The sequence below is a fragment of the Neomesorhizobium albiziae genome (assembly GCF_900114255.1).
Lineage (GTDB): Bacteria > Pseudomonadota > Alphaproteobacteria > Rhizobiales > Rhizobiaceae > Neomesorhizobium > Neomesorhizobium albiziae.
In genome coordinates this window covers 1-44,403 of the sequence record NZ_FOSL01000029.1, presented here as the reverse complement: position 1 = coordinate 44,403, position 44,403 = coordinate 1, and the positions used below count along the sequence as shown (strand labels likewise).

57 protein-coding genes and 4 pseudogenes are annotated in these 44,403 nt (G+C 58.4%); 35 read left to right on the top strand and 26 right to left on the bottom strand.

Annotation, left to right across the window (positions count from 1 at the left end; translation table 11 throughout):
- A partial coding sequence (locus F3H98_RS26825; RefSeq protein ID WP_149763513.1) for a transposase occupies positions 1-380 on the top strand: 380 nt, incomplete at its 5' end.
- Positions 381-649: 269 nt separating this feature from the next.
- On the opposite strand, the gene F3H98_RS26815 is transcribed toward F3H98_RS26825, so the two are convergent.
- A complete protein-coding gene (locus F3H98_RS26815) occupies positions 650-1,018 on the bottom strand; it encodes a hypothetical protein (RefSeq protein WP_149763509.1) in 369 nt (122 codons plus the stop codon).
- Positions 1,019-1,152: 134 nt separating this feature from the next.
- Between F3H98_RS26815 and F3H98_RS26810 the strand changes: the two genes are divergently transcribed.
- Positions 1,153-1,473 (top strand): hypothetical protein, encoded by a 321-nt coding sequence (locus F3H98_RS26810; RefSeq protein WP_149763507.1) that lies wholly within the window; start codon positions 1,153-1,155, stop codon positions 1,471-1,473.
- Between the two features lies 1 nt (position 1,474).
- Positions 1,475-1,723 carry a hypothetical protein gene (locus tag F3H98_RS26805; protein ID WP_149763505.1) on the top strand — a complete coding sequence of 83 codons (249 nt, stop codon included), beginning with the start codon at positions 1,475-1,477 and terminating at the stop codon, positions 1,721-1,723.
- Positions 1,724-1,886: 163 nt separating this feature from the next.
- Here F3H98_RS26805 and F3H98_RS26800 read toward each other — a convergent pair whose 3' ends face one another.
- Positions 1,887-2,528, bottom strand: a complete 642-nt coding sequence (locus F3H98_RS26800; protein ID WP_188130591.1) for a class I SAM-dependent methyltransferase — start codon at positions 2,526-2,528, stop codon at positions 1,887-1,889.
- A gap of 212 nt (positions 2,529-2,740) precedes the next feature.
- Here F3H98_RS26800 and F3H98_RS26795 point away from each other — a divergent pair, with 212 nt between their 5' ends.
- A complete protein-coding gene (locus tag F3H98_RS26795) occupies positions 2,741-3,760 on the top strand; it encodes an AraC family transcriptional regulator (protein WP_149763501.1) in 1,020 nt (339 codons plus the stop codon).
- An 85-nt stretch (positions 3,761-3,845) separates the two neighbouring features.
- Positions 3,846-4,016, top strand: coding sequence for a hypothetical protein (locus tag F3H98_RS31350; protein ID WP_188130590.1), 171 nt, complete (start codon positions 3,846-3,848; stop codon positions 4,014-4,016).
- A gap of 451 nt (positions 4,017-4,467) precedes the next feature.
- Here F3H98_RS31350 and F3H98_RS26790 read toward each other — a convergent pair whose 3' ends face one another.
- Both F3H98_RS26790 and F3H98_RS26785 read right to left on the bottom strand, forming a co-directional pair.
- Positions 4,468-6,705 carry an adenylate/guanylate cyclase domain-containing protein gene (locus F3H98_RS26790; RefSeq protein WP_149763499.1) on the bottom strand — a complete coding sequence of 746 codons (2,238 nt, stop codon included), beginning with the start codon at positions 6,703-6,705 and terminating at the stop codon, positions 4,468-4,470.
- A 484-nt stretch (positions 6,706-7,189) separates the two neighbouring features.
- Positions 7,190-7,540 (bottom strand): annotated as a pseudogene (locus F3H98_RS26785) (L,D-transpeptidase); the annotation flags it as partial.
- A gap of 292 nt (positions 7,541-7,832) precedes the next feature.
- Between F3H98_RS26785 and F3H98_RS26780 the strand changes: the two are divergent.
- Positions 7,833-8,084: a type II toxin-antitoxin system Phd/YefM family antitoxin gene (locus F3H98_RS26780; protein ID WP_149763497.1), complete on the top strand. Its 252-nt coding sequence runs from the start codon at positions 7,833-7,835 to the stop codon at positions 8,082-8,084.
- Positions 8,081-8,515: a type II toxin-antitoxin system VapC family toxin gene (locus F3H98_RS26775; RefSeq protein WP_149763495.1), complete on the top strand. Its 435-nt coding sequence runs from the start codon at positions 8,081-8,083 to the stop codon at positions 8,513-8,515. The genes F3H98_RS26780 and F3H98_RS26775 overlap by 4 nt, the downstream gene beginning before the upstream one ends.
- 18 nt (positions 8,516-8,533) lie before the next feature.
- On the opposite strand, the gene F3H98_RS26770 is transcribed toward F3H98_RS26775, so the two are convergent.
- Positions 8,534-8,725 (bottom strand): hypothetical protein, encoded by a 192-nt coding sequence (locus tag F3H98_RS26770; protein ID WP_149763493.1) that lies wholly within the window; start codon positions 8,723-8,725, stop codon positions 8,534-8,536.
- A gap of 832 nt (positions 8,726-9,557) precedes the next feature.
- Here F3H98_RS26770 and F3H98_RS31340 point away from each other — a divergent pair.
- Together F3H98_RS31340 and F3H98_RS26755 are read left to right on the top strand one after the other, a co-directional pair.
- A complete protein-coding gene (locus tag F3H98_RS31340) occupies positions 9,558-10,604 on the top strand; it encodes an ATP-binding protein (protein WP_188130589.1) in 1,047 nt (348 codons plus the stop codon).
- A gap of 741 nt (positions 10,605-11,345) precedes the next feature.
- Positions 11,346-12,026 carry a DUF1353 domain-containing protein gene (locus tag F3H98_RS26755; protein WP_188130588.1) on the top strand — a complete coding sequence of 227 codons (681 nt, stop codon included), beginning with the start codon at positions 11,346-11,348 and terminating at the stop codon, positions 12,024-12,026.
- 175 nt (positions 12,027-12,201) lie between these two features.
- On the opposite strand, the gene F3H98_RS26750 is transcribed toward F3H98_RS26755, so the two are convergent.
- Entirely contained in the window at positions 12,202-13,209 is a 1,008-nt protein-coding gene (locus tag F3H98_RS26750; protein WP_244621922.1) for a LysR family transcriptional regulator, read from the bottom strand.
- 206 nt (positions 13,210-13,415) lie between these two features.
- On the opposite strand from F3H98_RS26750, the gene F3H98_RS26745 reads away from it, so the two are divergent.
- From F3H98_RS26745 to F3H98_RS26720, 6 genes are all read left to right on the top strand, one after another.
- A complete protein-coding gene (locus F3H98_RS26745) occupies positions 13,416-14,258 on the top strand; it encodes a transporter substrate-binding domain-containing protein (protein ID WP_149763484.1) in 843 nt (280 codons plus the stop codon).
- A 126-nt stretch (positions 14,259-14,384) separates the two neighbouring features.
- A complete protein-coding gene (locus F3H98_RS26740) occupies positions 14,385-15,134 on the top strand; it encodes an amino acid ABC transporter permease (protein WP_149763482.1) in 750 nt (249 codons plus the stop codon).
- Between the two features lie 13 nt (positions 15,135-15,147).
- On the top strand, positions 15,148-15,834 hold the full coding sequence (locus F3H98_RS26735; RefSeq protein ID WP_149763480.1) for an amino acid ABC transporter permease: 687 nt from the start codon (positions 15,148-15,150) through the stop codon (positions 15,832-15,834).
- An 8-nt stretch (positions 15,835-15,842) separates the two neighbouring features.
- A complete protein-coding gene (locus F3H98_RS26730) occupies positions 15,843-16,592 on the top strand; it encodes an amino acid ABC transporter ATP-binding protein (protein ID WP_149763478.1) in 750 nt (249 codons plus the stop codon).
- A 32-nt stretch (positions 16,593-16,624) separates the two neighbouring features.
- A complete protein-coding gene (locus F3H98_RS26725) occupies positions 16,625-18,133 on the top strand; it encodes an aspartate ammonia-lyase (protein WP_149763476.1) in 1,509 nt (502 codons plus the stop codon).
- Between the two features lie 14 nt (positions 18,134-18,147).
- Positions 18,148-19,131, top strand: coding sequence for an asparaginase (locus F3H98_RS26720; protein WP_244621921.1), 984 nt, complete (start codon positions 18,148-18,150; stop codon positions 19,129-19,131).
- A 280-nt stretch (positions 19,132-19,411) separates the two neighbouring features.
- Here F3H98_RS26720 and F3H98_RS26715 read toward each other — a convergent pair whose 3' ends face one another.
- A complete protein-coding gene (locus F3H98_RS26715) occupies positions 19,412-19,648 on the bottom strand; it encodes a helix-turn-helix domain-containing protein (protein WP_149763471.1) in 237 nt (78 codons plus the stop codon).
- A gap of 268 nt (positions 19,649-19,916) precedes the next feature.
- Here F3H98_RS26715 and F3H98_RS31335 point away from each other — a divergent pair, with 268 nt between their 5' ends.
- On the top strand, positions 19,917-20,501 hold the full coding sequence (locus F3H98_RS31335) for a hypothetical protein (protein ID WP_188130587.1): 585 nt from the start codon (positions 19,917-19,919) through the stop codon (positions 20,499-20,501).
- Positions 20,502-21,232: 731 nt separating this feature from the next.
- Here F3H98_RS31335 and F3H98_RS26705 read toward each other — a convergent pair.
- On the bottom strand, positions 21,233-21,442 hold the full coding sequence (locus F3H98_RS26705; RefSeq protein WP_149763469.1) for a hypothetical protein: 210 nt from the start codon (positions 21,440-21,442) through the stop codon (positions 21,233-21,235).
- A 163-nt stretch (positions 21,443-21,605) separates the two neighbouring features.
- Between F3H98_RS26705 and F3H98_RS26700 the strand changes: the two genes are divergently transcribed.
- The 3 genes from F3H98_RS26700 (at position 21,606) to F3H98_RS26690 (ending at position 22,665) form a co-directional block, all read left to right on the top strand.
- Positions 21,606-21,821 carry a hypothetical protein gene (locus F3H98_RS26700; protein WP_149763467.1) on the top strand — a complete coding sequence of 72 codons (216 nt, stop codon included), beginning with the start codon at positions 21,606-21,608 and terminating at the stop codon, positions 21,819-21,821.
- A 14-nt stretch (positions 21,822-21,835) separates the two neighbouring features.
- Positions 21,836-22,165 (top strand): hypothetical protein, encoded by a 330-nt coding sequence (locus F3H98_RS26695; RefSeq protein WP_149763465.1) that lies wholly within the window; start codon positions 21,836-21,838, stop codon positions 22,163-22,165.
- A gap of 317 nt (positions 22,166-22,482) precedes the next feature.
- Positions 22,483-22,665: a hypothetical protein gene (locus F3H98_RS26690; protein WP_149763463.1), complete on the top strand. Its 183-nt coding sequence runs from the start codon at positions 22,483-22,485 to the stop codon at positions 22,663-22,665.
- 69 nt (positions 22,666-22,734) lie between these two features.
- On the opposite strand, the gene F3H98_RS31330 is transcribed toward F3H98_RS26690, so the two are convergent.
- Complete coding sequence (locus F3H98_RS31330; RefSeq protein WP_188130586.1) at positions 22,735-22,905, bottom strand: hypothetical protein; 171 nt, start codon at positions 22,903-22,905, stop codon at positions 22,735-22,737.
- Positions 22,906-23,091: 186 nt separating this feature from the next.
- Between F3H98_RS31330 and F3H98_RS26685 the strand changes: the two genes are divergently transcribed.
- Positions 23,092-23,310 carry a hypothetical protein gene (locus F3H98_RS26685; RefSeq protein ID WP_149763460.1) on the top strand — a complete coding sequence of 73 codons (219 nt, stop codon included), beginning with the start codon at positions 23,092-23,094 and terminating at the stop codon, positions 23,308-23,310.
- Between the two features lie 84 nt (positions 23,311-23,394).
- Positions 23,395-23,586, top strand: a pseudogene (locus tag F3H98_RS31965) (leucine zipper domain-containing protein); the annotation flags it as partial.
- Positions 23,587-23,627: 41 nt separating this feature from the next.
- On the opposite strand, the pseudogene F3H98_RS31960 reads toward F3H98_RS31965, so the two are convergent.
- Together F3H98_RS31960 and F3H98_RS26675 are read right to left on the bottom strand one after the other, a co-directional pair.
- Positions 23,628-24,134 (bottom strand): annotated as a pseudogene (locus F3H98_RS31960) (ATP dependent DNA ligase); the annotation flags it as partial.
- 340 nt (positions 24,135-24,474) lie between these two features.
- Positions 24,475-24,723 carry a hypothetical protein gene (locus tag F3H98_RS26675; RefSeq protein ID WP_149763456.1) on the bottom strand — a complete coding sequence of 83 codons (249 nt, stop codon included), beginning with the start codon at positions 24,721-24,723 and terminating at the stop codon, positions 24,475-24,477.
- Positions 24,724-24,864: 141 nt separating this feature from the next.
- Between F3H98_RS26675 and F3H98_RS26670 the strand changes: the two genes are divergently transcribed.
- Positions 24,865-25,374: a YciE/YciF ferroxidase family protein gene (locus tag F3H98_RS26670; protein WP_149763454.1), complete on the top strand. Its 510-nt coding sequence runs from the start codon at positions 24,865-24,867 to the stop codon at positions 25,372-25,374.
- Positions 25,375-25,676: 302 nt separating this feature from the next.
- On the opposite strand, the gene F3H98_RS26665 is transcribed toward F3H98_RS26670, so the two are convergent.
- Both F3H98_RS26665 and F3H98_RS32640 read right to left on the bottom strand, forming a co-directional pair.
- A complete protein-coding gene (locus F3H98_RS26665) occupies positions 25,677-25,898 on the bottom strand; it encodes a DNA ligase-like domain-containing protein (protein ID WP_149763452.1) in 222 nt (73 codons plus the stop codon).
- 151 nt (positions 25,899-26,049) lie between these two features.
- Positions 26,050-26,373 (bottom strand): ATP-dependent DNA ligase, encoded by a 324-nt coding sequence (locus F3H98_RS32640; protein ID WP_425294878.1) that lies wholly within the window; start codon positions 26,371-26,373, stop codon positions 26,050-26,052.
- A 140-nt stretch (positions 26,374-26,513) separates the two neighbouring features.
- On the opposite strand from F3H98_RS32640, the gene F3H98_RS26655 reads away from it, so the two are divergent.
- Together F3H98_RS26655 and F3H98_RS32440 are read left to right on the top strand one after the other, a co-directional pair.
- Positions 26,514-27,431, top strand: a complete 918-nt coding sequence (locus tag F3H98_RS26655; protein ID WP_149763450.1) for a PRC-barrel domain-containing protein — start codon at positions 26,514-26,516, stop codon at positions 27,429-27,431.
- A 992-nt stretch (positions 27,432-28,423) separates the two neighbouring features.
- Positions 28,424-28,633 carry a hypothetical protein gene (locus F3H98_RS32440; protein WP_188130585.1) on the top strand — a complete coding sequence of 70 codons (210 nt, stop codon included), beginning with the start codon at positions 28,424-28,426 and terminating at the stop codon, positions 28,631-28,633.
- Positions 28,634-28,763: 130 nt separating this feature from the next.
- On the opposite strand, the gene F3H98_RS26645 is transcribed toward F3H98_RS32440, so the two are convergent.
- The 4 genes from F3H98_RS26645 to F3H98_RS31320 form a co-directional block, all read right to left on the bottom strand.
- Positions 28,764-29,426: a LuxR C-terminal-related transcriptional regulator gene (locus F3H98_RS26645; RefSeq protein ID WP_149763524.1), complete on the bottom strand. Its 663-nt coding sequence runs from the start codon at positions 29,424-29,426 to the stop codon at positions 28,764-28,766.
- 17 nt (positions 29,427-29,443) lie between these two features.
- The gene (locus F3H98_RS26640; RefSeq protein WP_149763446.1) at positions 29,444-30,817 is read right to left on the bottom strand and encodes a sensor histidine kinase; all 1,374 of its coding nucleotides are present in this window, start codon (positions 30,815-30,817) and stop codon (positions 29,444-29,446) included.
- Between the two features lie 351 nt (positions 30,818-31,168).
- Positions 31,169-31,573 (bottom strand): low affinity iron permease family protein, encoded by a 405-nt coding sequence (locus F3H98_RS26635; protein ID WP_149763444.1) that lies wholly within the window; start codon positions 31,571-31,573, stop codon positions 31,169-31,171.
- A gap of 1,637 nt (positions 31,574-33,210) precedes the next feature.
- On the bottom strand, positions 33,211-33,423 hold the full coding sequence (locus F3H98_RS31320) for an adenylate/guanylate cyclase domain-containing protein (RefSeq protein WP_188130592.1): 213 nt from the start codon (positions 33,421-33,423) through the stop codon (positions 33,211-33,213).
- Here F3H98_RS31320 and F3H98_RS26630 point away from each other — a divergent pair.
- The 4 genes and pseudogenes from F3H98_RS26630 to F3H98_RS31945 all read left to right on the top strand — a co-directional run.
- Positions 33,389-33,658, top strand: a pseudogene (locus tag F3H98_RS26630) (L,D-transpeptidase); the annotation flags it as partial. The gene F3H98_RS31320 and the pseudogene F3H98_RS26630 overlap by 35 nt on opposite strands.
- A gap of 167 nt (positions 33,659-33,825) precedes the next feature.
- The gene (locus F3H98_RS31950; RefSeq protein ID WP_149763442.1) at positions 33,826-33,960 is read left to right on the top strand and encodes an ABC transporter; all 135 of its coding nucleotides are present in this window, start codon (positions 33,826-33,828) and stop codon (positions 33,958-33,960) included.
- 201 nt (positions 33,961-34,161) lie between these two features.
- Complete coding sequence (locus F3H98_RS32635; protein WP_188130584.1) at positions 34,162-34,392, top strand: type IV toxin-antitoxin system AbiEi family antitoxin domain-containing protein; 231 nt, start codon at positions 34,162-34,164, stop codon at positions 34,390-34,392.
- On the top strand, positions 34,314-34,673 hold the full coding sequence (locus F3H98_RS31945) for a type IV toxin-antitoxin system AbiEi family antitoxin domain-containing protein (protein ID WP_425294877.1): 360 nt from the start codon (positions 34,314-34,316) through the stop codon (positions 34,671-34,673). The genes F3H98_RS32635 and F3H98_RS31945 overlap by 79 nt, the downstream gene beginning before the upstream one ends.
- Positions 34,674-35,274: 601 nt before the next feature.
- Here the strand turns inward: F3H98_RS31945 and F3H98_RS26610 are convergent.
- Entirely contained in the window at positions 35,275-35,493 is a 219-nt protein-coding gene (locus tag F3H98_RS26610; RefSeq protein WP_149763437.1) for a hypothetical protein, read from the bottom strand.
- A gap of 131 nt (positions 35,494-35,624) precedes the next feature.
- Between F3H98_RS26610 and F3H98_RS26605 the strand changes: the two genes are divergently transcribed.
- Both F3H98_RS26605 and F3H98_RS26600 read left to right on the top strand, forming a co-directional pair.
- Entirely contained in the window at positions 35,625-36,212 is a 588-nt protein-coding gene (locus F3H98_RS26605; protein ID WP_149763435.1) for a hypothetical protein, read from the top strand.
- Positions 36,209-36,631 (top strand): hypothetical protein, encoded by a 423-nt coding sequence (locus F3H98_RS26600; RefSeq protein ID WP_149763433.1) that lies wholly within the window; start codon positions 36,209-36,211, stop codon positions 36,629-36,631. The genes F3H98_RS26605 and F3H98_RS26600 overlap by 4 nt, the downstream gene beginning before the upstream one ends.
- A 245-nt stretch (positions 36,632-36,876) precedes the next feature.
- On the opposite strand, the gene F3H98_RS31315 is transcribed toward F3H98_RS26600, so the two are convergent.
- A complete protein-coding gene (locus F3H98_RS31315) occupies positions 36,877-37,026 on the bottom strand; it encodes a hypothetical protein (protein WP_188130583.1) in 150 nt (49 codons plus the stop codon).
- A gap of 375 nt (positions 37,027-37,401) precedes the next feature.
- On the opposite strand from F3H98_RS31315, the gene F3H98_RS26595 reads away from it, so the two are divergent.
- Positions 37,402-38,271 (top strand): arginase family protein, encoded by an 870-nt coding sequence (locus F3H98_RS26595; RefSeq protein WP_149763431.1) that lies wholly within the window; start codon positions 37,402-37,404, stop codon positions 38,269-38,271.
- Positions 38,272-38,971: 700 nt separating this feature from the next.
- Positions 38,972-39,382: a PRC-barrel domain-containing protein gene (locus F3H98_RS26590; protein ID WP_244621920.1), complete on the top strand. Its 411-nt coding sequence runs from the start codon at positions 38,972-38,974 to the stop codon at positions 39,380-39,382.
- A gap of 125 nt (positions 39,383-39,507) precedes the next feature.
- Here F3H98_RS26590 and F3H98_RS32630 read toward each other — a convergent pair whose 3' ends face one another.
- On the bottom strand, positions 39,508-39,705 hold the full coding sequence (locus tag F3H98_RS32630; protein ID WP_425294876.1) for a DUF6894 family protein: 198 nt from the start codon (positions 39,703-39,705) through the stop codon (positions 39,508-39,510).
- A gap of 143 nt (positions 39,706-39,848) precedes the next feature.
- Here F3H98_RS32630 and F3H98_RS26585 point away from each other — a divergent pair, with 143 nt between their 5' ends.
- Positions 39,849-40,112 carry a hypothetical protein gene (locus F3H98_RS26585; RefSeq protein ID WP_149763429.1) on the top strand — a complete coding sequence of 88 codons (264 nt, stop codon included), beginning with the start codon at positions 39,849-39,851 and terminating at the stop codon, positions 40,110-40,112.
- On the opposite strand, the gene F3H98_RS32625 is transcribed toward F3H98_RS26585, so the two are convergent.
- Genes F3H98_RS32625 through F3H98_RS26560 form a run of 5 tightly spaced genes read right to left on the bottom strand, consistent with a single transcriptional unit; the run spans position 40,069 to position 41,671 of the window.
- The gene (locus F3H98_RS32625) at positions 40,069-40,425 is read right to left on the bottom strand and encodes an ATP dependent DNA ligase (RefSeq protein ID WP_188130582.1); all 357 of its coding nucleotides are present in this window, start codon (positions 40,423-40,425) and stop codon (positions 40,069-40,071) included. The genes F3H98_RS26585 and F3H98_RS32625 overlap by 44 nt on opposite strands.
- Complete coding sequence (locus tag F3H98_RS26575) at positions 40,325-41,026, bottom strand: ATP-dependent DNA ligase (RefSeq protein ID WP_149763427.1); 702 nt, start codon at positions 41,024-41,026, stop codon at positions 40,325-40,327. Before F3H98_RS26575 ends, F3H98_RS32625 begins: the two co-directional genes overlap by 101 nt.
- Positions 41,023-41,220, bottom strand: coding sequence for a hypothetical protein (locus F3H98_RS26570; protein WP_149763425.1), 198 nt, complete (start codon positions 41,218-41,220; stop codon positions 41,023-41,025). Before F3H98_RS26570 ends, F3H98_RS26575 begins: the two co-directional genes overlap by 4 nt.
- On the bottom strand, positions 41,220-41,447 hold the full coding sequence (locus tag F3H98_RS26565) for a hypothetical protein (RefSeq protein WP_149763423.1): 228 nt from the start codon (positions 41,445-41,447) through the stop codon (positions 41,220-41,222). The genes F3H98_RS26570 and F3H98_RS26565 overlap by 1 nt, the downstream gene beginning before the upstream one ends.
- Positions 41,448-41,449: 2 nt before the next feature.
- The gene (locus F3H98_RS26560; RefSeq protein ID WP_149763421.1) at positions 41,450-41,671 is read right to left on the bottom strand and encodes a hypothetical protein; all 222 of its coding nucleotides are present in this window, start codon (positions 41,669-41,671) and stop codon (positions 41,450-41,452) included.
- 162 nt (positions 41,672-41,833) lie between these two features.
- Between F3H98_RS26560 and F3H98_RS26555 the strand changes: the two genes are divergently transcribed.
- Both F3H98_RS26555 and F3H98_RS26545 read left to right on the top strand, forming a co-directional pair.
- Positions 41,834-42,571 (top strand): DUF2726 domain-containing protein, encoded by a 738-nt coding sequence (locus F3H98_RS26555; protein WP_149763515.1) that lies wholly within the window; start codon positions 41,834-41,836, stop codon positions 42,569-42,571.
- Positions 42,572-42,841: 270 nt separating this feature from the next.
- A complete protein-coding gene (locus F3H98_RS26545; protein ID WP_149763419.1) occupies positions 42,842-43,741 on the top strand; it encodes a YihY/virulence factor BrkB family protein in 900 nt (299 codons plus the stop codon).
- A gap of 92 nt (positions 43,742-43,833) precedes the next feature.
- On the opposite strand, the gene F3H98_RS26540 is transcribed toward F3H98_RS26545, so the two are convergent.
- Positions 43,834-44,025 carry a hypothetical protein gene (locus tag F3H98_RS26540; protein WP_149763417.1) on the bottom strand — a complete coding sequence of 64 codons (192 nt, stop codon included), beginning with the start codon at positions 44,023-44,025 and terminating at the stop codon, positions 43,834-43,836.
- Positions 44,026-44,403 lie beyond the last annotated feature (378 nt).

Sequence of the window (44,403 nt, the reverse complement as noted above, 5' to 3'; positions counted from 1 at the left end):
ACTTCACAAATGAGCGTCCGCCAGCGGTCGACGACATCGGCATGGTTCGTTACCGCGCTCGCAAGGCCGACTGCGATGCATGCGCCTTAAAGGCCAGATGCTGCCCGAAGGCGCCGGCCCGCAAAATCCTGCGCTCCATCCACGAAGGCGCCCGCGACATGGCCCGGAATATTGCAACGACCGACGCCTACGTCGTCTCCCGCCGACAACGTAAGAAGGTCGAGATGCTGTTTGCACACCTCAAGCGCATCTTGAGACTGGACCGCTTGCGCTTGCGCGGACCGAATGGCGCAAAAGACGAATTCCATCTCGCCGCCGCAGCCCAGAACCTCCGCAAACTCGCAAGGCTGATCCCGATGCCGGCGCCGAAACCGGCATAAGACCGTTGCGGCTCGTTGCGCGTAAAGATCGTCAGACCCAATCCGTCACTAGAAGCCGACTTCTTCAACGGTATCCATCCTTTGCAGTCGTTCAAAGAAAACGCTCGCCGTCCTCCCGATGCTCGAAACAGAACCAGACCGATTTTCCCTTGCCGCCACGGGCGAATCCGCGCTGGCCCCATCGGGTGCAGCCCGGATGCTCGCACCAATGCTCGACCACACCAGCCGGCGTCAGTCCGTCGGCAGAGGGCGGGTAGGCAGCGGGATGATCAGCTTGTTCTGACACGGCTCGCCCGACGCATTTTCCATTCTTTCTCGAGTTGGTCCGGCGTCAGGCCGCGCGCATAGGCCTCCATTTCGGCCTTCATCTTTGCTCGGCGAGCATCTGCCTCAGGATCATCGAGCTCGAGATCGGCTGTTCGAACCTGCTTTTCTTCCGGCCAGTCCCGACAGCATGCGACTGCCGCAGCCTCGTCAGCTTCGCCCCAGACATGGACCAAAGCAAAATCCTCGTCATCGGGATAGCGATCATCATCGGGGAAGCCAGCCTCATCCCAACCCTCAACTGCAAAGCTCGCTTCGGCTGCGCGCATCGGTGATATGCCGGCCTCGTCGAAAACTGCCCTGGCGGCGGCCAATCCGCGCTCGATTTCCTCGGGCGAGGCACCTGGAACACTGATCCTGATGTCCATGTCGGTCTCCTTCCCCCGCGGCGTCCAACAGTGAACAAAAAAAGAACAAAAGTGTCAAGATCGCCTTGACTGACGCAGGAATGAGTTCCTATTTTTATGGAATGACAAAGACAATCTGGACCTTTGGGGACGCCGTTCGGCGTTTCCCGCTGATGCGTGTCGATTGCCCGTGTGGCAACGCCGGTTTCTTCAACACGATGGAGGTCGCTGGCGAGACCAGTTACGAGCGCGATCCCCACAACGTTGCGTTCAGATGCCGCGAATGCAAAGGGCAGTCGGGAAGGCCTAAGATCCAGTTGTTGGAGGTGGACGTCGACCGGCTGCCCAAGGTTGGCGTGTGGCGACCGGTGAAAATGGGAAGAAACCAACCAACGGTCTGGTCGCTGCAGAGGCTGCGCTAGCATGCCGATGTTGTCGGACTATCCGGGCGACAAGATCCTCGTTGGCTGCATCAGGTGCGGCATGCGCAGGCAGTATGACAAAGCTGCAATGCTCAAGGCAGGTGACGATCGCACTCTAGCAATGCTGTTGGACGAGATCGTGCGGCGCTCGGGCTGCGTGAAGGTGGACAACGTCAATATCTACGATCGCTGTGGCGCGAAATATGAGGACCTGCTCGAACTGCTCAAGGCGGCGAGGCGCCATAGGTGATTGGGCTGAAATCAACGCAAAGTCGGAGAAGCGATGCAAGCCGATTGAGCGCTGCGGGTCGGTGCCGCGGTCCTGAGATTCCGTGACAGTAGCGTCAGCTCTCGACCCATTGCAGTCGGTCGTGTTCGAGTTGTCAAACCCGGATACGAGAATGTTCATGGATCTAGCGTTTGTTTGCCGTTACGACGTGCGCGTCCATCGGCATGATGATTTCGCCTGACGGTACGACAAACTCCGCAAGCGAACGTTCAGATTCCGTAGCGAGAGTTTCCATTAATTCGTCGCTGAGCATGTCAGCCAGGGGCGAGCCTTTGACTTCTATGCGAATGAATTCCTTTATCGACGGGAATCGGATCGAACCTTCATGGAGAATTACGCTGGCCCCTGAGATGCCGCTGTCGATAAATAACTTGGCGAGCTCGGCTTGATCGCCAAGGACGAAAGGCGCCGACAGCACAGCCGCCGCTTCACCTCCGCACTGTCGGGCCGCGATATCCACCAATATCTGATACCCGCGGGCGCGATTGATAGGTGCCCAGACAGCAACTGCAAGTCGCCCGGCTGGCGCGAGAGTTCGCCACATCTGGCTTAGGGAGGCCACGCGGTCGGGAAAATACATGAGCGCGAATTGGCTGATCACGACGTCAAAACTCGCGTCCTTGAATGGAAGAGATGCCGCATCGCCTTGTCGCCATTCTATTTTCGGCTCAGCTCTCGCTGCGACCGCCAGCATCCCCTCATTGAGATCAAGGCCAACGACCTGGCCTTCTTGCCCGACCCGTCTGAGAGCCTCTCGCGCGAGCACGCTGTCCCGCAGCCAACATCGAGAACTTTGTTACCCGTCATGATCCCAGCGGCGTCTGCAACCGGGCCAGCCCAAGCTTCAAAGATCGCAGGTACGAAGCAGGACTCGTAGATTTCGGCGGCGTCTGTTGAGACCTGCCAGCGTTCAGGTCCTGCCATCACAAATCCTCCAATTTCCCCTGACCGCTCCGTCGCTATAATATTCGCTTCACAATGATCGATAGCCATGATCAATCGTCCGGATCGTCTACCACAGCGTCTGAGGTCGACGTGCTATCGGATATGCTGCGTTCGGTCCGGCTAACCGGATCGATGCTGTTTCTCGTCGAGGCGTCCACGCCTTGGGTTTCGTGGGCACCGCCGACAGAATCGTTCCAGCGCCTGGTGCTTCCGGCCGCGCAGCACCTGATATCGTTCCATATCGTTACGAGTGGTAGCTGCTGGGCGGGGCTTGCTGGCGCACCGCCGGAGCGCTTTGAGGCTGGCGACGTGCTGGTTATTCCGCACGGCGATGCCTACTGCCTCGCCGACCCACCCACGGCGGAGCGCACCTACGATTTCGAGGAAGCGCTGACCTTCTTCCGCCGCATGGCGGCCGGCAAATTGCCATCGACGATCTTCGAAGGTGGCAACGGACCGGGAACGACGCAATTCATCTGCGGTTTTCTCGGTTGCGATTTGCGGCCATTCAATCCCGTGTTGTCGGGGCTGCCGCGCCTCCTTCGCGTGCGCCCTGCGGCGCAGACGGGACATGGTTTGCCTCATCTGATTGCGTTCGCGCTGCACGAGTTACACGAGCGACGTTCGGGAGGGCAGGTCGTGAAGTTGCGGATGGCGGAACTGCTGTTCGTGGACGTCATTCGCCGTCACCTCGAAACATTGCCTGATGAAAAAGTCGGCTGGCTCGCCGGGTTGCGCAATCCCCTGGTCGCGCGCGCGCTGGCATTGCTGCACGATGCCCCGGCGCAGAGCTGGACGCTCGATGCCCTCGCGGCGCAGGCAGGTACATCGCGCTCCGTGTTGGCCGAACGCTTTGTGCATTTCATCCGTCAACCGCCGATGCAGTACCTGAGGCAACTGCGCATGCAGTTGGCGAGTCGCTTGCTCGTCGAGGATGGTGCCAAGGTCGTCTCCGTCGCTACGGCCGTCGGCTTCGGATCAGAAGCTGCGTTTAGTCGTGCTTTCAAGAAGTGCGTTGGCCTTTCTCCCAATGAATGGCGCCGACGACAGTGAGAGTGTTCCCAGCCCGCCAGCAGACGGTGGAGGAAAGCCGGCGAGAATATATCTTTGACAAAGCCGCCGGCCGGTCGAGGGCCGCTTGCAGGTCGCCACCATCCCTAAGTTCTTCGGGAATGTCTCGTTTCAGCAGTTCGCCGAGCACCATCGCCGCTTCCTTAAGGAGAGCTTTGGATTCCGCGGATGTCAGATGCTCAAGGTGGTCGGCAGCTTTCAACAGCTCGACCACAAGATCAACACCGCGTGCGTGTAGCTGTGGCATCGCAGGCGCCTCCCAGAAACAAGCGCCCATTTGCTCAAAACCCGCGCCGGGTTTCAACAAACTTTGACATACACAACCTCGACTAAAGCTTGCGATTCAATAGCCGGGCTTCTCGCACGAGCGAATTACGTTTCAACCTGTCCACCAACAACCGGCGCCGCCAGGGTTCGAAATCGCAACCGGCGATGGCGGCCGCAATCGCGTTTCCAGCTGACGCCGATCAAAGCGAACAAGGGGGTTCAGTCACCAATCTACCCAGGTTTACGTCCGCTAGGCGCCGCATGTCGGTCGTAGAGGTGGCTTCGCAGCATCCTAAAAGTAGACCTTACCAGCGATTGTGCCGGAGGTCGTGGTTGCGCCAACTGTCGACGTTTGCAGTTCATGCCAACAACGTCGCACGTACCTCGGCAAGCAGACTTTCGGCCTTCGGCATTTTGGAAGCTCACTTGACGACCGAAAACTCGAACTGGTTCCAGCGGTAAACGGCCTTGTATTCGTCGTCGCGCCCCGGCGTCCTGAACACATTGCGATAAATTGCTCCACAGCTTGTCAGCTCTCCGGGAAAGGCATCGCACAGGAAATTGCCCTGCACCCACGAGGCTCCGGTGCGGGTCCTCTGGCCAACCGTTTCGCTGAGGGTTCCGTCTGCCGAGGTTGCGCGCTGCATTGGCAGGAACTTGTGAAGCGCCAATTTTCCGCGCGCTTCGTGGCCGAACATGAGAGACCTTATTTCCCCTCCTGTGAGCCGGTCCTTCGGATTCATGCCTACCCTTGCCAATGCCGGCAGATCGGGCACGCCTGCCTTGGTCAGGCCGGCCAAAAGGCGGTCGATATCGGCCGTATTCTTAAAGACCATGTAGTCCTGGGTGAGCAACTGGCTCGGCTCGTATTCCATTCGCCGCGCAACAACCTTCCTAAACGTTTCCAAGGCGGCCGCGGCCTGGTCGGTGCGCCCAAGATGTCCATAGGCCGAAACAACAACTTGCAGGGCGTAGAATTTCGCCTGTGGATCGGGCGAATCAAGGTCCATCTTTTCGATGGAGCGAACCGCGTCCTCGAATTTGCCTTGGCCAAACTCGGCTAGTCCGGCCTGGTAGTGCCGGTAGTCCATCCGCGAGATCGGGTCGACGCGGGCGGCCGCCTCGAGATAGCTCAGCGCTTCCTTCGGCCTGCCGTTGAAATTCAGGGCGTTGGCCAGCGAGAGATAATTCCAGGTATCGCTGGGATCGAGCGCCACTGACTTCAGAAGAACAGTGACTGCTTCGTCCGAGTTGTGTTCGCGGACCATCAACTCGGCGACGAGCTGATAGTAGCCGGGCGAGGGATGCCTGGCCGCCGCTTTCAGGGTTTCATGGATCTTGCCATAGGCCTCGTCCCACGAAAGTCCCATTACCACGGCCCGGGTGATATCCGCGTTCCAATAGGCCCAGGCGAGTTGGGCGTACGCCGCGCCGAAATCGGGGTCGAGTTGCACTGCCTGCTGGAAATGCTTCACAGCCTGCGCAAACTCTTCGGGGGTGTTGACACGGTTATAGATGTCCATCCCCTTGAGATAGGCCTCATAGGCGGCTGGATTGGTCGTGCCTCCTGCGCGATCGGCCTGCGCGCCGCTCATCAGGCGGAGTTGGAGCGCGCCCGCGATGCTGCTGACGACCTTATCCTGCAACGCGAACACCTCCGCCCACCGACCATCGAAGCGCTCCGCCCAGAGATGCCCAGATGTTGAGCTGTCGATCAGCTGCGCATTGATGCGCATGTCGTCGCCGACACGGCGGATCGAGCCTTCCAGCAGGTACCGGACGCCCAACGCTGCCGTAACCTCCTCCGGCTTCGGGTCCTTGTTCTTGTAGACGAACGCCGCGTTCCGAGAGACAACGAAAAGGCCCGGCACGCGCGCCAGTTCCGTCGTCAGGTCCTCGGTGAAGCCGTTGGCGAGATACTCCTGTTCCTTGTCGTCGCTGAGATTGTCGAAGGGCAACACGACTAGCGAGGGTCGGGTGTCGGCTGCCTCGCTGGCAGCAGGGGCGGCAAGTTGTGCAGGTCTCTCCCACGGCCGCCACCATGCTGCTGCAAGACCGAGAGCCAGGACGAGAACACCCGCCGCGACCGGGAAACGCCAGGCGTGCAGCTGACGGCGAGCATGGAGGGTCCTGCCTGCTGCGGCGGGATCAAGCAGCACGCGATACGCCTGAACTGGTTCAGCAATGTTCTTGACCCTCTGTTCGCCCATTGGCTCAAAGGCGAACGTCAGCTTTCGCTCGACCTCTTTGGCCACTTTTCCCGAGACGCAGATGCCGCCCGGTTCCGCCAACTGCTGAAGTCTGGCCGCGATGTTGACCCCATCGCCATACCGGTCGTCGCCGTCGACGATCACCTCGCCGAGGTTGATACCGATCCGCACCAGAATCTGTTCCGCTGTGGGAAGCGAGGCGTTGCGCTCGGACAGGCCGCGCTGCAGCGACACGGCACACTCGACGGCATCGACGACGCTGGCGAATTCGGCCAGCATCCCATCGCCCATCAGCTTGAAGATATGGCCGTGGTGGCGGGAAATTTCGGGTTCGAACAGTTCCTTGCGTCCGGCGCGAAGGCGCTCGAACGTACCGGCCTCGTCGCGCTCCATCAGGGCTGAATAGCCCACGACATCGGCAGCTAGAATCGCGGAAAGCTTGCGATCCATTGTTTTGGCCTCGCCCCCGCGGGATCATAGTATCAGTTGTTCTTAAAGGAAACCGACCTCACCAGCGCTTTGGCAATCCCATCTTTCCGCACGTTTCATTGACTGCTGACACGGCGACGTTAACCAATGTCGTATTCACCACATTCGAGACATTCGAGCTTGCCCGCAGGAATGGTTCGTTTGGGTCACCTAAGGTCATTACGCCTCGTGAGCTGAATGCCCGCTCTTGCGTTTGGACGCCAAAAGCTGTCGGTCCGCTGGCGGCCCAAGGCTGCCGGTCCGAAAAGCGCCCATGGGCAGTCATTCCTACGGTCCCGTCTATTCACCAAAACCGGACATCGCTATTGCAGAGGCCACAGGCGGCTTTGCGCGCGACTTCCGGACCTTCCAAATGACGCCGGCAAGGTCGCGTCTCTACATCACTTGGATTCCACCGACTGTTCTGGACGCCAAGTGCCTGATGAGACAGCCAAAACCGCTGGGACTAGCCGACCGACGACAATCCGCTCCTGACGACCATCGGCGCGCCGTCCGGAACGCGCTCATAGAGATCGATAATATCCTGGTTGATTAGCCTCACGCAGCCCGAGGACACGGACTTACCAATTGACGACCATTCCGGCGAGCCGTGTAGCCGATAGAGCGTGTCCTTGCCATCGTGGAACACATAGAGCGCGCGCGCCCCGAGCGGATTCATGATACCCGGCTCCATGCCGCCCTCCCAATTGTTCGTGCCCGGGATCTGCCGCGCACGGTATTTCTCAAGCTCGGGCTGGCGGTCGATCATTTCGTCTGGCGGGAACCAGCGCGGCCATTTCTGCTTCCACTGGATCATCCGCAAACAGTTGCACCAAGGCGACCGGAACGCGCAGCTTCTCGTTGCCGTCCGTGTCGTAGATGCCGATCATTCCCTGACGTTTTCCATGTTGCCCTCCGCGCGAACCTGCACTTCTTTCAGCTTGATTCTCGCCTGCCGGCTTGCAAGCAACCAGCGAAAAAAGCGGAAACGCAAACGTTTATGAAAACGGATGGGATGTTGTGGGCTTGTTTCTCCGGGAGTGTCCACTTGCAATCGACGACGGATTTGCTAAATGTAGTTGCGCGCAACCACAAGGGAGGCACCAGCAGTGAAACACATCAACATTCGCGAAGCCAAGGCCACCTTGACGGCGCTCGTCGACGCGGCCGAGGGTGGCGACCCAATCACCATCACACGGCACGGCAAGCCTGTGGCAGCTCTCGTTCCGATTTCCGACGCGGACAAATTGTATCCCGAAAAGCCCAGTCTTGCTGAATACCTGCTGTCGTTCCCCGGCTGGCCCGAGGGCTTCGAGCTCGAACGCGACCGCTCGCAGCAAAGCCGCGAGGTTGACCTTTGACGGCGTACCTTTTCGACACATCGGTGCTGTCGGCAACCGCTCCGGGAAAGCCTCCGCTGCCCCCAAAGGCGGCGGCTTGGCTGCTCCGGCAGTCGGGCAACTTGTTTGTGCCTGCCTTTGCCCTCCACGAGCTCCGCAGGGGCATTGCCAAGCTCGACTGTTCAGGAGCCACGGCGAAGGCTCAGACGCTTCTGGCATGGCTGCAAGGCATCATGACGGACTACAGCGCGGAAATCTTACCGATCGATGCGACGGTGGCATTGGAGGCAGGTCTCATGGAAGACGCCGCCACGGCAGGGGGGAGGCATCCAGGGTTGGCTGACATTCTCATCGCGGCGACCGCCAAAGCGAATTCCTTGACGATTCTGACTGTCAATTTGAAGCACTTCGAACCATTGGAAGTTCCCTGTCTCAATCCCCTGACTCTTTAGAGAAAGCCAACGTCACTACTATTCGACGTCGGTTTTGAGGGCCACGTAGACGAACTCCATGAGAACCGCCCCGGTGATCAACGTCGCGAACATCAATGCGATCATCCTGACACCCAATCCGAATGACTGCAGGAACCAGTCGGGAACCACAGAGACCGCCATAGCGCCGATGACGGATGCAAAGAACAGAATGCCACCGAGAAGGGGCACCTCTGCCGCCAGGCCACTGGCGCTGGTCGTGTTCCAGAACTGGCATAACAAGGCCCGACCCTCGGACGCGCGGTGGATGGAAAGACAGACGGCGTGCCCCTGTTCCTCGAGGAGATGACGAAGGCCGTAATTGAATCTGACGTGCTGACCGATGAAGGCGATCGTTACGCACTCTCGGGCCCGCTGCCACCGATGGCGATCCCTGCGACCCTGCAGGATTCTCTGCTGGCGCGGCTCGATCGGCTAATGACGCCAGCGCGGGAGGTCGCGCAGATTGGCGCTGCAATCGGCCGCGAATTTTCTTATGAGTTGCTGGCGGCGGTCGCGCAGCGCGAGGAGGGGGAACTGCAGGGCGCCCTCGACCAACTAATCAGCACCGAACTCGTGATGGCGCGCGGTCGGCCGCCGCACGCCACGTGCATCTTCAAGCATGCATTGGTGGGAGATGCCGCTTATGCCACCTTGCTACGCAGTCGCCGCCAGCAGTTGCACACCCGGATCGCCCACGCGCTCGAGCAGCATTTCGGCGAGGTCGTCGAACACGAGCCCGAGATCGTGGCTCAGCACTATACGTCTGCCGGCGCCTCTCTTCAGGCCATCAGCTATTGGCAGCGCGCGGGAGAGAGCGCCAACGACCGTTCGGCCAACGATGAGGTCCAGAGCCATCTGCAGAAAGCGCTGAACTTAATCGAAACGCTCTGCTGGCCCGGAGCGCCAGCGGCGCGAGCTCGCAGCGCTAACGGTGATGGGCCGCGTGCTCACCGCCAAGAATGGCTACGCAAATGCCGTGGTCGAGCGGGTATATTCTCGCGCGCGCCGCCTTTGCGAGGCAATGCCAGAAGATGCGACTGTCTTCCCCGTTCTGCTCGGCCTGGCCATCTACTCGGCCACGCGCGCCGAACTCATGTCGGCGCACGAGCTGAGCGGACGGCTTCTCGACCTTGCCCTGCAGAGTAACGATCCCGTGTGGGTGGTCGAAGCCCATTATGCTCGGGGAATCAGCTTTTCTTGGCGCGGCGACTTCAGGGAGGCACGGAAACATTTAGAGCTGGCCTCCGAAGCGTATCACCCACAGCAACACCGAGCTCATCTCGCGCTCTACGGCCAGGATCCCGGACCGATTTGCCTATGTCGCGGGTCAGCGGTGCTTTGGCACCTCGGCTACCCTGACCAGGCGCTGACCCGGATGGAGGAGGCACTTGTCTTGGCCGAGCGATTCGCGCACCCCTTCAGCCGCGCTTACGTGCTGATATGGGCAGCGTGGTTACGAATATTCCGACGCGAGGTGGCCGAAGCCGGGGAGCGGATCGACCGCGCGCTCACGTTCGCGACCGAGCAGGCGTATCCCTTCTGGGCTGCCATGGCCGCCCAGCAGAAGGGATGGCTATCGGCGAAGCAGGATCAGAAGGAGCGAGCGATCGCCCAAATTGAGGATGGCCTGGCCCGGATGCAGGCCGTCGGAACGCAAGTGACGCAGGCGTATACGATGGGATTTCTCGGGGAGGTGCTCGGGAGCGTCAAGCGCGCTTCGGACGGCGTGCGCCTGATCGATCGGGCTCTCGACCAGGTAAACCGGACCCGCGAGCGGTGGTGCGATGCCGAATTGCTGCGGCTGCGAGGTGCCATATTGGCTGCGGCGGAACCAACCGATTGCCACGCGGCTGAAATCTCGTTCCGCCAAGCGATCGAACGCTCTCGCGAGCAAGGTGCCAAATCCTGGGAGCTTCACGCTGCCACATCGCTTGCGCGCCTCTTGGCCGAACAGGGCAAGCGCGCCGAGGCGCACGACCTGCTCGCGACGACCTATGGCTGGTTCACCGAGGGCTTCGGCACGCCAGATCTAAACGAAGCCAAGGCGCTGCTCGACGAGCTCCGGTGATCTGTGCGATTTCGGCAAAGGTGGCACGGGCGCCTCTTGGAAGATGGCGCGATTTGCCGAACGGTTTCTGGCGCGATGAAACGCTGGAGGTCTGCGAATATAGCGGTCGAGCCGCGACCTTTGCGGAGGTGGCCGTGGAGGTGCAGAGGTGGAACAACCTGAGTTGACCCGTTGTTGGCCTCCCACAATGGCCATCCCAACCTGCACTTCAGTGACTGGAAGCTGCCGTTGAGTCGGGCGGCTGAATTGCAGCCAATTTAGCGTGCGCGCAAAGAAGCCGCTCAATCGGCTTACAACCTCACCCGTGTGAAAGGGAGACCCTCATCGCTGACGCTGCTTTTTCGCACGCTGGTCCCGAGCCGAAGGAGTATTCTATTTTCATTGCCCGAAACGGTTTACAGTCGCGCCGAATTTGCGCCGCATCTCCGTCGTTCAGACAAACGTTGCCTCCACCCAGAAGCAGAGGTAGGGGCTGAGGGCATACACCAGTCGTCCCGCATCTGAATCGGCCGGAATTCGATGATCTGTTATCCGGGCAATCGTCCGGCTCTGCGAAGTTTCTGCCGCAGCGCGGCAAGGGCAGCGTTCGCTGCAGCATCCATGTCATCGTAGCGCTGCTTGGCCCAAGTTGGCTCCGTGTCGCCGGCTAGTTCAAACGAGAGAAGAGCGGAAATCTCCCCGTGCGCAAGCTGCCGCTGATGTTATCGTGCCATGATTACCCAATCTCCTCGGAGGGCTGTTATGCAGCGAACCGCTTTAGTAGCCTTGTTGGTGGGTGGCATAGCCGCGTTCGCGGCCGCGATCTATCTTTGGCTCGATCCCCGCTTTCGCCATCCGGATGGCGTCGGCTCATTCAATGGCACGCCAGTCGTGCAGTTCGTTGAGCAGGGGGATGGCAAGGGCAGAGAGATGGAGTTGCTGCAGGACTTCTCCTACACCGATCCATCTGGACGTACCTGGACTGCCAAGGCTGGATACAAGACCGACGGGGCCTCGATCCCTGCGGTCTTTTGGTCGCTTGTCGGCGCTCCGTTCGAGGGCGACTATCGAATGGCTGCGGTCATTCACGATTGGTACTGCTTTACCGAAGAGAAGCCGTGGCAGGATGTCCATCGAGTCTTCTATTACGCGAGCCTCGCTGGAGGCGTGACTGAGGCGAAGGCCAAGTTGCTCTACACAGCGGTGATGTGGGGCGGGCCGAAATGGGGGAAAGCGAAGTCTACCTGCTTCAGCTCGTGTCATGCCCCAACCGGCGACGCGATGACTCGCAAGCCATCCGGCGCAGTGACCTTCCAGCCTCACGTCACACCTGAAGAGGCTAGCGAACTGGCCAAGTGGGTCGAAGAAACAAATCCAAGCCTGGAAGCGATTGATGAGCGGGCGCAGAAAGACCGGTTGCACGAGCTGGGCGGCCTGGAGTAGCCGCTGTGCGAAACAACTTGATAGCAGCGAGTGACATGAAGCTCGCGACCACAACCATTGACCCCATCGGAAGTCGTGTTTGCGCCAAAAAGCGAAAATTGGATCGTTCGGGAGAGTGTCGGTCAGGATGCGATACAAGGCCGTGACCATCCCCCGGCAATGCGAATGAACATTGTCAGGAACTACCTTCAGCACCGAACATCATCCAATCGAGCTTTGGTTCAACCCACGGTGCCAGCTTCGCGAACTGAGGCAAAGCGCGCACTCTGACGAGATTGCGGGCGAGGTCCGCAATGCGCGGACCGAGCGTCGCGAACTCCTCCCGACGTGTGACGAATGTCAGTTCGCGGGAAAATCCTGGGCCAGGCAGGGGTAATACCTCGACGCCGTCGGCATAAGCAGCTCCTTGAAGTAGGCAAAGCGGCGTTGTGATGGCGACGCCAACCCCGGTCGCCACCATTGCCAGGAGGGAATCCGAAGTGTCGAACTCAAGCATGCGTGGCGGCTCCAGGCCAAGCCTGCGCAAATGTCGGTCGACATGCGCGCCGCTGTGCGACCGCGCGCTGTGGCGTATGAGATGATGACGGGACAATATTTCGCGCAGATCTTGGTCTTTGCAATCTGGACCGACGTCTTTCGGGACGAGCAGCAGATAGGGCTCCCGAAACAGCGGGTAGCGGACAATGTCGTCGAGGCCTTCCATCGGGTCCGAGGTGACGGCGGCGTCGATAGCGCGGCGCATGAGCGCCTCGGTGTGGGAGAAGGCCAATCCTGACCAAGCGGTCAATCGCAGCGCGAATGCCCCGTCCACCAGTTCCTTGACGAGATAGGCGCCAATCGTGCCGGCGAAAGAGTCGACGAGGCCCAGGCGCAGATCCAGGCGCTCAGGCATTGCGGCGGCGGCCCGCACTGTCTCGACCGCCCGGATGATCCGCTGCATGACTTCCTCGGCCTGACCTGCCAGGACGCTGCCCGCATGGGTAGGAAGAAGGGGCCGCCGGTCGCGATGCAGAAGCGTCGCGCCGATCTCCTTCTCGGCTCGGCGCACGGCCTGGGACACGGCCGATTGAGTCAGGCCAAAGCGCGAGCCGGCCGAGCTCATGCTGCCGGTGTCGATCACGGCAGCCACGATTTCAAGCGTCCTGAGATCTATGCTGCCAGTCGTCTGTTTCTTTATCATCATAATCCCAGATCATACTTTGCATTAATCTTCCTTCTTATTCTAAAAATCAATTGCAGGGGAGCGCCTTAAGCTGCATCCCTATTGCGAAGGCCGCTGCCGGAATCGAGCGAAGCGCCTTTCAACAATAAACAGAGCAAGAAAGCGCCCTCGAAGCCGTGGCTTCGGGGAAGCGCGAGATATGGAACACTCGCAAACGGAGATGAAAAATGCACGTTTTGAAGACACTTGCTTTCGGACTTGCGATTGGCCTTGGGGTGGCTGGAGCTCGCGCCCAGACTCTCGACTGCGGTGACGATACCTTGTGTAAGGTGGAAGCGACCAAGGTGCTCAAAGTCGGGACCAAGGACGACTATAAACCTTGGTCGTATCGGGCTGCCGACGGCAGTTTCGCTGGCATGGAAGTCGACCTCGCCAACGCGCTCGGCGAACTCCTCGGCGCCCAGGTCGAAATCGTGAAGGTCAACTCCGCCAACCGCTTCGAATTCCTCGCCCAGGGACAGATAGACCTGATGATCGCCTCGGCGACCGACACCGCCGAACGCCGGCGGGTGGTCGGCTTCGTCCACCCGAACTATTACTCGTCCGGCTACAATGTCGTGCTGCCGAAAAAGGTGACCGCAACCAAGTGGGAAGACGTGGCCAGCCAGACCATCTGCGCAATCCAGGGAGCCTGGTACAACAAGCCCGCGCAGGAAAAGTTCAAGATCGAACTTTTGGCCTTCGCCGGCACCGCGGAGGTCGACAGCGCGTTCCAGCAGGGCCGCTGCATCGGCGTCCTGTCCGATGACAATATGATCAACGTGATGCTCGCCGACCCAAAATGGGCGGACTATCACATGCCGCTGCCGACCCAGGATGATGCGCCGTGGGGCATCGCCGTCCGGCTGAACGATCTCGATAAGCCTTGGGGAGTGCTTGTCGCCGGCGCCATCGCCAACTGGCACCGCTCGGGCAAGCTTCTCGAACTGGAGAAAGCCAATGGCATCGCCGAATCCGGATATCTGCGCAAGATGCACGAGGCACTGAAGGATCATCTGCCTGCGGAGTGAGCCGGCAATCCTTGCCGGTCGAGCATGAGCGTTCCGAAGACTTAATTCCACCTTTCGGCGTCGTGCTCTGATCCAACGTCCGGTTCCTCACGGTGGGAACCGGACACCTCTTCAGGGGAGCGGACAATGCTCGAAGCGTTTCGCCAATTCGCACTCGACTTGAAGGCGTCTGGCATCAACCTGACGATCCTCTACGACGCCTTCGATTTCGAGCGCTTCGTGTCGGGGCTCATGACGACTTGCGCTCTGATCGTCATCTGCACGTTTTTCAGCATCCTGATCGGCGGCGCCGGCGCAGCCGTGCTGGCGCTATCGCGCGGTCCAGCGGCCATGCTCGTCCGCGCCTATGTGGCGCTCATCCGCAACACGCCGCTGCTCGTGCAGATGTACTTCTTCTACTTCGCGGTCGGCAGCCTGATGCCGGTCGGCCAGAACGCCATCGGCCTGCCGGTGCCCATGATCGGCAATTTCACCTGGGCGGTGATCGCGCTCTCCCTTTATGCCGGTGCCTTCAACATCGAGACGTTCCGCTCCGGTCTCGGGGCAGTGCACAACTCGTATGAGGAAGCAGCGCTAGCGCTTGGATACTCGCGCTTCAAGGCGTTTCGCTACGTTGTCGTGCCGCTGGGGTTGCGCTTCTCTTTTGCATCGCTTGCCAACAATCTGGTCGACCTCACCAAGTCGACGACCGTAGCCTACGCGATCGGCGTGGCGGAACTGCTCTACGTGTCCAACCAGATCTGGTCGGACTCCCTCAACACATTCGAGATGATGAACATCATGCTGGCCATCTATCTGCTGCTCACTGGCATCGTGGTGTGGATCATCGGCCGCGTGCAGGCGGCGATGCGCCTGCCCGGCTTCGGCGCGAACTGAGCGGATTATCCCGATGTCAGAAACCACGATCTTCGCCGATATCTTTCGCTGGCTGCCCTTCGTGCTATGGGGCTTCGCCCTCAACATCCTGATGAGCATTCTGGCAATCATGCTCGGCACTGCGGCGGGCGTATTCCTGGGGTTCGGGCAGATATCGCATGTCCGGCTGATCGGCAGGATCTCTCGCCTTGCCACCCAGCTGTTTCGCAACGCGCCCTGGCTGGTGCTCCTGTTCTACTGCATCTTCCTGATGCCCTATTCGTTTACCGTGTCCGGCGTCACTTACAACGTGCCAAGCTGGCTGCGCGCGACGCTCGGCTTTAGCGTGCCAGTTGCGGCGAATTTTTCCGAGATCGTGCGCGGCGCGATCGGCTCGATCCCAAAGGGGCAGTGGGAGGCGGCCGAAGCGCTCGGCTATACCAGGACCGTCACCCTGTTTCGCATCATCCTGCCGCAGTGCGTTACGCGCATGCTGCCGCCGTGGATGAACCTTTACGCGCTGCTCATCACGGCAACGCCGCTGGCCTCGATCGTCGGCGTCGACGAAGCTCTTGCCCGCACCCAGGCCGCGGTGCAGTCCGAGGTGCAGCCCGGGTTTCTGATCCCGATGTATCTCACTTTGCTAACAATGTTCTTTCTCTACGCCTATCCGATTTCCCGCGTCAGCTCGGCGCTCGAGCGCCGCTTCCGAACTGTGTGAGGTTTGTTATGCGACAGGCAACGCAAGATGGTGCACTGGTCTCCTTGCGAGGCGTGCGCAAGGCATTCGGCAACATCGAGGTGCTGCGTGGAGTCGACCTCAATGTCGCCAAGGGCGAGGTGGTGGCGATCATTGGGCCGTCGGGCTCCGGCAAATCGACGATCCTGCGGACGGTGAACGGCCTGACGCCCGTGGACCACGGCGTGATCACGGTCGGCGACATCACGGTCACCGACCCCAAGGTGGACAAGGTGGCGCTAAGACATCGCGTCGGCATGGTGTTCCAGCAGTACAATCTGTTCCCGCACAAGACCGTGTTGGAGAACGTTGCGATGGCGCCGATCCAGGTACTCGGCGAGCCGCGCAGGCACGTCGAGGAACGGGCAAAGCATCTTCTGGCAGGGATGCGTCTGCCGGAAAAGGCGCTCTCCTATCCAGGAGAACTTTCCGGCGGCCAACAGCAGCGTGTGGCGATCGCCCGCGCCCTGTGCATGCAGCCCGAAGTGATCCTGTTCGACGAGGTGACGGCGGCGCTCGATCCCGAAATGGTCAAGGAAGTGCTGAGTGCCGTCAGAAAGGTCGCCGAGGACGGCATGACCTGTATCCTGGTCACCCATGAGATGCGATTTGCCCGCGAGGCCGCCAACTGCGTCTATTTCACTGACAAGGGGGTAATCGTCGAACAGGGCGAGCCGAAGGCATTCTTTACCAATCCCCAGGATCCAAGGACCAAAGAGTTTCTGGACAAGGTTCTCTAAAGCAGCCGCGATCCACGCCAAGGAAATTCGACATGAACCAGACTACGCCCGGGTCGGAAAGCAACACCGGTGAGCGCATCGAGACCGACGCATTGGGCAGTCGACCCATCGATGACGCTCATTACTACGGTATCCAAACGGTTCGCGCGCTAGAGAACTTTTCCGTTTCCGGCAAGACGATTGCCGATATTCCGGGCTTCGTCGAGGGCATCATCCACATCAAGCAGGCCGCCGCGCTCGCCAATCTGGCGGCCGGCGGGCTACCCGGGGAGATAGCAGAGGCTATAGTCGCGGCCGGCGAACATTGTCTGGAAAACTTCGAGCCGTCGCAGTTCTCGGTGGACATCTATCATGGCGGCGGCGGCACGGCGGCGAACATGAATGTGAATGAGGTGATTGCAAACCGCGCCAACGAAGTGCTGAGCGGCCGCAAGGGTTATGATCATGTCCATCCGAACACGGACGTGAACATGGCCCAATCGACGAATGACGTCATTCCGTCGGCGATGAAAATCGCTGTTTACCGGCTACTATCGCAGCTCGAACACACAGTGTCGGGCCTGGTCGATGCGCTTGCCGCGAAGGAGGTCGAGTTCGCGAGCGTGATAAAGCTTTCCAGGACCTGCTTCCAAGATGCGCTCCCGATCACGCTCGGTCAGCAGATCTCAGGATACCGACACAGCTTCCAGCGAGCATTGCGGGACCTGGAAATCGCCAAGGCCAAATGTCTTCACTTGCCGTTGGGGGCCACTGCGGTCGGCACAGAGTTCGGCGCGCTCCCGGGCTACAAGGCGGCCGTCCACGTCGAGCTAAGCCGCATCACCCAATTGGCGTTGGAACCGGAGGAGAACTTCTTCGACGCACTGCAGAATGCAGATCAATGGATGTCGATTTCCGGCACACTGAAATCCCTGGCGCTGTCGATGGCGAAGATGTGCAACGATCTGCGTCTCATGTCGTCCGGCCCGCGCGCCGGCTTTGCTGAGATCACCCTGCCTGCGGTACAGCCGGGCTCGTCGATCATGCCAGGCAAGATCAACCCGGCCGTCCCGGAAATGGCCATCCAGGTCTATTTCCGCGTCCTCGGCAACGACGCCACCGTCACACGCGCCTGTGAGGGTGAACTCGACCTCAATGTCTGGGAGTCGATCATCCTCAATGCCGTGACCGAGTCGATCGTCCTGCTTAACCGGGCGATACCGTTGCTCATTTCGAAATGCATTGCCGGCATAGCCGCTAATGAGGCGACGTGCCGCGCGGCGGCGGAAGGTTCGCTTGCCCTTTCCACCGCGATCGCTGCTGTCTTCGATTATCCGAAAGCCGGATCGGTCGCCCGCTTCGCCGCCGAGCGGGGACTGTCGATCAAGGATGCTGCGGTTCAGATGGCGCTTTTGTCACAGGAAGAGGCCGAAGAGCTTTTTGAGGTCTCGCTTTTCGCAGATACTTTGCGCTATCAAAAGGTGATCCAGAAGTATCGCCTCCTGGCGCAGCAAGGTGAGCTCGGCGGCTCTTCCGACGGAATAACCGGCAGCACATGGTAACAACAATACCCGAGGTGGCATTCATCGGAACCGGCGGCACGATCGCCTCAATCGGCAAGGATGCATTCGACATCCTGGATTACGGGAACAACGACAACAGGCTTCACGCGGACGACATCATCGCGGCGCTGCCACCGCTGCGCGGTTTGGCTCGCGTAACGCCGGTTCGCTTCAAGAACATCGAGAGCACGGCCGTCACCTCCGGCGACTGGCGGGATCTGGCGCTGCTCTGCGCCAGGCTCGCCGAAGACAACCCGGAACTCGCGGGCATCGTCATCGGCCACGGCACCGCGACGTTAGAGGAATCCGCCTATTGCCTCTCGCTGACGCTTAAACTGAAAATCCCTGTGGTGGTCGTCGGATCGCAGCGGCCGCTGAATGGCATTTCTTCGGATGCGCCGGCGAACCTGGTCAGCGCAATCAGGGTTGCAGCGTCGCCGGATTCAAGCGGCCGCGGCGTACTGATCGTACTGAACGACGAAATTCATGCAGCACGTGACGTCAGCAAACGGTCGACTTTCCGCTTGCACGCCTTTCAGTCTGCGGACTTCGGCATGCTTGGCCAGGTTGACGGCGAGACGGTCCGCTACTATCGCCGAACGGAACGACTGCACACTCTGGAAAGTGAGTTTTCGGTTGCAGACATCGCGGCAATGCCGCGGGTCGATGTGGCTTACAGCTACGCGGGCTCGGACGGAACGGCAATACGCGCTTTCGCAGCTGCCGGCGCCAAAGGCATCGTGCTTGCCGGCTTCGCCCCGGGTATGGGCACACCAAGTGAAGTTGAGGCACTTGAAGAGGTGATATCGAGAGGCGTCGTGGCCCTGCAATCATCTCGCGCCGGAAGCGGAGGCGCACTGGACAGCGCCAGACATCGGGCGATTGGAATCATCGCGGCGGACAATCTGACACCGCCGAAGGCACGGATTCTGCTAGGCTTGGCACTGGCACGAACTACGGACCGCAATGAAATTCAGCGAATATTCGCGATGTACTGAACGGTCTCAAATCGGATCCAGAACCAGCCGTTTGAGGCACCACAGTGAACGTCCCAGATGGGTTAGTTTACGTCGATGCATGGGGCGGCTGAATGTCCGCTTCTCAGATTCCACGCCTCGAAGCCGCAAGTCTGCTTCCGGCCTCGTTCCGGCCATTCAACGTGTCGGCGCGACCCGACCGATTAGCAGCGACACTCAGCTTCCGGATGATCGGCGAACAACACGAAACGCCCCTCGCTTGCTACGGCGCACTTGATGGCGCACTCGCGAGCGGCTTCTGTTAGTCGACTTGGTTCGTCGACGTCTCTTGCGATCGCTTAAGCAACTCTGCCGCCTCGGTGCCGAGGGCCATTGCCAGGCGCTCCACCACATCAATGCTCGCGTTGTAAACACTGCGTTCCAGCGAACTGATATAGGTACGATCGATATCCGCACGATGGGCGAGCTCTTCTTGCGACATGCCTTTGGCTTGCCGCGCTGCTCGCAGATTTTGCGCGAATACCTCCCGAATCTCCATTGATCAGAGATCCACGATTTGACGAGTATTTCACCACGGAGTATTCTCTACAATAATGCTGCGTGGTAGCGGTCGACCTGAGCGAGCGAACTAGACACTCGGGCAAGTGGTGAAATGAAGATCAATGATCCTGGAGCTTGAAACTATGATCGATAGAGCGAAGTCTGTGCCTCTCAGAACCCAGCCGAGACTCCAGAACTGCGGATCGGTAGCTGAGCTCCGGGAGAGAGGTGGGTCGCGGTGTGCAAAGGTCGATCCTGCCATCGTCTTGTTCCAGAACTGGCAACGAACCCAACGCGTTGCACTCGTGCTGTGCCGGTTACAGCAGCGTCTGGAAAGGCGCGTCATCAACGCAGTCGGTCTCGGTAGACAGGATCGCGATGATCCGCGCAGCCAAGCTCAGATGGTACTGCAGACCGCTCGCTGGGATGTGATTGACGAAGAAGTTGGATACTCCGTCGCCCGCGAGGCGGAGGTTGCAGCCGTGACCGCTGCCTTGAAGCTTCAAGACCAACTTCTGGACACACCTGCACAATCTCTTGTCGGTATTGTAGCTAAGCTGGAGATCATCGCACGGACGGACAGGGAGATCGGCGATCCGACCGACTTTCCTTGGCCTCACATCGAATCGGTTCTTCGAGACCTGAAGAAGTTTGTGGGCAACCCGCCAAACGACCGGCCCGATCGATCCGCCGTTCGTGCCGATGCCGCCCGGTACTGGGCAATTGCCGCCGATCTCGTGCGTCTGGAAAAGGCGGTGACGGAGCTGCCCGTCATTGTTGATTTCCGCGAGGAATTGACCCTGGGTTGGAGTGAACCCTTCCGGCTGGACCGCAGGGAACAAGAAAACTGATACGCTCGATGGGCCTTGAACCGAGAAGGCTCATGAAGTCACGAGGTCCAGGTCGTCAGGCTTCCAAATTGCACGGATCATGGATCAGGGCACGATGTCCCCCACCTACACTGCGGTTTCTCTGTTCTTGAAATCCAGCCTCCTCCTTCATGAGTCGGGAATGACACGAAAATGGTGCAGGGATCCGACAAAATTTGCCGGCTGGCTGTGGTTGGATGGTGCGTCGACTGACATGTCACAAATGCTCAATGCACACCGGCTACAAGTGATAAAACACTCGTGCGAAAGGCAGGCCTGCTATGTCGTGGCTCCTATCGATGGTTGCAGTGTTCATCATCGGTGTTGGGATTAGCGGAGTGTACGCAATGATCCTTCGCCGAAGACATCGGGTACGCCACCTTTGTCAACCGTACAGACGTTCATCGCGCTTGGGCAAGCGGCGATCTATTGCCTCACCTAGGATTGCGGGCGCAATCGGCTACGTCCGTTGGCGCAACTCCGAGATTGGTTTGGGCCGGATGCGCACCGATGCGGCCCGATCTCACCCACAGGCTGGGATGTATGCGGAGGCGTGCGGGTCGAACTGACCTAAGCCCACAAATCCATACCTAAACGCCAAAGGCAGCTAGGCCGTCTAGGGACGGTCCACGGCCTGACCGGATCCTCACTCAACTTGGCCGCGCGAAAAACAGCGGAGAACTTCACCACCGCAACTGTCCGTGTCTGGATTATTATAGGCGCCGCTCAACTTCGCCGACGATACAAGCGCTGTCTTGCAGCGCGATCCTGGCATACGTGTAGCATTGCGCCGCGGCCAAAAAGGCGACACAAGCGACGTCAAAATGATCGGCCATTGCGGCGATACAACACACCTCGCCATTCGCCTCGTGGACGCGGAGCTCTAATTGGTTTCGAAGATAGTTCTGCTGTTGACGCCCCATCGCGGCCTCCTGGATGAGTAAGCCGCACCGCATGGGCATTGATTCCTCGGCTGATCGAGGTGTCAACGCGCTCGGCCTTCGCCCCCATTAAATGCATCATTGCTGTCAGGTGGAACTACGGTCAGCCGGGACCGTTACTGGCGAAACAGATCTCGAGGCCGGAATGTCTGAAAACTTCTTTGCTCCTCGCGTAGTTGCCTCTGTCCGCGAATGCGTAGGCGCCAAGATCAAGGCCAATGCTCCTGTGTCCATTCGAGACTGCATCAACCACGTTCGTGATTCAGTCCCCGAAAGCCAAATGACGGACGACGACTTGGTCGACCTGATCGCCTCATTGGTGGTTCTTGAAAAATGGCCAATCGATCTGAATAGCGGTTAGTCGGGACAATAAACATGAGCATCGTGACGCTTCCATGCAACTTCTCCCAGTATCGTGCTGTTTCGTTCGACATATGGCGGGTTTATAGCGACCGCATTTTCCTTGCTAATCTGAGCGCCAAGTGGAACGGCTATGCACCTGTGACCGAGGCGGGACAGGACGTCTGCAAGCACTGCCACGCCCGTTACGGCAACAAACGCGTCGTCAGAGGCGAGACCATGGTGTGGCAGTGGCACGAGCTGGTCCACGAAGACGGCATATTCAACGGGATCAAGCCTTATACGGAAGAGGTTCCCTTTGGGGTATGGGCAGAATGGAACTTACAAAATGCGGGAGGGGCATGAGGGTTTTCACCACAAGCGCCCCCAAGCGTTTGTCGAGTTCCACCGAACGAAAAAAGCATAAAAGCGACAGGATCGTTTGACTGATGCAGGAATTAATTCCTATTTCAGAGCATGCCGGAACCCTTTGGCCCAAGAGAAAAGACTGCTTTCGAACCTCTACGAGGGAGAGGCGCCTCCGCTGGCGGAGCTTTCGGAAGGCGCCTCAGGTCGTCGGCTGAGGGAATTCGACCGACATCAGTTCAACGCTCCTCATTACCGGCAGTTCCGAGCTCAGTCAGGGGAATTGCGGGGCTCTTGCGGTTTCTGGGATTGAACTCATGATTGCGCTCATGGTTATGTCGGGCACCGCGGCTCGGGGCGGCGTTTTCGAACCTGAGCATCTGGAAATCATGAAGCGGGTCTTCAACGACGCGTGTCTGGATCGTGGCATTTCCCATGAGGGACAAGAGGCCCAGAATCTCGCTGAGGCAATTGTGCTGCTTTTCCAGCCGGCATCGTGACTGAAACAGATCTCCACGTTGCGTTGGAGAAATCAAAATGAACTGAAAGGGCCACAGGGGCGGAGGTTCCTAGGTCTTACGACTTAGCATTCGGGCTTCACGCAGGAGCGACGGCCAGTTGGTAGCCCCAAGCAGCAGCACCAGTTCGCGAGCGTCCTCGTCGGTGATGCAAGTCTCTGCCACGAGATGTGCGATCGCGGAGCTTTCATGCAAATCAGGCTTCCGCGGTTCGTCGGGCATCGAGAGCCTTCCTCGACACGAACCGCCATGCCGCGGACGGGTTCCGCCTTTCTGAAGCCCTACGTCTTTGTGAATAGCACGAACGCGCAATAGGTATATTATCAGGAATGTCGTCCGGTCTTTCACGGCACACGGACGCTTGGGAGCCAACTCAGGTGCTTTCGCCCTAATGGGGAGAAAAGCACCATGCGCTTCAATGGCATTGCAAGCCCAGAGCAGTTGGCAATTCTCCATCAGATATTCGACGACCGCTGCCGTGCAGCAGGTATCCAACCTGGCGATCCGGATCACGAAACCTTGGCGCTTCGGATCATCAGCCTGTTTCAAAGTGGCGTTCAAACTGCGGAAGAAATTATCGCGGCGCTGGATCGGAATGATTTCCAAGGCGAATCTAGGGCGGCCTAGCTGTGAGCTTTCCATAGGTTGTCCATCTGATCCGAGCCGAGAAGACTGAGGTTGTCGAAGCTTCAGTGATTCCCGGAGGATCGGGTGAACGTTCATAAGAATGCCCGGCTTACGCGGCACGGTCGAGAGCGAATTGTAAGGCAGATCGAGAGCGGGCAAACGCCGCAGGCCGTCGCGCAAGCCGCAGGCGTTTGCCCGCGGACAGTCCGTAAATGGGTCGATCGATACCGGCGTAAAGGCCTGGCTGGGCTTGGCGACCGGTCTTCCCGCACCCGCTTAAACGAGGGATGCCGGAGCTGGTCGTCTTCAGTCCAACCCCGGAACTTCACCTCCACAATAATTGCTGGCCGCGTCCAGACGGCGTTCTTATTCTTGAGGCCCGGAATTGGCGAGGAGCCGGTTTGGATCGCATCCAGTTTGGCTTTCAGGGGAAGGGCGCTTTCGGAGTTGAAGCCGGTGCCGACGCCGCCGATATAGGCCAGCTTCCCGTCTTCCGCCGTCGCCAGTAGCAGACTGCCCAGCCCGCCATAGCTGCCGCCAGGCTCATACCCAATGACGACGAACTCGTCGCTCTTGATGCATTTGGCCTTCACCCGGCCAGAGCGATAAGGGCTGTCGAGGAGCTTCGAAACCACCCCTTCCAGACCAAACGCGCAGGCCTGCTCCAAAAGGTCGCCGGGATTTCCCTCGATCGCCTCGCTGAAGACGATGCCCTCCGGATGCGGAGTGCTCAGGAGGTCGAAGAGCCTTTCGCGGCGCTCGGCCAGCGGCCGATCGCGGAGATCCTCGCCGTTCAGCATGGTCAGATCGAATACGACAAACATGATCCGGCTCCGGTCGCCGCCGCAGCCGAGCGCAGCGTTTGTGTCTTTCACGGCACACGGACGCTTGGGAGCCAACTCAGGTGCTTTCGCCCTAATGGGGAGAAAAGCACCATGTGCTTCAATGGCATTGCAAGCCCAGAGCAACTGGCCGTCCTTCATCAGATATTCGACGACCGCTGCCGTGCAGCAGGTATCCAACCTGGCGATCCGGATCACGAAATTTTGGCGCTTCGGATCATCAGCCTGTTCGAGAGCGGCGTTCAAACTGCGGAAGAAATTATCGCGGCGCTGGACGAGCGATCTTAGCTATACAAACTCTTCCGCCGACCGAACGTCGCGGTCAATTTTGCCGTATGCGCCGACCTTTCGACTTTCCTTTGAGGATTTTTGCGTCCTTAGAGTGCTCCGCGATGGCCGGCCCGGCACCGATGACCTTCTCGGTGGCGGGACTTGATGTCGGGCCTTCGCTCAGTTTTTGGGTTTTGGATGGCTTCGCACTTTTCCCTGGCTTGGGAGATGCCGGGGAGTCATTGGAAAAGCCGTCTTGGGTATCTGCGTCGGCTCTTGCCGGCATAGCGCTCTTGATCATCGTGATCTCCTTATCCCTACTGCAGAACACCGGAGACGAAAGTAAGTTCCTTTCTGCCGCATGGAACTTGTCGACGGCCCGAGGATTGTCGTCACAGGGCGTCACATTCAGTGAGGCTGCAAAAATCCCTGGGAGGGAATTATGGCATCAACTCAGACAAAGGGTCTCGAAGACCTGTTTCTCGATGGTCTCAAAGACATCTACTACGCCGAAAAGAAGATCGTGAAGGCGCTGCCGAAAATGGCGAAGGGAGCGGAAAGCCAAGAACTCACAGCCGCCTTCGAGAAGCATCTCGCCGAGACCGAGGCACAGATCGAGCGGCTGGAAGCAGTGTTCCAACTGCTTGGCAAACCCGCTCGCGGAAAAACCTGCCCGGCAATCGACGGCATTCTCGAAGAGGGTTCGGAAATCCTGGCTGATTACAAAGGTGCGCCGGCTCTTGATGCCGGTCTAGTGGCAGCGGCACAGTCCGTCGAGCATTACGAAATTGCTCGATACGGTACGCTGATCACATGGGCCGGGTTGCTGGGAATGACGGAAGCGGCTTCGATCCTGGCCGAGACGCTGGCTGAAGAAGAAGCCACCGATGAGGCATTGTCTGCCTTAGGAGAAGGCGGTGTCAACGAACGTGCAATGCAGGAAGCTGCCTGATCTCTGCTCGTGGGTCTTCGGCTCGCCGTCCTTACGTCCCAGGGCGGCGGGCTTAAGGTTGCCCCATATTTCCGCGGTGAATTGAGTGACCAAGGTGTACGAGTTTTTGGCCATCTCAAATTAGCTCGTCGGCTGATCTATCGCCCCGCACCCGCTTAAACGAGGGATGCCGGAGCTGGTCGTCTTCAGTCCAGCCCCGGAACTCCACTCCACAATAATTGCTGGCCGCGTCCAGACGGCGTTCTTGTTCTTGAGGCCCGGAATTGGCGAGGAGCCGGTTTGGATCGCATCCAGTTTGGCTTTCAGGGGAGGGCGCTTTCGGAGTTGAAGCCGGTGCCGACGCCGCCGATATAGGCCAGCTTCCCGTCTTCCGCCGCCGCCAGTAGAAGACTTCCCAGACCGCCATAGCTGCCGCCAGGCTCATACCCGATGACGATGAACTCGTCGCTCTTGATGCATTTGGCCTTCACCCATTCCTCGCGCCGGCCGGAACGGTAGGGGCTGTCGAGGAGCTTCGAAACCACCCCTTCCAAACCAAACGCACAGGCCTGTTTCAGGAGGTCGCCGGGATTGCCCTCAAAGCTTCGCTGAAAACGATGCCCTCAGGATGCGGACTGCCCAGGAGGTCGAAAAAGCCTTTCACGGCGCTCGGTCAGCGGCCGATCGCGGAGATCCTCACCATCCAGCATGGTCAGATCGAATACGGCGCACATGATCCGGCTTCGGTCGCCGCCGCGGCCGAGCGCGCTGCAACAGGCTGAAATGCGACATGCCGCCCACGTCGGCAACAAAGGCCTCGCCGTCGATCATCGCATTGGTGGCCTTTAGCTGCGACACCCCTTGGACGATGGTCGGGAACTCCTTCGTCCAGTCATGCAGGTTGCGAGCGAGAACCCGAACCTTGCCGTCCTGAAGATACGCTCCGACCCGGTAACCATCCCATTTGATCTCGTGCAGCCAGTTCGGACCTTCAGGCTCCTTGTCGCCCTTTGATTGCAGAGCCAGTGCTCATTCCGACGATCTCATGAAGACTACCACGTAGTCCGCTTCCAAATAACCGCACCTAGGGCCGGAACCAGAATCTTCTTGCTTAGTTGTGAATCTCGAAGGGCAAGAAACTTGCACAAAGGAGACGATCAATGTTCGGCAAACTTTTGGCCACCACCGCGGCTGCAGGCCTCATTGCGACCGGCGCGCTTGCGCAGACGCAACCTGCGCCGCCGGATCCAAACGCACCAGCAAATGCGCCCGCAACTACTGCATCCCCGGTTGCTCCAGCGGAGGGGTTCCTTGCAACGAACCTTATCGGTGAAACGGTCTATAATGGCACTGGTGACGACGCGCAGAACATCGGCGAAGTCAATGATGTAGTGTTTGGCAGGGAGGGCGATGTAGAATCCATAGTTATTGGCGTTGGCGGGTTCTTAGGCATTGGGGAGAAGAACGTCGCCATGGCGTACGACAAAATCGAATGGGCAGAAAAGGATGGCGACCGGTGGATAGTGGTAGCGGCGACCAAGGACGAGCTGAATGCACTGGCGACCTTCGATCCGTTGCCATACCAAGTCACTCCGGGGACGACCACTGACACCACCGCTCCGGCTGCACCCTCGACTGCCGAGGCACCGGCCACGACCGATGAGCCTGCCGCAGAAGCTCCTGCCAATCCCAACCCCGCGGCTACTGACACGACAAAGACCGCTGCGATCGACAAATCGACGTTAAAAGAAGTCGCCGCGACCGAACTCCGTTCGGAGGAACTCGTTGGCACGACTGTTTACGGCGCGAATGACGAGAACCTCGGTGAGATCGGTGATGTTATCCTTGGCGCGGACAAGAAGGTTGAGTCGATCATTATCGATGTCGGCGGCTTCCTTGGCGTAGGTGAGAAAGAAGTTGCAGTTGGTATGGATAATCTCGCTTTCATGGCCGACGAGAACGGGAAAAGGTACCTCTACACCAACTTCACCAGGGAGCAGCTTGATGCGCAGCCAGCGTACGACGAGTCAAACTACGCTGAGAAGCGCGACGAACAGCGCTTGATCATGAAGCGATAAAACTACAGTTTCGCGGCTCCGGCATGCAGTGCCGGAGCCGTGATCGAGTACCCGGCTACTTCACTTGGCCTGCTTTCTCCCCAGGGTCGTGCTCGTGCACGGTAATCGTTCAGTCCGGAACGCCACAAATGCCGTCTATGATTGGCAAGATATGCGGGGAGCTATCCATTTCACATTTTAACGGCGTCAGCGCTGCGCGTGACGCTATTTTACCATGTGCAGGTCGAGCACTTTTCCATCGGCAGTGAAGCTGCCGTCACCGATGGTGCTTGGCTCTCCGTTCCTCCGGCTCGCGTTGATCCAGATCCGCTCGACTTCGAGGATGAGATTATGGATTTGTATCGGAGACCTCTGCATTCGATATTCGCGAGGCACTCCTTGATCTGCGGGGTCAAACAACAGCGTTCAAACTTGTCGACGGTGTTGCCTAAGCAGTTTCCGATATCGAAGACCGGCGAGCCCCTAGGACCAAAGCCTTAAAGCCACATGGCATTGGTCTTGTATGCCACTAATTCGGGAACCGAAATCCAGCGTTGTGATTGTGCTTGCAAGAAATGACAATCAGTCGGAGGCGATTATGGACAAGAGCGTTTACGAGGCTCGCTGGTTGTTGGGGCCACTGCTGGTACTTTGCATAAGCATCGCGACTATGGGATTTACATTAAGTTGACCCATGCCACGCAGCAATGGACGCCGGCAATAACGCCGGCTTCCCTGGAGTGCCATACGCAGTTAACGTCCCTTCCTGCGTATGGTATCGCCCGCCGGCCTGGCCGGCGGGCGCTTCATTCGCCCGATAAATCGAGCAGGCACAATACAACCGCATGCACAAACGCCTCTGCGATGCATTCGTTGCCGACGACGCGGAGAAGAAACAATGCCGACGCGTAGAGCAAGCCTCCTTCTGGTATCTCGGATGGCTTTGATGCCCGTTGCCTTGACTTTAGGCGGCCTTCCTGCAGCTGCGAAAGACAAGGGTGGCGGCAATGGGAATGGCAATGGTGGCAGCGGCGGCAATGGTGGCAGCGGCGGCAATGGGAATGGCAATGGCGGCGGCAATGGGAATGGCAATGGCGGCGGGAATGGAAATGGCAACGGCGGTGGCAACGGGAAGGGCGGTGGAGGCGCAGGAGGCAGAGCAAGCGGCGCCAGTTCCAACCCCACAGGCAGCGCCGGACAGACATCTGCTTCAGCAGTGGTGAGACATGGGAACGGTCTGGAGGAAACAATCGTCCGCGGCCGCTATATTATGAAGGACAGTAGGGGCCGCACCATCGTCAATCGCCCAGCTTCTCCCGCCGACGGCCAGAGACTGCAAACCTTGCAGCGGCGCTAGTGGGCAGGACGGTCGGAGCTGCCGTCGGTATCGCGCAACACCATTGCAGCTTCGGTCCTGTTGCTGACCTTCAGCTTAAAGAAGACGCGGCTCAGGTGGTGTTTCACCGTCTTTTCGTGAAGGTCGAGCGTTCGGCCGATGGCCTTGTTGCTCAGGCCGTCGGCAACCAAATTCAGTACCTGGCGCTCGCGACCGGTGAGTTGTCCCATCGGATCTTTCGGAGGCCGATCGACGCGTGTGGAAAGATCTACCAGTACGCGTGCCGACAGCAGCGGCGAAACATATCTTTCACCGGCAGCGACGCCAACGAGGACATCCAGCAAATCCTTCGAGCCGACTCCCTTGAGAATGTAGCCGTCGACACCCTCCCGGAGTGCCATTAGGACATCGTCAGCGGCCTCCGAAACGGTCAGGACAACGATTTTCTGGTCGGGGATGAGGCGCCGCACGGCCGCGATCGCCTGCAGTCCGCCGCCTGGCATAGAAAGGTCCAGTAGCAATATGTCCGGCCGCGTATCCTTTGCGATGCGTAGTGCCTCTTCACTACTGCCGCCCTGTCCGAGAACCGAAAAAATTCCTGACTCGGACAAACTGCAGGCGACACCGTCCCTAAACAATGGATGGTCATCGATGATGGCAACGCTGATGTTCTGCATCAGAACCTCTTCCAATCGCGCTACAAGAACAGGGTCATAGTAAGAATGGTTCCTTCGCTGGAAGAACCGACCTTGAACCGACCGCCAAGGCTCTCGATGCGCCCACGCAATCCGATGAGGCCCAGACTTTGCGGCCGCGGCGCCTTGATGTCGAAGCCGCTGCCACGATCCATGACGCAGATCGTCAGTTGCCCGTGGTCGCAGGTCTCGCGCACCTCTTGTCCGACGCCGCCAGCATGTTGAAAGCCATTGGTCAGACCTTCTTGTACGAACCTGTACACACAGATCTTTGCGGCAGGCGCCAGTGCGAGGGTCGCGCCAGACGTGGTCAGTGCGACGGCCATCCCAGTGCGCTGTTCATGCGCACGCACGGCGCGAACCAGGATCTCCGGAAGGTCGGCCGCTTCAATGTCCGGCAGTACGAGACCCGTGCAAACAGCGCGGACCTCGCGCAAGGCTTCGTCCAGCCGCGACTTAATCGCGGCGAGATTCCGCCGGCGCTCTGGTTTTGTTCCATCGACGAGAGCGGGGGTGTCCAGCCGCAGTGCTGCCAGAGCTATTAGCTGGGCAGGTCCGTCGTGAAGCTCGGAGCCAAGACGCCTGAGATACTTTTCGTTGAGTGCAGTCGCACGCTCGGAGGCCAGTTGCAGCCGGGTATTAAGCTCGCTGTTTTGAGTGAGCAGATCTGAAAGTTCGGCCACACGCTGACGAAGCTCGATGCTTTGCGTATCGATCGTGCGGCTGCCTCTCATAACGATCGCCGACAGAACAAGAAAGAAGGCGAATGTAATGAGCGCGACTGCCGCCCAGCTTCTCCATAGGGCCTGCTCAAGGCTGCGCTTTAAGGCGGTTGCCGCTTCGTGCAATTCAGCCACGGCGACAACTTCACCCGTCCACGGCTGCAAGAGGGGATAGAAGACTACCAACTGAGGTGCGCCGAACATGGACTGATCTTCATAACGTGTTGCTATTTCGCCCCGCATCGCGGCAAGGAGCGCCTCGTCCTCCGACTGCCGAGCCGTTGCCTCCTCGCCGTGCGCGTAGAGTATCGCTTTGTCGGCGCTCCAAAGGCGGAAAAAGTCGATGCTGCCTCCAAGCGTGCTCTGCCGCATCGTCTCGTCGAGCGCGCGCGCCACCGAATCGTCGAGCTGGTCGGTAGTCCGCATGTCCGGCAGTATGGGAGCAATAACGCTGTCCACGTAGAGAGCGGTGGTCGCACCGGCGTTTTTTGTGATGGCGGACTGGATCAGATGCGACACAACCAGACCTACCAAAAACATGGCGAGGACCGATACGAGTGTGCCCGCTGCCAAGAATTGCGTTGCGAGCGACCATGTTGGCCAAGTTCGGGGAATTGCAGCTTTTGTTGGATGATCGGTAGATAAACTGGTCATCACCACTCCGCCGCCACGGTTGCTCAACGGGCGGTGTTCGACATTTCGATCACGAATAACGGCTGGTAAAGCGTTGGGTTGCGAAGTTAAACGCCCCTCCTTGCAACCAGACGTGACAGCAATGTGTATGATCTATCTTAGAGCGGGGACTGTCAGCAGGTAAGCCGACCGAAGGGGGACCGGGCGACGTAGTCCCACCCGCTCAAGCATGTATGTCAGGTCCGGTTCCGAGATCACGATGCTGATGAAGGGTGATTTACTCCTCAACTTAGGGCTCAAAGGCGTGGAATGACGACGTTTCTCTCCTATGCATTATTGAATGGAAATCGTGTCCGATCATTCAACAACATCTTATTGCTGCTTGATCTTTTTGACAGCTTGATGGCCCCAATCAGCGGCGGACCTAACCCCCTCGCTTGGACCTTTCTCCCCTGCAATGGCCTCGTCTTCGAGGCGTTTAACTGTCTTCGTTATTTTGTTGGGATCCGCGTGTTCGAGACCGACGACATCATTGCGGGTTTCCTGAAGCGCGACGATGATCTCATCCAGTTTGGCATGGATAGCGGCGGTGTCGCGAAAGCCTTGAATGAGCACGACCCCGGTTATGATGATTGCAGCCACAGAGAGGACGTATGTCACGACGTCTGTCCAGCCGAGCGGCACAAGTGCTGTGCAAACTACCATCAATGTCAACACGAGGTAGAAGCCAGGTGGTTTTGACAGGAACTCCGCGATGCGGAACAGCAGGTCATTCATTGTATGAAGCTTCCGTTGCTAACGACCACACTGAAAATGTTGCCTCGGAGCAATCAAGAAAGCTGGATACCCACTTCTATTGGCCGTAATCAAATGCAGCACTCCGTCCGCTCCGATTTCACTTTTGCCTAGTCTGCCCTGTCCGTGATGTCATCGAAAACCAAGGCGGTCCGATTAAGCTTGCGTAGAGCATCTAGAACCTGGCGATCATCCATGGTGTCGCCCCAACTGCTTACAATTATCAGGAGGTCAATATTGTCGTGACCAAATCTCTGGCGGGCTCCTGCCATCTCGCACTTGATTTGTGCTCGGATTGGGCTGTTGAAGGGTATGATGTTGTCGCTGCTCATCGCTCAACCTACTCAACGATGAGCGAACCTGGCATGTTCGCTGGCCACGTCGCCGCTAAGCGCTCTTGGGAACTTCGATGGATGGTTGTGGGGCGATTGGGTCGGGCGAAAGGTTGGACAGTCGGTCTCGATTTGAGCTGAGCCATCTCGCCCTTGGAGAAAACCATCACGTCACCGCGAGGCGGGACCCCAGCGCGCGCGAGGGGTGTCGAATCGAATAGGCCGGCATTTGCGAGGAAGAAGGCTCCCAAGGTTAAGACTACGGTCAAGGCGAAGGCGGCGACAAACACTCCACCCAGTCCGATATCATCATCGTATGTATTGCGCCGGCTCATTGGTTGTCGTCTCTGAAAGAATTGTTTTGGCCGTGATCATCTTTGACCCCGGACAGTCGAATTTAAGGTCGCTCGCCGACGGAGGCCGTCGAGCAGCTGCCATCCGCAGGAAGGGACGTTACTGCGTACGGTATCGCCTCCCGCTACTATGATTTTCATGCGAAGGAAATTCGGTGGAGGAGATGCCGGTTCCTGATTTTCGCTGCTTTCCGACCAATGCCTTTGGGAATGGGACTTTGGTCCAACGGTAGAAAAGGCTTTCGGCCACATTGCGCCTTCCTGGGTGACTTGACTGGCTTGATGGTGCCGATGCGGAGCTGACTCCTAGGGGAAGGCAGCCTCTTGCCCAGGGCAGTCAAAGATGTCGGCTGGGAATTTGTTCCATCTGTCTACCCTTCGTGCAGCGGGGGCGCGGTCGAAACCAATAGGACAGACGGGGCTTTCCGCGGGCGTGGCGACTTGTCTTGCGAAGAGGAGTAGACCCATTTGGCCATTATCGTCAAAGTCGGTCTTTCGGTCATCGTCCAGGCAAGCTCGCAGGAATGGGAACAGTTCGGGTTTCGCAAGTTCGGATTCGGGTTCGATGTGCCGCCTGGCTTCATTTCGAAAGAGACAACGAAAAATGGAGGAGGCGCCAGGTTCAAGGCCGAAGATCGAGGTTCCTGGAAGTCTGGGGTGCCAATGTTTCGGAGCACCTCTTCAAAGCTGTCGTTGAAGCCCACCGTAATGCCGACGAGAAGGAAGGTTGGGACATTACATTCCGTCGTATCATGCCGACGTGGGCGAGCTACTTCGGATTTAAAGGCGGCAGAATTCGCTACTTCCGAGCGATCGCAATTTGCAACCACCGAGCCGGCATTTTCAATTGGGCTATGACGTCGGGGATAGGCTTCCATACGACCCCATCGGTGTCAGAATGGTAGGGTCGTTGAAGGAGGACAGCTGTTAAGCGTCAGTCGCCAGTGGTGAACCGGCTGCGCCCGTATGGACGCGCGCCATCGCCCATAAACTTCACTGCCCGCCCATTGAATTCATGAATGAGCGGTTCGATAATTTCCTCGCGACAACGCTTGAGAGCGGCAAGCGTCGCGGTTTCGTCAGCTTCGATGAGCCGACCATATCCGACCACATCGTGGATGCCCACCGCCAGCATGATCAGCCGCAAGCCGCACCTGGTCCAGTATGCTGGCGGGGTTCCCGGCGGGCCAAACAATCCGCTTGGGGCGCGGGCCCTCTATCTCTATCGCGGCAACCGTGACACGCTTTTCCGGATACACGGTACAAACGAGCCGTGGCTGATAGGCACGGCAGTGTCGAACGGGTGCATCCGCCTGACAAATGAAGACATCATTGACCTCTACGACCGCACGCCTTTGGACACACCGGTACTGGTCATCTGAATTCGGGGAGCTTTTGCTCCCCTATTCCGGAGTGATGAGCTTTGTCATTTGAGCCGTATCGATTGCCCGATACCAACTGTGTCTTTCGTGCACTAGTCATGGCGCAGTTCCCCAGTAGCTTGGGTGTGTCGTACCTTCAACCGATTCTGCCTGGAGGGAAGTGCCTGATGAACAAATTTCTAGCTGCAGTGGTGGCCGCGTTGGCCGTCGCCAGTCTCAGTGGCTGCGGCACAATCGGCAAAGGCAAGGGGAAGGCCCCACCGCCAGTCGAAGAACCGGTAGCCGCGCCCGTTTACAAATAGCGGTCGAAGTCCGATCATGAGGGGAAGGGCCAAACGGCTCTTCCCCTCGCACTTTCGATGCGGCTGTCGTGATAGTTGCAGGCAGGGACCCACTAAGGGCACTGCAGATCGGGTCGTGAACAGAATGGTGCTGATAGCAGCCGGACTGCGTACGGCCAAGCGACCAAAGTCTCCTGCCGGTTCAAAATCGCACAGTCGTCGGTGACCCTGTTCGGCCCTACGGACGCGAGACTGCCAAAATGGTTCCGCGAAGCTGATTGGGGAGTGAAGGTCAACTACTACAGGACCTCGTTCCTTCCGACCGACCTCGGGTTGGTCGAGGTCGAAGCCGGTGGAGTTCCGCTGAAGATTTCATCCGCTCCCCCGGGCGGCCATGGAATGCCTGTACCTGGCATTCGGGCAGCGACGATCTCTTTGAGGCCAGAGAATTGATGGACCGCCTGAACAATCTCAGTCCCGCGACCTTCCAGTCCCTTCTCGAAGCCTGCACCTCGATCAAGGTGAAGCGCCTCTTCCTCTACGTTGCCGGGCACGAGTGGGTCAAACACGTCGACCGCTCGGGCATCGACTTGGGGTCCGGATCGCGCAACCTCGTGAGCCACGGAACCGATTTGCTGCCTTCGGAAGGTGTTTGCCACCGGGAGCGGTTTCGTCCACGTCCCAGGGAATGCCGACAGTTTCACCCTCTATCAGAGCCGCACCTACTTTCCTGATAGTAAGGTAGCGCGCGGTAAAGTTTTCAGAATAGTGATCTACCCCTCTGACCGGGTGGGAGCTGTCGGGCCCGGTGTCACAAATGCTGAATGACCACCGGCTAGAAATGACGCTCAATGCGAAACGGAGGTCCGTGTTCATCGTCGCCGCCGGGATTAGCGGTGGGTATGCAATAATACTTCGCCGAAGACATCGGATGCGCCAGCTACAATCTTTCAGACGCTCATCGCCATAAGCCAAGTGGCCCCGAACCGCCGCCGAAGGACCTGACCCCACTACGGCCGGCGCCCCCGGTCTCTTTTTTGCCGGAACAAGCCCGTGGCGCTAGCGTTGGGTAATGGTCGGTGATCCCGTACCCCATCCACTCGCCGACAGTTCTGACCAAGAACGATACTGGGCCGGCTGTAGTTAGTCGGCCCGTTTTTGCCGGAACAAGCGGGCGACGCAAACGTTGCTGCAACAGTCGGCGGTTTTCGGCCCCCTCACTGGACGCCGACAGTGCGATGAACGGGAAGAGCCGGCTGTGATGGGCCGGCTCTTCCTTTTTTGGGTTGGAAGTATTGTTGGGGGCGGCAGTCGAATTGAACCTAGAGGACAGGATTATCGGACCGGTGTGATGTATTCGAAAATCGAGTTCGCTTTGTTGAGCCTGCGTAGGGCCGCCAGCACTTCATTATCGTCCATTGTGTCGCCCCAACTGCCGGTGATGCCCATTATCTCTATGTCGCCTGGACCGAACTTGGCGACGGCCTTGGCCAGTTCTGTGGCAAGCTCTGCGCGGATATCGCTCTGGAAGGGGATAATGTTGTCGCTGCTCATGGCCTACAACATTAGCGCATCGTAATTGTTCCGCCACTAGCCTGAAAGGAGGAGGGCTACAGCATCTCCATCCGCTCGATCATGTGCGGCAGGTCATAGGGCTGCTTGTCCTTGGCCGAGGTATTGACCTCGTGGCCGACCCGTCAGAATTCGAGATCCCCGTCGAGATTTCTTTTGTTCCCGCAATCCCCAAATCCAGTGATTGCAGAGTCGGTAGCGCATTGATCTGTTTCCAGCACGATCTTTTCGACAATTCTGGCCGAGGATGGCCCGGTAGTCAGTGGCGCGTCGTTCTCAACATGCGCAACGGCGAACTGTATGTCGAGCACTCCGACGATACACAAGAGCGGCACACGCTTGAGGAATTTCTGTTCGCGCCCCTCGCTCGAAACGAGCTCCAGGAGCATGCAGCCAAGTCGCTCGTGGCGCTGCTAGCCAACGTGATCGGCCGCAGCCAAGCCTCACAGGAGCGCATCGACCGATCGGTCATCCCGGCGCGCTGGAATGACGGATGGCGGACCTGGCCATCTTCGCGAGGTGATCCCTGCGAAGGTCAGGGCAACTTCAGGATGTCAGCACCCGCCCGCTCGTCGAACACAACGGACCAGCTCCAGCCGACGGCGGCCTTGGATATCAGGAACGGTCGCCCAGAATGCGAACTCGTGGAACTTTTAGTTAGCGCGCATGTTGTTTTTCTCCAGCTATGGAGAGAGCCATGAACAAGGATGAAGTGAAAGGGTCCGCGAAGCGCGCCAAAGACAAGCAAAAGATCGGCAAAGCGCCGACTGGTGAAAAGCACGCCGGCGCGACCGGAACTGCCGGCGAGCTTGATGAAAGCACCAAAAAGGGCCTTGGCAAGACCGAGGATAAGATCCGGGATCGTCTCAAGGGTGCAGCTACCGTCGAGCTTGATGAACGCACTAAAAAGGGCCTTGGCAAGACCGAGGATAAGATCCGGGATCGTCTCAAGGGTGCAGCTACCGTCGAGCTTGATGAACGCACTAAAAAGGGCCTTGGCAAGACCGAGGATAAGATCCGGGATCGTCTTAAGGGTGCAGCTACCGTCGAGCTTGATGAACGCACTAAAAAGGGCCTTGGCAAGACCGAGGACAAGATCCGGGATCGTCTCAAGGGTTGATGGGGCGCGACGCCGCGAGTTCCCCTTTCGCGGTAGGGCCGGTGGATTTCAGACAAGGAGATAACGGGTGTAGCGTCCGCACATGGCTTTCAATCCGCGGGCTGTAGTTCCAGCTCAATGCCTGTTGATCGCCTCAAGGTATTTCCATAGCGGTGATCATCATTCGCGCGCCGGCTGGCCTCATCACATATTCGGCCCAGCCGTCGTCGGCGTCGGTCAGCGTCATCAGCGCGACCGGATCGTTCTCACCCGATCATTGGCACCATGTCGACGCCGATGGACTTGATCACCAGTGGCACGCCGCCTTCGCTCATTCTCTTCTTCATGGAGGACCATCCCGATTTTTCAAGAGTGAAACGAAATGAGAACAAATTTGTCAAGATCAGCTTGCCCAATGCAGGACTACGTTCCTATTTCAAAGCATGCCGGAACCAAGACACGAGACTTCCCGCTATCGAGCCTCAATGAGGGAGGAATGCGATTCGTGCGCGTGCTGTGTCGGTATTGCAAGCGTAGTCACACTTATCGCCGGAGGATCTCATTCCGATATTTGGAGACGTGGATGTGGACTCGCTATCGCTTCGAATGAAGTGCGAAAACGGTGATCATGGGTTGCTTCACGTTGAAGCTCTTTCTCCGTCCGGTCGAGAAGCGGTAGGGCTTCGCATCCGGCGCCTGGTCGCAATTAAAATCCATCGTGTTCCGATCTGGCGAGAGGACTAGAATGCTCCGCAAATGTCCATTCGTTCCAAGGTTGATAGGAGGAACAGTTGAGCGGGAAAACGCTGCGTCTGCACATACCGCAGTGGCAGGGAGGAAACCTTGAGGCTTATCACTTCGGAGCCCAATTGCTCGCGTGGCTGGCACCGGCAGCGACAGGCCCGGTAGCGACAGTCGAGGTAGCGGAGCCTGACGGCTCCGGGCTTTCGTGGGAGGACGGAATTGTCGCTCGAAGCGTCTTGCTGAAACAGCTCGACCGCGCAGCGCAAGTTCTAAGAAACGAGACGCCGGACAAGGTTGTCGTTCTAGGAGGCGATTGCCTTGTAGACCTTGCCCCTTTCGCCTATCTCAATGAGCGCTACGAAGACGAACTGGCCATTCTGTGGGTCGATGCCCACCCCGACGTGATGACGCCGCAACAGACCGCGCATGCGCATGCAATGGTCTTGGGCAACCTGATGGGTCAGGGAGACGCAAATTTCACGGAGAGGGTTGCCAGGCCAGTCAAGCCAGAAAGGGTGATGTATGCGGGTCTTTTTGATATGTCGCCAGCGGAATGGACGACCATTGAACGGTTGGGGCTCAGGAGAGCAACACCGTCCCAATTGATCGATTCCAGCCAACCCGTGATCGAATGGCTTCGATCGATTGGAGCCAAGCATGTTGCCATCCATCTTGACCTCGATGTCATCGATCCCGCTCAGCTTCGTTCTGTTTACTTCACGAGACCTGATGCGGCTCCCGATGCTTTTGACGGAATTCCGCAAGGGAGGATGACCGTTCCGCAAGTCGTGCGCCTTTTGAATGACGTGGCCGAACAGGTGGAAGTGGTGGGACTTGGCATTACGGAACATCTGCCGTGGGACGCGATCACCATCCGGGACATGCTTCAAGCGCTCCCATTGATCGGCAAAGGTTGAGTAACTTGGAAGTAACGGGAGTTCACCGTATTGCGACAGGCTTCATAGTGGGGCAGCGCCAACGGCACAGGGATGAAAACCAGGCGCAAACTGTGATACAAATTGTGTGCACATTCTGTGACACAGTCACCAGTGCCAGTGCCAAAAAAGATAAGCGATTTCAAATGTTGCGCAAAAGTTGGACGCGTCTCGACTACCTATCTATGTGATGCGAACTCGAAAAATCGAGGCGACGTTGACCCAAATTTTGAGCCAGCCCGCAGACCTCATTGCCGCAACATGCGGCATAGTGAACCATTGTCGCTGAGAATATATGCAAGAATGAGGTGCCGCCGCGCGGTGTGGCGCAGAGCACGAAGCGGACTAAGGCGCGATAGCAAATCCCCGCTCTGCGGCGGGGTAAGAAGCCCCAGGGCAGCCTGGGGCTTTTTCGTGCTTTCAGAATAGAAGGGAGCAGCCAAGGCTCTGGACCGGGCTGCTCCCCCTTCCGCCGCATGCCCGCTAGGACAAATGGCGCGGTCGCCTGTGCCTGATATCTCGGCTGGGCGCCTCAAATTTCTGGCCGCGACCTGCTCACGGCATCCGGTCGCCAAAGATGCGGCAGTCAAGCGCATCGGTTCCGGCACCCCGGCCGCTCTGTGCTGAATGGAACCACCTCGTTCGCCAGCCATTGTATTCATCTCGATTAACGGAGGTCGAAATGGTTGGATCAACAATGAGCATGGGCAGCGAAGGCGTTGCCACTGATGAGACAGGCGGCCTTATATCAGCCAGCAAAGTGAATGGAACTAATGTGTACAACACCCAAGGCGACAGCTTGGGTTCTATTTACGACGTGATGATCGACAAGCGTTCCGGCCAAGTCGCGTACGCGGTCATGTCGTTCGGGGGCTTTTTGGGCATTGGCGAAGAGTACAGTCCGCTGCCCTGGTCGGCCCTTAGTTATGACACCAGACAGGGCGGTTATGTTGTCAAAATCGACAAGGAAGCCCTAGAAGGTGGGCCACGGTACTCTGAGAGCGATTACGACCGGTGGGAAGACCCTGAATTTACGCGCGGGATTGACGACTATTATTCGCGTTACGCTTCTTTAGGAGGCAGGGCTCTTTAAGCCGCTTCGCCGTGAATCTCACGGTTGTCAGAAATGTCGGGGCGAGTGCCCCGGCATTTCGAACCGCCATGAGACGCCCAGCCCGCGTAGTCCCACGTTGGGATCATCCAGATCTCTTCCCGGTTCTACCGGCTTTTTGTGTGGTTGACTTCGTCGACCTCTGTGACGTTCTGAAAGTCCACCCTAGCTACCAAATAGCCCGCCTCGTCGTATATCCGGATCGCCAACTTCGCATCGTGGTGGTCGGTCAAACGTTCCACCATAGTTTCTGCCATTGCCTTTTGCGCCTCAGCTTTCGCGGCTTCTACGTTCTCTAATTCCAGACAAACCGGCTCGACACCCGGTTCGTCAAGAAACTCAAAGCCAAACTTCGGTCCCTGAGAGAGGTTTCGTCAGGGTTCAAGTGCTGTCGCGAAGTTTGGTTCCCACAGGGCGTCGGGCTCTTGCGTTTTCTGAGATTGAATTCATGATTGGTCTGATGGTTATGTCACGCGCCGCGGCTCGGGGCGGCGTTTTCGAACCTGAGCAGCTTGAAATATTACAGCGCGTTTTCGATCAAGCGTGCATCGATCGCGGTTATCCGCGCACGGGCTTGGACGCCGAAGAACTCGCCTCCATGATCCTGCGCCTTTTCCACAGAGGCATCATGTCTGAAGCAAGCCTGACTGTCGCCCTGGACAAGGAATCTAGAAAAACTCCTCCGCCGACCGGTCATCCCGGACCCGCTTGAATGATGGATGCCGGAGTTGGTCGTCTTCAGTCCAGCCGCGGAAATCGATTTCGACAACGATTTCCGGCCGCGTCCAGACGGCGTTCTTATTTCTGAGCCCTGGGATTGGAGACGAGCCGGTTTGGATTGCATCCAGTTTGGCTTTCAGGGGAGGGCCGCTTTCGGAGTTGAAGCCAGTGCCGACGCCGCCAACATAGGTCAGCTTCCCATCTTCACCCGTGGCCAGTAGAAGGCTGCCCAGCCCGCCATAGCTGCCGCCAGGCTCGTAGCCGATGACGATGAACTCGTCGCTCTTGATGCATTTGGCCTTCACACTCCTCGCGCCGGCCCGAGCGGTAGGGGCTGTCGAGCCGCTTTGAAACAACACCTTCCAAACCAAACGCGCAGGCCTGCTCCAAAAGGTCGCCGGGATTTCCCTCGATCGCCTCGCTGAAGACGATGCCCTCCGGATGCGGAGTGCTTAGGAGGTCGAAGAGCCTTTCGCGGCGCTCGGCCAGCGGCCAATCGCGAAGATCCTCGCCGTTCAGCATGGTCAGATCGAATACGGCAAACATGATCCGGCTCCGGTCGCCGCTGCGGCCGAGCGCACGCTGCAACAGGTTGAAGTGCGACATGCCGCCCACGTCGGCAACAAACGCCTCGCCGTCGATCATCGCATTGGTGGCCTTCAACTGCGACATCGCCTGGACGATGGTCGGGAACTCCTTCGTCCAGTCGTGCAGGTTACGTGTGAGAACCCGAACCTTGCCGTCCTGAAGATACGCTCCGACCCGGTAACCATCCCATTTGATCTCGTGCAGCCAGTTTGGACCTAGAGGCACCGCGTCGACGAGGGTGGGATGCATTGGCGGGACAACGCCAGCCGGTACACGTGGCTTGTCGCGGGCGCTCGCCGTGCTGCGCGCCCATTTCATGCGTCGGTCCGGCGCCGGGTCGGCTTCGACGGTTTAGCCTTTGCAATCCCGACGATCTGCGGGGAATCACCGGGAATTGTCGTCAGGCCGGGATGACCAAAAAGCGAGAAGGTGACAGTTCCATCGGCCCAGGCCGAGAGGACTTCTACCTCGATCGTAATCTTGTCCCCTCGATCGATTTTGGGCACCGGCATCAAGCCTGTCCTTTCGCCAGCCAGCGATCGAGGGAATCATTCTCCCGAAGCGCTGTCAGGTGGTTATCGGTAAGTTCATAGAGCGCGCCGGCGATTTCTTCCGGTCCCCAGCCGGCAGCCGCGATGTTCTCCCACATCTCCCGAAAGGCATCGTCGATCGAGACTTGGCAGTCGATCGGGCGATCGGGGTATAGATCCGGGTGCTTCGGCGAGGCGAACCTTGCCATGGTCAGTCCGCCCTGTCGGTGACGTCATCGAACATCGAGCCGGTGTTGTTGAGCTTCCGCAGGGCTGCGAGCACCTGCTCATCATCCAGGGTATCGCCCCAGCTATGGACAATAACTAGAGTTTCGATGTGGTCCTCACCGAATGTGTCGCAGGCGCGCGCTAGTTCGATTTCGATTCTCGCTCGGGTACCGCCGGGGAAACGGATATTGTTGTCACCGCTCATCGCCCGACAACATTAGCCGATCCAACTGGTTCCGCCACTAGCCTGAAAGGATGAAGACTACAGCATCTCCCAAACACCTACTTCAAGGTATCGCCAGACATTCGACTCATTTTGAACGATCCAGTTCACCTGCCGGTGATCTGGCTGCCATATCCTGCATCAATGCTACACGAGCTTTTTGATCTCGCTGCAGAATTCGAGCCTCTGATCGTAGTCTTGATCATCGGCGCGGTTATTGGTGCGACAATCGAGCGATACCGGACACATTTGCGACGACAAGCTTGGAAGCGGCGCAATCGTGGGGAATGGAAACAGCCGCGTCTCCAAACTAACTCCCGATCCGCAGCGCTGCCTGGAAATGTCACGTCAATCGTTCCAAAGCCTATCGATGCAGCCGATCAGCTACGCATTGTGATGGGAGCCAACTTCGCTATCCAACCATTGTTGAACAGAGGCGAAGCGCGGCTCTTCCGAGAGCTGGACCGCATTGTCATGGCGTGCAATCCGCAATGGCAGGTAATGGCGCAAGTGGCTTTGGGTGAAATTCTGAGCAGTCCCGATACAGAGGCATACAGGTGCATCAACTCTAAACGGGTCGATCTTCTCCTCGTCGACGAAAATTGTAGGCCCCGCCACGTCGTCGAATATCAGGGCGGGGGTCACTATCAAGGCACGGCGGCTGCGCGTGATGCCGTTAAAAAGGAGGCACTTCGAAGGGCCGGCATCGGTTATTGCGAGGTAGTTGCCGGTCAAACGACGCCGTCCGAGCTTAAGCGGCTGATCGAGAAGTTGGTTGAAAAACCGGCATCGAGTTTCACACCTGTCGATCAAGATCGGTCAGACCCCGCGGCTACGATAGCAGGCGATCGGTCGCTGACTCTGTCCGGCTCTCAAGCCTGACGTTAGTTAAATCAATTTCGCCCACCTTGAACGACTAAGAAGGAGTGCCTCCTGTCAACTATGTTGACTTGCCAGGCACGCCTGAAAAGGTAGTGGAGATGTTGAAGATGGCAGCTTCCAACGCGGCGCACCTGGCGCGGCTGCTGAAGGCGCAGAATTACGAGGCGTGTGAGACGTCTCGCCGTCGTCAGGGAACCAGTTCGCTCCAGCAGAATTCTGGGTTTATCGCGCCCTCTCCCTTTGCGCGCCAAGTTGAGGCTGAGCACGGTCATGCACCTCAAGATCTGGTCGTTGTTGAAGCAAGCTGTCCTGGGGTTCATCAATGACGAAGCGTTAAGTCGCGGAGCGGCTATGGCATTCTTTGCAGTCACTTCGCTGGCCCCGATCCTGCTCATAGTGGTGGCCATTGCAGGGCTGGTTTTTGGGCGGGAAGCCGCTCAGTCGGCGTTGGATGATCAACTGCGCAGCGTGATGGGCGATCAAAGTGCGCAGCTCATTCAATCGGTTACGGCAAGTGCCGCAAACCAAACCTCTGGGAGCTGGGCGGCGGTGATTGGCATTGTGACCCTCTTAGTGACCGCCTCCGGCGTCTTCGGTGAAATGCAGTCGGCGCTGAACGTGATCTGGAAAGCTGAGCCGAGTGAGGCATCGGTTTCGCGTCTCATTTGGGCACGTGCCTTAAGCCTGGGGCTGGTAGCGTCGCTCGGCTTTCTCCTGATTGTCTCGCTGGTGATAAGCGCCGCAATCTCAGCTTTTGGTCAGTTTCTCGACGCTCACCTTCCATTCGCCGAGATAGTCTTGGGCGTGATCAACGAACTGATCGCCCTCATACTGGTCGCGGCTCTCTTCGCCGCGATCTATAAGGTTCTGCCAGACCGGAGCCTCGGCTGGCGAGACGTTGCTGTCGGCGCCCTGATCACAGCGCTGCTTTTCACGGCCGGCAAGTCGATGATTGGATGGTATCTGGGTTCGAGTGCTGTAGCGTCATCTTACGGGGCTGCGAGCGCGCTTATCCTAACCCTGCTTTGGGTCTACTACTCGTCTCTCATCTTTTTGTTTGGCGCCGAACTTACTCGGGCTTACTCGATCAGCTACGGCAGCCATCAGCATCACGCCCACAAGCTTTCCGCGAGCGGGCAGTCTCCAAAAACCAATGATGGCGTGCTCTAATTTTGTCTAACCGTGGCTGAAAATAGGATGCCATTGGCCTTCCTCTCCGTTTACAAGAGGCGGAAATTATTCAACGAATCGGCAGGTGCCGTTTACAGTCCGAATCGCCAAAAACCGCAGAAATCAGCGGTTGGCTTTGGGCCTTCTAAGCCGATGGTTGCAGGTTCGATCCCTACCGAGGCAATCTGGTCGTTTTGCATTGCTTCCAGCACTGGCCCAACAATCACGACGACACCGGAATCGACATTTTCCGGCTCGATGATAACGGTAAGATCGTTGCGCACTGGGACGTGCTCCAGCTCATGCCCGAGAACTCGGCCAACTCAAACGGAATGTTCTGATCATCGCCATCTGGACATGACTGCTTAAGAGAGCATCAAGCTTGTTGGCCTATGCCCCGAGATCGGTTGCCGAACCGTGCGCGCTGACGGAGCGACTGTTTTCGAGCAACGGCTGTGAGCGCCGAAGTCTGAACAGAGCTAGGCAGCGGAACGGCTGCTTACTCAGTCTCTCGGCTTAGAACCGGACAGGTCAGCTTCCGGTCAAATCCGAGACGTTCGGAGTGTAACGTACCCTACCCGAACGCGGACGCTGGCCTACCTCTTCGACAGATGCGCAATATTTGCTTCGCGACGGGGTCATCGGATGTTCGAGGGATTCAG

Excerpts from the sequence above, each read along its gene's own strand:
- F3H98_RS26810 (WP_149763507.1), top strand. The coding sequence starts at position 1,153 with ATGAGTTCCTATTTTTATGGAATGACAAAGACAATCTGGACCTTTGGG.
- F3H98_RS26805 (WP_149763505.1), top strand. The coding sequence starts at position 1,475 with ATGCCGATGTTGTCGGACTATCCGGGCGACAAGATCCTCGTTGGCTGC.
- F3H98_RS26795 (WP_149763501.1), top strand. The coding sequence starts at position 2,741 with ATGATCGATAGCCATGATCAATCGTCCGGATCGTCTACCACAGCGTCT.
- F3H98_RS26790 (WP_149763499.1), bottom strand. The coding sequence starts at position 6,705 with ATGGATCGCAAGCTTTCCGCGATTCTAGCTGCCGATGTCGTGGGCTAT.
- F3H98_RS31340 (WP_188130589.1), top strand. The coding sequence starts at position 9,558 with ATGCCAGAAGATGCGACTGTCTTCCCCGTTCTGCTCGGCCTGGCCATC.
- F3H98_RS26755 (WP_188130588.1), top strand. The coding sequence starts at position 11,346 with ATGCAGCGAACCGCTTTAGTAGCCTTGTTGGTGGGTGGCATAGCCGCG.
- F3H98_RS26750 (WP_244621922.1), bottom strand. The coding sequence starts at position 13,209 with ATGATGATAAAGAAACAGACGACTGGCAGCATAGATCTCAGGACGCTT.
- F3H98_RS26745 (WP_149763484.1), top strand. The coding sequence starts at position 13,416 with ATGCACGTTTTGAAGACACTTGCTTTCGGACTTGCGATTGGCCTTGGG.
- F3H98_RS26740 (WP_149763482.1), top strand. The coding sequence starts at position 14,385 with ATGCTCGAAGCGTTTCGCCAATTCGCACTCGACTTGAAGGCGTCTGGC.
- F3H98_RS26735 (WP_149763480.1), top strand. The coding sequence starts at position 15,148 with ATGTCAGAAACCACGATCTTCGCCGATATCTTTCGCTGGCTGCCCTTC.
- F3H98_RS26730 (WP_149763478.1), top strand. The coding sequence starts at position 15,843 with ATGCGACAGGCAACGCAAGATGGTGCACTGGTCTCCTTGCGAGGCGTG.
- F3H98_RS26725 (WP_149763476.1), top strand. The coding sequence starts at position 16,625 with ATGAACCAGACTACGCCCGGGTCGGAAAGCAACACCGGTGAGCGCATC.
- F3H98_RS26715 (WP_149763471.1), bottom strand. The coding sequence starts at position 19,648 with ATGGAGATTCGGGAGGTATTCGCGCAAAATCTGCGAGCAGCGCGGCAA.
- F3H98_RS26705 (WP_149763469.1), bottom strand. The coding sequence starts at position 21,442 with ATGGGGCGTCAACAGCAGAACTATCTTCGAAACCAATTAGAGCTCCGC.
- F3H98_RS26700 (WP_149763467.1), top strand. The coding sequence starts at position 21,606 with ATGTCTGAAAACTTCTTTGCTCCTCGCGTAGTTGCCTCTGTCCGCGAA.
- F3H98_RS26695 (WP_149763465.1), top strand. The coding sequence starts at position 21,836 with ATGAGCATCGTGACGCTTCCATGCAACTTCTCCCAGTATCGTGCTGTT.
- F3H98_RS26690 (WP_149763463.1), top strand. The coding sequence starts at position 22,483 with ATGATTGCGCTCATGGTTATGTCGGGCACCGCGGCTCGGGGCGGCGTT.
- F3H98_RS31330 (WP_188130586.1), bottom strand. The coding sequence starts at position 22,905 with ATGCCCGACGAACCGCGGAAGCCTGATTTGCATGAAAGCTCCGCGATC.
- F3H98_RS26685 (WP_149763460.1), top strand. The coding sequence starts at position 23,092 with ATGCGCTTCAATGGCATTGCAAGCCCAGAGCAGTTGGCAATTCTCCAT.
- F3H98_RS26675 (WP_149763456.1), bottom strand. The coding sequence starts at position 24,723 with ATGATCAAGAGCGCTATGCCGGCAAGAGCCGACGCAGATACCCAAGAC.
- F3H98_RS26670 (WP_149763454.1), top strand. The coding sequence starts at position 24,865 with ATGGCATCAACTCAGACAAAGGGTCTCGAAGACCTGTTTCTCGATGGT.
- F3H98_RS26655 (WP_149763450.1), top strand. The coding sequence starts at position 26,514 with ATGTTCGGCAAACTTTTGGCCACCACCGCGGCTGCAGGCCTCATTGCG.
- F3H98_RS32440 (WP_188130585.1), top strand. The coding sequence starts at position 28,424 with ATGGCAATGGTGGCAGCGGCGGCAATGGTGGCAGCGGCGGCAATGGGA.
- F3H98_RS26640 (WP_149763446.1), bottom strand. The coding sequence starts at position 30,817 with ATGACCAGTTTATCTACCGATCATCCAACAAAAGCTGCAATTCCCCGA.
- F3H98_RS26635 (WP_149763444.1), bottom strand. The coding sequence starts at position 31,573 with ATGAATGACCTGCTGTTCCGCATCGCGGAGTTCCTGTCAAAACCACCT.
- F3H98_RS31950 (WP_149763442.1), top strand. The coding sequence starts at position 33,826 with ATGAACAAATTTCTAGCTGCAGTGGTGGCCGCGTTGGCCGTCGCCAGT.
- F3H98_RS26610 (WP_149763437.1), bottom strand. The coding sequence starts at position 35,493 with ATGAGCAGCGACAACATTATCCCCTTCCAGAGCGATATCCGCGCAGAG.
- F3H98_RS26600 (WP_149763433.1), top strand. The coding sequence starts at position 36,209 with ATGAACAAGGATGAAGTGAAAGGGTCCGCGAAGCGCGCCAAAGACAAG.
- F3H98_RS26590 (WP_244621920.1), top strand. The coding sequence starts at position 38,972 with ATGGTTGGATCAACAATGAGCATGGGCAGCGAAGGCGTTGCCACTGAT.
- F3H98_RS26585 (WP_149763429.1), top strand. The coding sequence starts at position 39,849 with ATGATTGGTCTGATGGTTATGTCACGCGCCGCGGCTCGGGGCGGCGTT.
- F3H98_RS26575 (WP_149763427.1), bottom strand. The coding sequence starts at position 41,026 with ATGAAATGGGCGCGCAGCACGGCGAGCGCCCGCGACAAGCCACGTGTA.
- F3H98_RS26570 (WP_149763425.1), bottom strand. The coding sequence starts at position 41,220 with ATGCCGGTGCCCAAAATCGATCGAGGGGACAAGATTACGATCGAGGTA.
- F3H98_RS26565 (WP_149763423.1), bottom strand. The coding sequence starts at position 41,447 with ATGGCAAGGTTCGCCTCGCCGAAGCACCCGGATCTATACCCCGATCGC.
- F3H98_RS26560 (WP_149763421.1), bottom strand. The coding sequence starts at position 41,671 with ATGAGCGGTGACAACAATATCCGTTTCCCCGGCGGTACCCGAGCGAGA.
- F3H98_RS26555 (WP_149763515.1), top strand. The coding sequence starts at position 41,834 with ATGCTACACGAGCTTTTTGATCTCGCTGCAGAATTCGAGCCTCTGATC.
- F3H98_RS26545 (WP_149763419.1), top strand. The coding sequence starts at position 42,842 with ATGCACCTCAAGATCTGGTCGTTGTTGAAGCAAGCTGTCCTGGGGTTC.